This is a genomic window from Kitasatospora sp. NPDC093679 (assembly GCF_040683455.1).
Taxonomy (GTDB): Bacteria; Actinomycetota; Actinomycetes; order Streptomycetales; family Streptomycetaceae; genus Kitasatospora; species Kitasatospora arboriphila.
Window position 1 is genome coordinate 56,044 of the sequence record NZ_JBFBDW010000026.1, and the last position, 51,921, is coordinate 107,964.

General features: G+C 74.5%; 46 protein-coding genes, 7 tRNA genes and 2 pseudogenes (1 of these 55 only partly in view). 34 read left to right on the top strand and 21 right to left on the bottom strand.

Translation table 11 applies throughout. The annotated features are described in order from the left end of the window. Together AB0O09_RS21830 and AB0O09_RS21835 are read left to right on the top strand one after the other, a co-directional pair. Window positions 1-343: the end of a chitosanase gene (locus AB0O09_RS21830; RefSeq protein WP_363543593.1), read on the top strand. The gene continues 536 nt to the left of window position 1, outside the view; only the last 343 of its 879 coding nucleotides appear in the window; its start codon lies off the left edge, out of view; it ends in the stop codon at window positions 341-343. Window positions 344-439: 96 nt separating this feature from the next. After that, window positions 440-1,174 carry a hypothetical protein gene (locus AB0O09_RS21835; RefSeq protein WP_344621649.1) on the top strand — a complete coding sequence of 245 codons (735 nt, stop codon included), beginning with the start codon at window positions 440-442 and terminating at the stop codon, window positions 1,172-1,174. 430 nt (window positions 1,175-1,604) lie between these two features. On the opposite strand, the gene AB0O09_RS21840 is transcribed toward AB0O09_RS21835, so the two are convergent. The 3 genes from AB0O09_RS21840 to AB0O09_RS21850 all read right to left on the bottom strand — a co-directional run bounded on the left by AB0O09_RS21840 (window position 1,605) and on the right by AB0O09_RS21850 (window position 3,379). Further along, window positions 1,605-2,078, bottom strand: a complete 474-nt coding sequence (locus tag AB0O09_RS21840) for a hypothetical protein (protein ID WP_363543595.1) — start codon at window positions 2,076-2,078, stop codon at window positions 1,605-1,607. A 101-nt stretch (window positions 2,079-2,179) separates the two neighbouring features. Continuing rightward, a complete protein-coding gene (locus AB0O09_RS21845; RefSeq protein ID WP_344621651.1) occupies window positions 2,180-2,407 on the bottom strand; it encodes a hypothetical protein in 228 nt (75 codons plus the stop codon). A gap of 108 nt (window positions 2,408-2,515) precedes the next feature. After that, the gene (locus AB0O09_RS21850) at window positions 2,516-3,379 is read right to left on the bottom strand and encodes a 3-hydroxybutyryl-CoA dehydrogenase (protein WP_359983956.1); all 864 of its coding nucleotides are present in this window, start codon (window positions 3,377-3,379) and stop codon (window positions 2,516-2,518) included. 232 nt (window positions 3,380-3,611) lie between these two features. Between AB0O09_RS21850 and AB0O09_RS21855 the strand changes: the two genes are divergently transcribed. Then, entirely contained in the window at window positions 3,612-4,430 is an 819-nt protein-coding gene (locus AB0O09_RS21855) for an SDR family oxidoreductase (protein ID WP_363543597.1), read from the top strand. Window positions 4,431-4,454: 24 nt separating this feature from the next. On the opposite strand, the gene AB0O09_RS21860 is transcribed toward AB0O09_RS21855, so the two are convergent. The 5 genes from AB0O09_RS21860 to AB0O09_RS21880 form a co-directional block, all read right to left on the bottom strand. Next, window positions 4,455-5,465 carry a 2-dehydropantoate 2-reductase N-terminal domain-containing protein gene (locus tag AB0O09_RS21860; RefSeq protein WP_363543598.1) on the bottom strand — a complete coding sequence of 337 codons (1,011 nt, stop codon included), beginning with the start codon at window positions 5,463-5,465 and terminating at the stop codon, window positions 4,455-4,457. Window positions 5,466-5,529: 64 nt separating this feature from the next. Then, complete coding sequence (locus tag AB0O09_RS21865; protein ID WP_363543600.1) at window positions 5,530-6,294, bottom strand: alpha/beta hydrolase; 765 nt, start codon at window positions 6,292-6,294, stop codon at window positions 5,530-5,532. Next, window positions 6,287-7,183, bottom strand: a complete 897-nt coding sequence (locus tag AB0O09_RS21870; RefSeq protein ID WP_363543602.1) for an arylamine N-acetyltransferase — start codon at window positions 7,181-7,183, stop codon at window positions 6,287-6,289. Before AB0O09_RS21870 ends, AB0O09_RS21865 begins: the two co-directional genes overlap by 8 nt. Before the next feature lie 61 nt (window positions 7,184-7,244). Beyond that, window positions 7,245-7,898 (bottom strand): GNAT family protein, encoded by a 654-nt coding sequence (locus AB0O09_RS21875; RefSeq protein ID WP_363543604.1) that lies wholly within the window; start codon window positions 7,896-7,898, stop codon window positions 7,245-7,247. A gap of 91 nt (window positions 7,899-7,989) precedes the next feature. After that, on the bottom strand, window positions 7,990-8,922 hold the full coding sequence (locus AB0O09_RS21880; RefSeq protein ID WP_363543606.1) for a DMT family transporter: 933 nt from the start codon (window positions 8,920-8,922) through the stop codon (window positions 7,990-7,992). 112 nt (window positions 8,923-9,034) lie between these two features. Between AB0O09_RS21880 and AB0O09_RS21885 the strand changes: the two genes are divergently transcribed. Beyond that, entirely contained in the window at window positions 9,035-10,417 is a 1,383-nt protein-coding gene (locus tag AB0O09_RS21885) for a PLP-dependent aminotransferase family protein (RefSeq protein ID WP_363543607.1), read from the top strand. A 137-nt stretch (window positions 10,418-10,554) separates the two neighbouring features. On the opposite strand, the pseudogene AB0O09_RS21890 reads toward AB0O09_RS21885, so the two are convergent. Next, a pseudogene (locus AB0O09_RS21890) lies at window positions 10,555-11,067 on the bottom strand (GNAT family protein); the annotation flags it as partial. Between the two features lie 590 nt (window positions 11,068-11,657). Between AB0O09_RS21890 and AB0O09_RS21895 the strand changes: the two are divergent. Beyond that, window positions 11,658-12,242: a GNAT family protein gene (locus AB0O09_RS21895; protein WP_363543609.1), complete on the top strand. Its 585-nt coding sequence runs from the start codon at window positions 11,658-11,660 to the stop codon at window positions 12,240-12,242. A 40-nt stretch (window positions 12,243-12,282) separates the two neighbouring features. Here AB0O09_RS21895 and AB0O09_RS21900 read toward each other — a convergent pair whose 3' ends face one another. After that, window positions 12,283-12,876 carry a hypothetical protein gene (locus tag AB0O09_RS21900; RefSeq protein WP_363543610.1) on the bottom strand — a complete coding sequence of 198 codons (594 nt, stop codon included), beginning with the start codon at window positions 12,874-12,876 and terminating at the stop codon, window positions 12,283-12,285. A gap of 224 nt (window positions 12,877-13,100) precedes the next feature. On the opposite strand from AB0O09_RS21900, the gene AB0O09_RS21905 reads away from it, so the two are divergent. Then, window positions 13,101-14,249 carry a methyltransferase gene (locus tag AB0O09_RS21905; protein ID WP_363543612.1) on the top strand — a complete coding sequence of 383 codons (1,149 nt, stop codon included), beginning with the start codon at window positions 13,101-13,103 and terminating at the stop codon, window positions 14,247-14,249. Window positions 14,250-14,358: 109 nt separating this feature from the next. On the opposite strand, the gene AB0O09_RS21910 is transcribed toward AB0O09_RS21905, so the two are convergent. After that, the gene (locus AB0O09_RS21910; protein ID WP_363543614.1) at window positions 14,359-15,576 is read right to left on the bottom strand and encodes a beta-ketoacyl-[acyl-carrier-protein] synthase family protein; all 1,218 of its coding nucleotides are present in this window, start codon (window positions 15,574-15,576) and stop codon (window positions 14,359-14,361) included. Between the two features lie 262 nt (window positions 15,577-15,838). Here AB0O09_RS21910 and argC point away from each other — a divergent pair, with 262 nt between their 5' ends. From argC to AB0O09_RS22005, 19 genes are all read left to right on the top strand, one after another. Further along, entirely contained in the window at window positions 15,839-16,867 is a 1,029-nt protein-coding gene (gene argC / locus AB0O09_RS21915; protein ID WP_363543616.1) for an N-acetyl-gamma-glutamyl-phosphate reductase, read from the top strand. Window positions 16,868-16,893: 26 nt separating this feature from the next. Next, window positions 16,894-18,048, top strand: a complete 1,155-nt coding sequence (gene argJ, locus AB0O09_RS21920; RefSeq protein ID WP_363543655.1) for a bifunctional glutamate N-acetyltransferase/amino-acid acetyltransferase ArgJ — start codon at window positions 16,894-16,896, stop codon at window positions 18,046-18,048. 19 nt (window positions 18,049-18,067) lie between these two features. Beyond that, window positions 18,068-19,000, top strand: a complete 933-nt coding sequence (argB, locus tag AB0O09_RS21925) for an acetylglutamate kinase (protein ID WP_363543618.1) — start codon at window positions 18,068-18,070, stop codon at window positions 18,998-19,000. Then, window positions 18,997-20,196 carry an acetylornithine transaminase gene (locus tag AB0O09_RS21930; protein ID WP_363543619.1) on the top strand — a complete coding sequence of 400 codons (1,200 nt, stop codon included), beginning with the start codon at window positions 18,997-18,999 and terminating at the stop codon, window positions 20,194-20,196. The genes argB and AB0O09_RS21930 overlap by 4 nt, the downstream gene beginning before the upstream one ends. 23 nt (window positions 20,197-20,219) lie before the next feature. Continuing rightward, window positions 20,220-20,768 (top strand): arginine repressor, encoded by a 549-nt coding sequence (locus AB0O09_RS21935; RefSeq protein WP_344621668.1) that lies wholly within the window; start codon window positions 20,220-20,222, stop codon window positions 20,766-20,768. 261 nt (window positions 20,769-21,029) lie between these two features. After that, entirely contained in the window at window positions 21,030-22,223 is a 1,194-nt protein-coding gene (locus AB0O09_RS21940) for an argininosuccinate synthase (protein WP_030268595.1), read from the top strand. A 77-nt stretch (window positions 22,224-22,300) separates the two neighbouring features. Further along, a complete protein-coding gene (argH, locus tag AB0O09_RS21945; protein WP_363543621.1) occupies window positions 22,301-23,740 on the top strand; it encodes an argininosuccinate lyase in 1,440 nt (479 codons plus the stop codon). A 66-nt stretch (window positions 23,741-23,806) separates the two neighbouring features. Beyond that, window positions 23,807-24,376 carry a sigma-70 family RNA polymerase sigma factor gene (locus AB0O09_RS21950; RefSeq protein WP_363543623.1) on the top strand — a complete coding sequence of 190 codons (570 nt, stop codon included), beginning with the start codon at window positions 23,807-23,809 and terminating at the stop codon, window positions 24,374-24,376. 267 nt (window positions 24,377-24,643) lie between these two features. Continuing rightward, a complete protein-coding gene (locus AB0O09_RS21955) occupies window positions 24,644-25,144 on the top strand; it encodes a GNAT family N-acetyltransferase (protein WP_363543625.1) in 501 nt (166 codons plus the stop codon). Between the two features lie 478 nt (window positions 25,145-25,622). Beyond that, the gene (locus AB0O09_RS21960; protein WP_363543627.1) at window positions 25,623-26,645 is read left to right on the top strand and encodes an ATP-binding cassette domain-containing protein; all 1,023 of its coding nucleotides are present in this window, start codon (window positions 25,623-25,625) and stop codon (window positions 26,643-26,645) included. After that, entirely contained in the window at window positions 26,642-27,376 is a 735-nt protein-coding gene (locus tag AB0O09_RS21965; RefSeq protein ID WP_363543628.1) for a methionine ABC transporter permease, read from the top strand. The genes AB0O09_RS21960 and AB0O09_RS21965 overlap by 4 nt, the downstream gene beginning before the upstream one ends. A 92-nt stretch (window positions 27,377-27,468) precedes the next feature. Beyond that, window positions 27,469-28,305, top strand: a complete 837-nt coding sequence (locus tag AB0O09_RS21970; RefSeq protein ID WP_363543630.1) for a MetQ/NlpA family ABC transporter substrate-binding protein — start codon at window positions 27,469-27,471, stop codon at window positions 28,303-28,305. A gap of 187 nt (window positions 28,306-28,492) precedes the next feature. Next, on the top strand, window positions 28,493-29,125 hold the full coding sequence (locus AB0O09_RS21975; protein WP_344621675.1) for a GNAT family N-acetyltransferase: 633 nt from the start codon (window positions 28,493-28,495) through the stop codon (window positions 29,123-29,125). Window positions 29,126-29,271: 146 nt separating this feature from the next. Beyond that, window positions 29,272-30,522, top strand: coding sequence for a precorrin-6y C5,15-methyltransferase (decarboxylating) subunit CbiE (cbiE, locus tag AB0O09_RS21980; protein ID WP_363543632.1), 1,251 nt, complete (start codon window positions 29,272-29,274; stop codon window positions 30,520-30,522). Between the two features lie 374 nt (window positions 30,523-30,896). Continuing rightward, complete coding sequence (cobT, locus tag AB0O09_RS21985) at window positions 30,897-34,541, top strand: nicotinate-nucleotide--dimethylbenzimidazole phosphoribosyltransferase (protein WP_363543634.1); 3,645 nt, start codon at window positions 30,897-30,899, stop codon at window positions 34,539-34,541. Window positions 34,542-34,634: 93 nt separating this feature from the next. Continuing rightward, window positions 34,635-35,867: a uroporphyrinogen-III C-methyltransferase gene (gene cobA / locus AB0O09_RS21990; protein ID WP_363543636.1), complete on the top strand. Its 1,233-nt coding sequence runs from the start codon at window positions 34,635-34,637 to the stop codon at window positions 35,865-35,867. Between the two features lie 171 nt (window positions 35,868-36,038). Then, window positions 36,039-36,446, top strand: coding sequence for a YciI family protein (locus AB0O09_RS21995; RefSeq protein WP_344621678.1), 408 nt, complete (start codon window positions 36,039-36,041; stop codon window positions 36,444-36,446). 8 nt (window positions 36,447-36,454) lie between these two features. After that, window positions 36,455-37,600 (top strand): DUF6596 domain-containing protein, encoded by a 1,146-nt coding sequence (locus AB0O09_RS22000; RefSeq protein WP_363543657.1) that lies wholly within the window; start codon window positions 36,455-36,457, stop codon window positions 37,598-37,600. Between the two features lie 152 nt (window positions 37,601-37,752). Continuing rightward, window positions 37,753-38,559 (top strand): RNA methyltransferase, encoded by an 807-nt coding sequence (locus tag AB0O09_RS22005; RefSeq protein ID WP_344621680.1) that lies wholly within the window; start codon window positions 37,753-37,755, stop codon window positions 38,557-38,559. A 615-nt stretch (window positions 38,560-39,174) separates the two neighbouring features. Here AB0O09_RS22005 and AB0O09_RS22010 read toward each other — a convergent pair. Beyond that, window positions 39,175-40,554: pseudogene (locus AB0O09_RS22010) on the bottom strand (serine/threonine-protein kinase); the annotation flags it as partial. A 536-nt stretch (window positions 40,555-41,090) separates the two neighbouring features. Between AB0O09_RS22010 and AB0O09_RS22015 the strand changes: the two are divergent. Continuing rightward, window positions 41,091-41,282, top strand: a complete 192-nt coding sequence (locus AB0O09_RS22015) for a hypothetical protein (protein ID WP_363543638.1) — start codon at window positions 41,091-41,093, stop codon at window positions 41,280-41,282. A gap of 231 nt (window positions 41,283-41,513) precedes the next feature. Here the strand turns inward: AB0O09_RS22015 and AB0O09_RS22020 are convergent. The 5 genes from AB0O09_RS22020 to AB0O09_RS22040 form a co-directional block, all read right to left on the bottom strand. Further along, window positions 41,514-41,585, bottom strand: a tRNA-Val gene (locus AB0O09_RS22020). A 28-nt stretch (window positions 41,586-41,613) separates the two neighbouring features. Continuing rightward, window positions 41,614-41,685 (bottom strand) — tRNA-Val (locus AB0O09_RS22025). 28 nt (window positions 41,686-41,713) lie between these two features. Continuing rightward, window positions 41,714-41,785, bottom strand: a tRNA-Val gene (locus AB0O09_RS22030). A 33-nt stretch (window positions 41,786-41,818) separates the two neighbouring features. Beyond that, window positions 41,819-41,892: transfer RNA gene (locus tag AB0O09_RS22035), tRNA-Cys, on the bottom strand. 39 nt (window positions 41,893-41,931) lie between these two features. Beyond that, a tRNA-Gly gene (locus tag AB0O09_RS22040) sits at window positions 41,932-42,004 on the bottom strand. A 348-nt stretch (window positions 42,005-42,352) separates the two neighbouring features. On the opposite strand from AB0O09_RS22040, the gene AB0O09_RS22045 reads away from it, so the two are divergent. From AB0O09_RS22045 to AB0O09_RS22055, 3 genes are all read left to right on the top strand, one after another. Next, window positions 42,353-43,369 (top strand): chorismate-binding protein, encoded by a 1,017-nt coding sequence (locus AB0O09_RS22045; RefSeq protein WP_363543658.1) that lies wholly within the window; start codon window positions 42,353-42,355, stop codon window positions 43,367-43,369. A gap of 22 nt (window positions 43,370-43,391) precedes the next feature. Continuing rightward, complete coding sequence (locus tag AB0O09_RS22050; RefSeq protein ID WP_344621683.1) at window positions 43,392-44,207, top strand: aminodeoxychorismate lyase; 816 nt, start codon at window positions 43,392-43,394, stop codon at window positions 44,205-44,207. A gap of 64 nt (window positions 44,208-44,271) precedes the next feature. After that, window positions 44,272-45,114: a GNAT family N-acetyltransferase gene (locus tag AB0O09_RS22055; RefSeq protein ID WP_363543640.1), complete on the top strand. Its 843-nt coding sequence runs from the start codon at window positions 44,272-44,274 to the stop codon at window positions 45,112-45,114. Between the two features lie 44 nt (window positions 45,115-45,158). Here AB0O09_RS22055 and AB0O09_RS22060 read toward each other — a convergent pair whose 3' ends face one another. From AB0O09_RS22060 to AB0O09_RS22070, 3 genes are all read right to left on the bottom strand, one after another. Continuing rightward, a complete protein-coding gene (locus tag AB0O09_RS22060) occupies window positions 45,159-45,656 on the bottom strand; it encodes a DsbA family protein (protein ID WP_363543641.1) in 498 nt (165 codons plus the stop codon). 61 nt (window positions 45,657-45,717) lie between these two features. Then, window positions 45,718-46,293: a CGNR zinc finger domain-containing protein gene (locus AB0O09_RS22065; RefSeq protein WP_363543643.1), complete on the bottom strand. Its 576-nt coding sequence runs from the start codon at window positions 46,291-46,293 to the stop codon at window positions 45,718-45,720. A gap of 279 nt (window positions 46,294-46,572) precedes the next feature. Further along, complete coding sequence (locus AB0O09_RS22070) at window positions 46,573-46,986, bottom strand: SsgA family sporulation/cell division regulator (protein ID WP_030268554.1); 414 nt, start codon at window positions 46,984-46,986, stop codon at window positions 46,573-46,575. A gap of 242 nt (window positions 46,987-47,228) precedes the next feature. Between AB0O09_RS22070 and AB0O09_RS22075 the strand changes: the two genes are divergently transcribed. The 3 genes from AB0O09_RS22075 (at window position 47,229) to AB0O09_RS22085 (ending at window position 48,060) form a co-directional block, all read left to right on the top strand. Further along, the gene (locus AB0O09_RS22075) at window positions 47,229-47,657 is read left to right on the top strand and encodes a TIGR02611 family protein (RefSeq protein WP_363543660.1); all 429 of its coding nucleotides are present in this window, start codon (window positions 47,229-47,231) and stop codon (window positions 47,655-47,657) included. A 54-nt stretch (window positions 47,658-47,711) separates the two neighbouring features. Further along, window positions 47,712-47,783: transfer RNA gene (locus tag AB0O09_RS22080), tRNA-Val, on the top strand. Window positions 47,784-47,988: 205 nt separating this feature from the next. Further along, a tRNA-Val gene (locus tag AB0O09_RS22085) sits at window positions 47,989-48,060 on the top strand. 112 nt (window positions 48,061-48,172) lie between these two features. Here AB0O09_RS22085 and AB0O09_RS22090 read toward each other — a convergent pair. Next, the gene (locus tag AB0O09_RS22090; protein WP_363543645.1) at window positions 48,173-48,946 is read right to left on the bottom strand and encodes a 3'-5' exonuclease; all 774 of its coding nucleotides are present in this window, start codon (window positions 48,944-48,946) and stop codon (window positions 48,173-48,175) included. Between the two features lie 291 nt (window positions 48,947-49,237). Between AB0O09_RS22090 and thrS the strand changes: the two genes are divergently transcribed. Together thrS and AB0O09_RS22100 are read left to right on the top strand one after the other, a co-directional pair. Then, complete coding sequence (gene thrS, locus AB0O09_RS22095; protein WP_363543646.1) at window positions 49,238-51,217, top strand: threonine--tRNA ligase; 1,980 nt, start codon at window positions 49,238-49,240, stop codon at window positions 51,215-51,217. A gap of 74 nt (window positions 51,218-51,291) precedes the next feature. Beyond that, window positions 51,292-51,852 (top strand): HIT domain-containing protein, encoded by a 561-nt coding sequence (locus AB0O09_RS22100; protein ID WP_363543648.1) that lies wholly within the window; start codon window positions 51,292-51,294, stop codon window positions 51,850-51,852. Window positions 51,853-51,921: the final 69 nt, after the last annotated feature.

Here is a 51,921-nt window from a genome sequence, read left to right on the forward strand (position 1 = left end):
CGCCGTCCAGCAGGCCAAGGCGGACGGCCTGCGGGCGCTCGGCCAGTTCGTCTACTACGACGCCATCGTGATGCACGGCCCCGGCGACAGCTCCGACAGCTTCGGCGGCATCCGCAAGGCGGCCATGAAGAAGGCCAAGACGCCCGCCCAGGGCGGTGACGAGGCCACCTACCTCAACGCCTTCATGGACGCCCGCAAGGTGGTCATGAAGAAGGAGGAGGCGCACGCCGACACCAGCCGGGTGGACACCGCCCAGAAGGTCTGGGTCAAGGACCGCAACTTCGACCTCAACACCCCGCTGAAGTGGAAGGTCTACGGCGACAGCTACCAGATCAACGGCTGATGCCGCGCCGGGCCCGGGGACGGTCCCCCGACCCCCGTCCCCGGGCCGCGGTAAATCGCACGACAGCGCGGACGGACCGCTGTTAGCCTCCCGGGCGTGGCGAAACTCAACCAGATCATCGCGGTCGAAAAGGGCGTCAAGTCCAAGTCCTTCCAGGAGCTGACGACGGCCCACCACGGCCTGCAGAAGCCCGCCCTGCTCGCCGGGATCTCCCGCACGTACCAGCCGAAGGACGAGGAGGGCGAGCAGCTCCCGCCGGAGTCCACCCGCGTGCAGGTGCGCGCCGAGGACATCCTGCGCGACACCGCCGCCTCGCTCACCCGGCTGTTCGACGTGACCGCCACCAAGGACCACGCCAACTGCGCCGCCCGCGCGGACGTCGTGGTCGACGGCCGGCCGCTGCTGACCGACGTGCCGGTCACCTACCTGCTCTTCCTGGAGAAGCAGCTCACCGACCTCTACACCTTCGTCCGCAAGCTGCCGGTGCTGGACGCCTCCGAGTCCTGGACGCCGGACGCCTCCACCGACGCGTGGAAGACCGAGCCGGTGCGCACCATCCGGACGAAGAAGGTCCCCCGCAACCACGTGAAGGCGGAGGCCACCGAGAAGCACCCGGCCCAGGTCGAGGTGTACTACGAGGACATCGCGGTCGGGTACTGGACGACCGTGAAGTTCTCCGGTGCGCTGCCGGCCCGGCGGGTCAACGAGCTCGTCCAGCGGGTCGAGAAGCTGCAGCAGGCCGTGCAGTTCGCCCGCGAGGAGGCCAACGCGGCGGAGGTCGTCGACAAGCGGGTCGGTGACGCCGTCTTCGGCTACCTGTTCGGCCAGTAGCGGCCGGACCCACGATCCCCCTCCTTGAGCGGAGGGGTGCGCGAACAGCGCAGAAGCTGACACTGAAAGTGAAGCTGACACAGGGGTGACAGTGGAGGTTCGAATCCTCCCCCCGGCACCACGCGCCGGGGTGGCCCAAGCGGCAGAGGCAGCCCCCTGAAACTCAGACTCCCGCTCAAGTCTCAGCATCCGCCGCCGAGCGCCGGATCGAACGGGTGCGGACGGAAAGCCTCGGATGCGGGTTCAAGTCCCGCCTGTGCCTCTCCCCGTGGCACGGTAGTTCAAAGGCAGAACACGAGGCTCTGAAGATGATCCGCAGCCTTAAACGTGCCGGTGCGCGCAATTGGGTGGCACCTCAGGGGCCCGGGAGCTGGATACCGCTCCCGGGCCCCGTCACGTCCGCCGCGTCACGTCCGCCGCGCCCACCGGGTCACGGGCAGAGCGCCGCCTTGACGATCACCGCGATCATCTGGCCCTGCTGGTCGGTCACCTTCGCGCCGGTCGCGGCGAAGTAGGCGGTGGTGTTCTTCGCCACCGTCGCGTCGTCCTTGCCGGCCTTGATGTCGGCGCAGGTCTGCTGCGCGGCGGCGACGGTCTTCTGGTTGTCCGCGGCCAGCTTCGGGTCGATCTGCTTCAGGCCGGCGACCATCGCCAGCTCCTTGGCCAGCTGCGTCGGGTCGGCCGTGCCGGCCGCCTTGGTGGGGGCGGTCGGGGCGGCGGTCGACGCCGCCGGCGCCGCGCTGTCGGCCGAGGCCGGGGTGCTGGCGGCCGGCGCCGCCGCGGTGGCGGCGGCGGAGGACTTCGCCGGCGCGGCGGTGCCGCCGCCGTCGCTGCCGCACGCGGTGAGGGACAGGGACAGGGCGGCGGCAGCGGTGAGGGTGGTGACGATCATTCGAGTTCGCATGGCATCACGGTGTCAGAACGATCACCGTATGCCGAGGCCTGTGACCATGCTGTGACGGCGCTGTGCCACGGGAGTGGCGCAGGCCCTCCGGTCGGCGGGGGTCACCCGGCGGGTGCCGCCTCGTACTCGCCGAGCCCGACCCGGACGAGGTCGCCTGAACGGCACAGCTCCATCAGGTCGCGGCGGATGATGTGCGGCTCCGGGGAGGTGTCGTACTGCGCCTCGGCCCGCCGCCAGTCCCAGCGGCCGCCCTCCTCCCGGATGGCGGCCAGCAGCCGCTGGCGGCGGGCGGTGACGAGGACCCCGCGCGCGACGCTGATCCCGTTCAACTGGACTACCCCTGTGGTGAGCTGCTCGGGTGGCTGGAGGTGGTGGTGCGGGTGCGGCGCCCCGCCCGGAGGGCCGCCCCGGACGGGGACGCCGCGGGCCCGCCGGGATCAGGCGGTGTAGTCGTAGAAGCCGCGGCCGGACTTGCGGCCCAGCAGGCCCGCGTCGACCATCCGGGACAGCAGCGGCGGCGCCGCGTACAGCGGCTCCTTGTACTCGTCGTACATCGAGTCGGCGATCGACACGATGGTGTCCAGGCCGATCAGGTCGCACAGCCGCAGCGGGCCCATCGGGTGGGCGCAGCCCGCCTCCATGCCCTTGTCGATGTCGGCCGCGGTCGCCACGCCCGACTCGAACATGCGGACCGCCGAGAGCAGGTACGGCACCAGCAGGGCGTTCACCACGAAGCCGGCCCGGTCGCGGGCGCGGATCGGCTCCTTGCCGAGCGCCTGCACCGTGAACTCCTCCACCCGCGCGGTGGTCTCGGCCGAGGTGGTCAGGGTCGGGATGACCTCGACCAGCTTCTGCACCGGCGCCGGGTTGAAGAAGTGCAGGCCGATGACCTGCTCGGGGCGGCTGGTGGCGGCGGCCAGCTTCACGATCGGGATGGACGAGGTGTTGGAGGCCAGGATCGCGTCCCGGCGCTCGACCACCCGGTCCAGCGTCTCGAAGATCTGCACCTTGATGTCCTCGCGCTCCGCGACCGCCTCGACCACCAGGTCGCGGTCGGCGAAGTCGGCGAGGTCGGTGGTGAACGAGAGCCGGCCGAGCGCCTCGTCCCGCTGCTCCTCGGTCAGCTTGCCGCGCTTGACCGCGGTCTCCAGCGAGTTGGTCAGCCGGGTGCGGCCGAGCTCCAGGGCCTCGCCGGTCGCCTCGGAGACGAGCACGTCCAGACCGGAGCGGGCGAAGACCTCGGCGATGCCCGACCCCATGAGGCCGCAGCCGATCACTCCGACGCGCGCGATGTCACTCACTCAGTTGCCCTTCACGGTGGTGCCGGGGGTTGCCCGGCGAGGTGCTGTTCAGCGGCCCGGCGCCGGGGCTCGGTGGGCCCCACACGCGTGTCCTGGTCGACCGTACTACTCCCGGGCGCCGGACGGTGGCGCTGGGCCGTTCGGATGACCCCGGGCCCCGGTCCGGCCGGGCGGCCCGGCGCCGCGGCCGGACCGGACCAGAATGCGGAGCAGCCGCAGGAGGGAGCACGCAATGGGGACGGGATCACTCGCCGGCCAGGTGGGCCTGGTCACCGGGGCGGGCCGCGGCATCGGCCGGGAGATCGCGATCGGCCTGGCCGCCGAGGGCATGATGGTCGGCCTGGTCGGGCGTACCCACGCCACGCTCACCGAGACGCTCCGCGAGTGCGTCAAGCACGGCTCCCGCGGAGTGGCGGTCAGCGCCGACGTCACCCGGCCCGGCAACGTCCGGGAGGCGGTGCGCACCGTCGAGCGCGACCTCGGCCCGATCGACCTGCTGGTCAACAACGCCGGCGAGATCGACCACGTCGAGGTGCCGCTCTGGGAGGCCGACCCCAACCAGTGGTGGCACGTGCTGGAGACCAACCTGCGCGGCCCGTTCAACCTGCTGCGCAGCGTCCTGCCCGGCATGGTCGAACGCGGCGGCGGCCGGGTGATCAACATGAACTCGGGCTTCGCGCTGCGCCCCGACGGCGTCTACACCGCCTACGCCACCTCCAAGGCGGCCCTGCTCAAGCTCTCCGACAACATCGCCGACTCGCTCGCCGAGCACCGCGTGGTCGTCCTCGACATCAGCCCCGGCGCCGTCCGCACCGACATGACCGAGGCCATGCCGATGTTCAAGGACAAGAAGGACTGGGGCTCGGTCGCGTACATGGTGGCCGTCGCGGTGGACGCCGCCCGGGGCCGCTTCGACGGCCTGCACGGCCGGTTCGTGCACGCCGGCCGCGACGACCTGGAGCAGCTGTGCGCCCGCGCCGCGGAGATCCGCGACGCGGACGCCCGGACGCTGCGGCTGCGCCCGTACGGGCCGGACGACCCGGTGGTCTGAGCCGCCGGGTCATGCCGCGGGCGGTCAGGTCTCCGGGCCCGACGCCTCCAGCAGCGCCGCCAGCTCGGCCTCCGGCAGGCTGCCCGGCGCCCGGCCCTCGCGGGCGAAGGTGTTGGCCAGCCGCTGCAGCGCCGCGTTCAGCGGGGTCGGCACCCCGTGCTGCCGGCCGAGCAGCACGATCTCGCCGTTGAGGTGGTCCGCCTCGATGTCGCCGGCGCCGCGGGCCAGGCTCTGCCAGGACGAGCCGCCGCGCCGGCCCTCCCCGTCGACCGGCACCAGGGTGACCCGGCCCGACCAGGCGGCCCGCTGCTCCTCGCGGTCGGCCCGGCCGATCCCCGCGGCGTCGAGCACCGCCTCGCCCTCGGCGACCGTCCGCCGGGCCAGCTTCAGCCGCAGCTCGCCGTCGACCGGGCCGCCCACGGCCTCCAGGGCGTTGTTCAGGTTGCCGAGCAGCTTGGCGTACTTCCAGCGCATCACGTCCGCGCTCGCCCGGGCGCCGACGTGCGAGGCGGCGAGGTCCGCGGCGATCCGCCCGGCGGTGTCGTCGCTGCCCCGGGGGAAGCGGCCGACGTGCAGCACGCCGCTGACCGGGCTGCCCTGGGCGAGGACCCGGCCCGGCTCCAGGTGCGAGGAGGGCAGCCAGACGCACACCCCGTACACGCGGCGGAAGCGGCGCAGCGCGAGGCGCTCGTTCTCGACGCCGTTCTGCGCGCACAGCAGCGGCAGCAGCTCGCCCGCGGTGCCGCCGCCGGCCACCGGGCGGGCCGCCCACGCGTCCAGCAGCGGCAGCGAGTGCTGCGTCTTCACGGCCAGCACCAGCACGTCCCCGCGCCGCAGCTCCAGCTCCTCGGGCCCGCCGACGGCCGGGACGGCGAGGGTGCGGCTGCCCTCCGGGGTGGTCAGCCGCAGACCGTCCTCGCGCAGGGCCGCCAGGTGGGCGCCGCGGGCGACCAGCACCACCTCGTGCCCGCTCTCGTGGAGCCGCCCGCCGACCGTCCCGCCGACCGCACCGGCGCCGATGATGATGTATCGCATGCCCCCGACCCTGGCACGTCCCCGGCAGGACGCGCCAGGGCCGGTGCCGCCGGCCGACGTCCCGTCAGCGCGCCGCGGCGACCGCCCGGGCGAAGCCGTCCGGGTTGTCGAGCATGACGTTGTGGCCGCAGTCCGGGACGGCGACCAGCCGCACCCCGGACGCCGCCAGCCGCTCGGCGCCGTCCGGCGGGCCGTCGGCCGCCGGGTGGAGGAAGGTCCGCGGCTGCGGCAGGCCGATCAGCAGCTCGCGCATGGTGGGCACGGTCGCCCGGACCAGGTGGACGGCGCTGCGGTGCAGGGCCGTCCGCCCGGCCAGCCGCATCGTCGACCACCAGTGCGGCCCGACCCCGTCGCGGACCTGCCGCCAGGCACCGGCCAGGAACTCCTCCTCGGTGAACGAGGCGAGGCCGCTGCTGCCGCCGCCGGGCGGACCGGGCAGCGGCACCGGGTCGAGGTTGGCGTCCACCAGCACCAGCCGGGACACCAGCTCCGGACGGCGGGCCGCCAGCACGATCGCGACGGCGCCGCCCATGGAGTGCCCGACCAGTTCGGCGCCGTCCGCCCCCGCGGAGCGCAGGGCGGCGGCCAGCGCGTCCGCGTGCTCCTCCAGCGTGTAGCCGAAGTCCTCCGGGCGGTCGCTGAGGCCGAAGCCCAGCAGGTCCACCAGCAGCGAGCGGCGCCCGGCGAGCAGCGGATGCAGCGCCGCCTCGGTGAAGTACGCGGGGGAGGAGGCGCCGAGGCCGTGCACGAAGACCCGGGCCGGGCCGGTGCCGGGCAGCTCGACCCAGCGGATCCGGTCCCCGGCCGGGGTGACGGGAGCGCTACGCACCGGCCGCCTCCGGCTCCGCCACTGCCTCCGCCGCCGTCCTCGCCGCCTCGGCGGCCCGCCAGGCCAGGTGGGCGCCGTGCACCTGCTGCCAGAGCGCGGCCCGCCGCTCGGCGGGGACGTCCGACAGGTCCAGCCCGAAGCGCCCGGTCAGCAGGCCGAACCACTCCTGCTCGTCGGTGACCTCGCGGTCCTCCCGGCCCGCCGCGTCGACCCGCACCAGCAGACAGCCGCGCAGCGCCTCGAAGCCGTCGGCGCCGCGCCGCATCGTGCAGAAGACCTGGACGAACGAGGACTCCGGCGAGGTCGACAGCCGGACGTGCTCACGGGCGAAGTCCTCCGGCCCGGCCGGGACGGGCGAGAACTCCATGCCCCGGAACGAGCCCTGCGGGTCGTGCTCCAGCCGCCAGCCGCCCGGCACCACCGCGGACGGCGCCATGCCGAACCGCAGCGCCCCCTGCCGGTGCGTCCCGGTCCGCAGCGGCAGCGGCTCGTACAGGCCGTCGCCGAGGCCGACGTCCGCCAGCCACGCCCCCTCCGCGGTGCGGACGGTGAGCGCCATGTGGTTGCCCGCCGCACCGACCGGCTCCGGGTCGACCTGCCGCTGCACACCGGCCACGTGCCGGGTGGCGTCGAAGCCCAGCGCCTGCAGCAGCGCCGAGAACGCGCCGTTGAGGTGGAAGCAGTAACCGCCGCGGCCGCGCACGATCCGCTCCGCGGACTCGACCGGGTCGACCGTCGTCGGACGGCCCAGCTGGATCTCCAGGTCCTCGTACGGCACCCGCTCGACGTGGGCGCGGTGCAGGGCGGCCAGCGCGTCGGCGGTCGGCGCGGCCGGGCGCGGCAGGCCGAGCCGCCGCAGGTACCGGTCGACCAGATCGGGGTTCAGCATGCGGGGGTCCACCATCTCCGTGATCGCTCGTCGGTCCGGCAACGGGGCTCTCGGTGCCGGTTCACTCCTGCGGGCCCAGCCCGAACTCCGGCAGGCAGGGCCCGAGCCCGGTCAGCTCGACCGCCGGGCGGTCCGTCCGCTCCCAGTCGGCGCGGCTCAGCCGCAGCCGCCGGGTGACCCGCAGCCGTCCCTGCACGTTGTCCCGCTGGACGCCGTCCGGCCGGTAGCCCAGCCGGGCCGAGACCGCCAGCGACGCCGGGTTGTCGGTGAACGCGGCCGAGGTCGCCTCCTCCGCCCCCAGCCCCGCGAAGGCCAGGTGCAGCACGGCCGAGCGCATCTCCCGGCCGAACCCGCGGCCCTGGTGGGCCAGGCCGAGCCAGGACCCGGTGCGCACCTCGCGGGTGACGGCGAAGTCCTCGGCGCTCACCGCCTGCACGCCGATCGGCCGGCCCTGCGCGAACACCACCAGCGTCAGCGCCCAGTGGTCCGGCGACCAGGTGCCCCGCCGCAGCCAGTGCTGCTGCACCACGGCCCGGGCGCGCTGCGCCGGCGGCACGTCCGTCCAGGCGCTCAGGAACGGCATCCGGTCGGGCTCGTGGAGGCCGGCCGCGGCCACGTCGCCCAGTTCGGCGAGCTCCTCGTCGGAGGGCAGCCGCAGTTCGAGTCGGTCGGTGTGCAGCCGCAGCCCCAGCAGCGGCCAGTGGTCGGAGAGCATTCCGGCATTCTGACCCGCCGTCGGACCGCACCGCATCCGGTTTCCGCCGTACCCGACCCGCATCGGCCGCCGTGCGGCGCGGGGGCCGTCCTCACGGTGCCACGGGGCCGCCCGCCGCCCGCGCCGGGCCCGTCCGGGGCGCCCGGGCCCGGCCGGGCCGCCGGGTCCGCAGGCCGAGGCAGACCCCGGCGCCGACCAGCACCGCGCCCAGCAACTCGCCGGCCCGCGGCGCCCCCTCGCCGAGCGCCGCCCCGGAGAGCGCGGCGGTGATCGGCACCAGGCCCGCGAACAGCCCCGCCCGCTCCGCCCCGAGCAACTCCAGCGCCCGGTACCAGAGCAGGAAGGCCACACAGGTCATCGGCACCGCCAGGTACAGCAGCGCGGCCAGCTCCGAACCGCTCGGCACCCGCAGGGCCGCCCGCCCGTCCAGCAGCACCGCCGCCCCGGCGAACATCGGCACCGCCAGCACCGTCACCCACGCCGACACCCCGACCGGCCCCAGCCGCGGCAGCAGCGGCACCGCCAGCAGCGAGAACCCCACTTCGCAGCCGAGGGTGCCCAGCGCGAGGACCGTCCCGACGGCGTCCCCCGCGCCGAACCCCTGCGCGGTCGCCGCGCCGGCCGCGACCACCCCGGCCGCGACGACCGCCCGCCGCCCCGGCCGGCCTCCGGCGAGCAGCGGCCCGAGCACCGCCATCAGCAGCGGCGCGGCCCCGACCACACTGCCCACCCCCGCCGGACCCGAGTGCCGCAGCGCCTGCACCAGCAGCACGTTGAACCCGACCAGACCGGTCGCCGAGAGCAGGGCGAGGCGCCCCCACTCGCGGGCCGTCGGCCGCGGCGCGCCGGCCGCCGCCCGCAGCGCGAGGGGCAGCAGCAGCCCGGCCGCCAGCAGGTAGCGCAGCGCCTGCCCGCCCAGCAGCGGGTAACCGGCGAAGGCCGCGCTGACACCGGTCGAGCAGCCGAGCATCGTCATCGCGGCCGCGCCGCGCAGACCGCCCGAGGCGGTGGGGGAGAGGGGCACGACCACCACGCTAGGACGCGGGTGGTCCGCCGCACAGGTCCACTTCTGCACCCCGTCCGTGGACCACTTCACGGCGCCGGCCCCGGTACCCTCGCGGGACGGAGGTGACCCGGTGACCGAACTCCTGCTGCCGTTCGACCCGTCCGGGAGCAGCGGCCTCACCGCCCGGCTGACCGCCGCGCTGCGCGAGGCCGTCCGGCAGGGCCGCCCGCCCGCCGGCGGACGGCTGCCCGCCACCCGCACCCTCGCCCGCGACCTCGGCGTCTCCCGCGGCACCGTGGTCGAGGCCTACGCCCAACTCGTCGCCGAGGGCTACCTGGTGAGCAGGCAGGGCGCCGGCACCCGGGTCGCCGACGGCATCGCCCCACCGCCGCCCGCACCACCGCCGGGCCCGTCCGCCCCCGCCGTCCGGTACGACCTCAAGCCCGGCACCCCCGACCTCTCGCTCTTCCCGCGGGCCGCCTGGCAGGCCGCACTGCGCCGCGCCCTCGCCGCCGCCGAACACACCGCCCTCGGCTACGGCGACCCCGCCGGGCACCCCGCACTGCGCGCCGAACTCGCCGCCCACCTCGGCCGGGTGCGGGCCGCCGCGGCCGACCCCGGACGCCTCACCGTGGTCGGCGGCGTCGCCCAAGGGCTCGCCCTCACGGCCCGACAGCTCGTCCGGCACGGCCACCGCGCCGTCGCCGTCGAGGACCCGGGCTCGCCCGGCACCTTCGGCCTGCTGCGCGCCCACGGCCTCGAACCGCTCGGCGTCCCCGTCGACGGGCACGGCCTGGACGTCGACGCACTCGCCCGGACGGGTGCCCGCGCCGTCCTCGTCACCCCCGCCCACCAGTACCCGACCGGCGTGGTGCTCGCCCCCGAACGCCGGGCCGCCCTGATCGCCTGGGCCCGCCGCACCGGGGGCGTCGTGGTCGAGGACGACTACGACGCCGAGTTCCGCTACGACCGCGAGCCCGTCGGCTGCCTGCAGGGGCTCGCCCCCGACCTGGTCGTCCACCTCGGCTCGCTCAGCAAGTCGCTGGCGCCCGGCCTGCGGCTCGGCTGGGCCGTCCTGCCCGAACCGATGGTCGAGGAGTTCCGCACCGACAAGCAGTACACCGACCTCGGCTGCTCCGCCCTCGACCAGCTGGCCTTCGCCCGGCTGCTCGCCGACGGCGGCCACGACCGGCACCTGCGGGCCGTCCGCGCCCGCTACCGCGCCCGCCGCGACGCCCTGGCCGAGGCGCTCGCCCGGCACCTGCCGGACGCCGCCGTCCGCGGGGTGTCCGCCGGCCTGCACCTGTACCTCGACCTGCCGCCGGGCTGCGCCGAAGGGCCGGTGGTCGAGGCGGCCGCCGCCCGGGGCGTCCGGGTCGAACCCGTCGCGCCGACCCGCCTCACCGCACCCGGCCCGCCCGCGCTCGTCCTCGGCCACGCCGCCCTGCCGGAACGCCGGCTCGCCCGGGCGGCACGGCTCCTGGCCGAGGCCGTCGCCGAGACCCGGACCTGACCACGGGGCCGCGCCCTCCGCCCCGGGCCCTCCGCCCCGGGCCCTCAGCCCCGGGCGCGCCGCCGGAGCCTGAGCCGCCGCAGGGCCGCCCGCGCCGCGGTGCGCCGCCGTCCCGACGACGGCCCGTCAGCCGGGGCGAGTTCCCCGGCCAGCAGGTCCATCAGCAGGCCGTCGTGCCAGGTGCCGTCCGCGCCGCGCTCGTACTGCCGCATCACGCCCACCGGCCGGAAGCCGACCTTGCGGTAACAGGCGATGGCGGGCGCGTTGTCCGCCGCCGGGTCGATGACCAGCCGGTGGTGGCCGAGTTCGGCCGTCAGGTAGCGGGCGAGGGTGCGGACGGCGTCGGTGCCCAGCCCGCGGCCGTGCACCGACGGGTCGAGGTACACGTCGATGCCCGCGTGCCGGTAGTCCGGCTCGTCCTCCTCGTGCCACTGGATCGCCCCGACCACCCGCCCCCGGTACTCCACCGCCAGGGTCGGCGTCCGCTCGTCCGCGAGGTCCGAGCGCACCTCCGCGACCATGTCGGGCCCGCCCCGCCAGCGGGCCCGCACCTCCGGCGTGGCACGGATCTCCGCCAGCGCGGACACGTCGGCGGGCGTCGCCGGCCGCAGGAGGACGGCGGCGCCGGGCAGGGTCGGCCTGGTCTGCATGCAGGCACGGTACCGGCCCGCGTGCGGGGTGACGGCCCGTCGGCGGATCCGGCACGACTTGTCCGGAGCAGCCACCACGCGTCAGCGCGCGACGGCATACTGTCGCCCGGTCGCCCTGCGGCCGGCCGGGGCAGGCAGGACGGCACGGGTGGGGGCCGCCGGGCCGTGCAGGAGTTCCGCGGGGCGGGACCCCACCGGATCGGCCGGTACGGGGTGCTGCGCCCGCTCGGCGCCGGCGGCACGGCGGGCGTGCTCGTGGACCCGCAGTGCGGCGGCGGACCCCGCGAGGTCGTCCACGTCACCGTCGACCTCGACCGCGACCCGCCGTCGGTCAAGGGCAAGCGGGCCGAGGACACCCCCTCAACCTCAACGCCCTCAAGCTCTCCGTCGACCCCCGCCGGTCCGTCACCTTCGAGATCACCGCCCCCGGCAAGACCTGCGACCGCACCTGGACGGCCGAACCCGGCTACGTCGACCAGGGGCAGACGCACACCCTCACCGTCGACGACCGGGGCAAGCCCCCGAGCTGCGCGACCGCCCCGGAGCACAATCGCGTTGCCCGGCCCCGCGCCGCCGCCCAGAATCGCCGGATGACCGCCGACTTCGCCCGCAAACCCGTCCTCACCGGCACCGCCGTGCAACTGCGCCCGTTCCGGCCCGAGGACCTGCCCGACATCACCGCCGCCATCGACGACCCCGAGGTGCAGCGGCTCACCGGCAGCGCCCACCGGCCGCCGATCGACGCCGGGGCGATCGCCCGCTGGTACACCACCCGCAACGAGCAGACGGACCGGCTCGACCTCGCCGTGGCCGACCTGGCGAGCGGCCGCTGCGTCGGCGAGGTCGTGCTCAACGAATGGGACGAGCCCAACCTGAGCTGCAGCTTCCGCACCCTGATCGGCCCGGCCGGGCGCGGCCGCGGCCTCGGCACCGAGGCGCTGCGCCTGCTGCTCGCCCACGCCTTCGACGGGCTCGGCCTGCACCGCGTCCAGCTGGAGGTGTACGCCTTCAACCCGCGGGCCCGGCACGTCTACGAGAAGGTCGGCTTCGTCGCCGAGGGCGTGCGCCGGGAGGCGCTCCGGGACGGCGACGGCTGGGTCGACTCCACCGTGATGGCCGTCCTGGCCGGCGACTGGGCCCGGCACCGCGGCCGACCGGAGGCCGCCACGGACTGACGGCGCGTCAACGACCTCCCAGTGGGCCGCCAGCAGTGGTTCAGCGGCCGTGCGGGCGCTCCGCGGGGTCGGCCGGCAGGTCGAAGACGTGCTCACCGTCGGCGGCCCGCACCACCACCCGGTCCGGGCCGTCCCAATGCCCGTCCACCGGGCCGCCCGCCGCCGGGCCGTGCTCGAACACACCCAGTAGCCAGTGTCGTGCCGACCAGCCGCCACCGGTCTCCACCTCCACCGACCAGCACGGGCCGACCGCGTGGCGCACCACCGACAGCAGCCGGTCCGCCCGGCCGGGCGCCACCACCGACATCACGGTGTGCTGCCGCGGCGGACCGGTCACGTCCAGGGCGCCGATCAGCACCCGCAGCGCCAGCACCCCGGTCACCAGCAGCACCGGCGCCGTGAACAGACCACGGCCCGGTCTGCGCGGCGCCAGCACCAGCGCCGCGACCAGCAGCACCCCGGCCGCGCCGAGCAGCGGCACCGGGCGGTCCAGCAGCTCCGCCACCCGCACCCGGCCGCCCGAACGCGCCGACCACACCCCGGCCGCGTACCCGACCACCAGCAGCAGCGCCACCCCGGCCGCCGCACCGGCCGGCCGCCATCCGCGTTCGGCCTCCCGCCCCGCCGCAGCCACCGTGCTCCCCCGAACTGCGGCGCCCCCCGGCGCCGCTTCGCCGCAGGCTAACACCGGCCCACGACCGGGCCGTCGGCACCCGGCGCCCCGGCCCGTGCCGCACCCGACGGACCGTCACCCGGTGGGCGCCGGAGCCGCACCCGGCCCGGCACCGGGCCGGGCCGTCCACCGGCCCGCCGCGGCCGTCCGGGACGGTGCCACCCGTCGGCTAGCCTGGGGGAACGATGAACCGCTTGAGCACGCCGTGGGGCGAGATCGACCTCACCCGCCACCCCGAGGACCCCCGCGACCAGCTGCGCGCCTGGGACGCCGCCGACGACTACCTGCTGCGGCACCTGGCGGAGAGCGGCACCGACCTGTCGGGCAGCGTGGTGATCGTCGGCGACCGCTGGGGCGCCCTCGCGACCGCGCTCGCCGAGCACCGGCCCGTACAGATCGGCGACTCCTGGCTCGGCCGGCAGGCCACCCTCGCCAACCTCGCCCGCAACCGCTCCGGCCACGCCGACGGGGTGCGGCTGCTCACCACCCGCGACACCCCGCCGGACCGGATCGACGTGCTGCTCGTCCGGGTGCCCAAGAGCCTCGCCCTGCTGGAGGACCAGCTGCACCGGCTCGCCCCGGCCGTCCACGAGGGCACCGTGGTGGTCGGCACCGGCATGGTCACCGAGATCCACACCTCCACGCTCAAGCTGTTCGAGTCGGTGCTCGGCCCGACCCGCACCTCGCTCGCCGTCCGCAAGGCCCGCCTGATCCACTGCACCCCCGACCCGGCCCTGCCGCGCACCGGCAGCCCCTGGCCGCAGAGCTACCGGCTGCCGGACGGCATCGGCGCCGCCTCCGGGGGGACGGTCCACAACCACGCGGGCATCTTCTGCGCGGACCGCCTCGACATCGGCACCCGCTTCCTGCTCAACCACCTGCCGGAGCGGCGCGGCCCCGAGACCGTCGTCGACCTCGGCTGCGGCAACGGCGTCGTCGGCACCGCCGCCGCGCTCGCCAACCCGGCCGCCGAGGTGCTCTTCCTCGACGAGTCGTACCAGGCCGTCGCCTCCGCCGAAGCCACCTTCCGGGCCAACCTCGGGCCCGACGCCCCGGCACGCTTCGAGGTCGGCGACGGCATGGCGGCGGTCGCCCCCGGCAGTGTCGACCTCGTCCTCAACAACCCGCCCTTCCACAGCCACCAGGCGCTGACCGACGCCACCGCCTGGCGGATGTTCACCGGCGCCCGGCGGGCCCTGCGGCCCGGCGGCGAACTCTGGGTCATCGGCAACCGCCACCTCGGCTACCACGTCAAACTCCGCCGCCTCTTCGGCAACTGCCGCACCGTCGCCGCCGACCCCAAGTTCGTCCTGCTCCGCAGCGTGAAGCGGTAGGGCCGAGGGCAACCGCATAGGGGCGCGGGGAACTGCGCAATGTGGATGTGGCGAGCATCCTGATCGGGGCTGTCCCGGAACCGCACGGTTCTCCGCGCCCCTGCGCGTCTCACGCCGGCGTGAACACCAGGGTGGCGTTGTGGCCGCCGAAGCCGAAGGCGTTGGCGAGGGCGGCGCCGACGGCGCCCGTCCGGGGGCCGCCGGTGACGACGTCCAGTTTCACCTCGGGGTCGAGGTCGTCGAGGTTCCGGACGGCCGGCACGATGCCGTCCCGCACCGAGAGCACCGCCGCGATCGCGCCCAGCGCCCCCGCCGCGCCGAAGAGGTGCCCGGTCATCGACTTGGTCGCGGTGACGGCGGGGTGGACGCCGATCGCCTCGGCGATCGACTGCGCCTCGGCGAGGTCGCCCTTGGGGGTGGAGGTGGCGTGGGCGTGCACGACGTCCACCGCCAGTGGTGGGAGGTCCGCGGCGGCGAGGGCCCGCCGCATGGCCCGGACCTGGCCCTCCGGGTGGGCCGCGGTGATGTGGTGGGCGTCGGAGGTGACAGCGGCCCCGGCGAGCGTGGCGTACGGGCGGGCCGTGCGGGCGGCGGCGAAGTCGGCCCGTTCCAGGACGACGACGGCCGCGCCCTCGCCGATGACGAACCCGTCGCGCCCGGTGTCGAAGGGCCGGGAGGCGAGCCCGGGGGCGTCGTTGCGGGTGGAGTGCGCCTGGGCCCGGGCGAAGCCGGCCAGGGTGAGCGGGCAGATGCAGGCCTCGGCGCCGCCGGCGACGACCACGTCGGCGCGGCCGAGCCGGATCAGGTCCAGTCCGAGGGCGATCGCCTCCGCGCCGGAGGCGCAGGCGCTGACGGGGGTGTGGGCGCCGCCGCGGGCGCCGAGGTCGATGCTGACCCAGGCCGCCGGTCCGTTGGCCATCAGCATGGGGACGGTGTGCGGCGAGACCCGGCGCACGCCGGAGGCCTCCAGCACGTCGTCCTGACCGAGCATGGTCAGTGCGCCGCCGGTGCCGGTGCCGATCACCACGGCGAGGCGTTCCGGGTCGACCCGGGGGCGTCCGGCGTCGGCCCAGGCCTCGCGGGCGGCGACCAGGGCGACCTGTTCGCAGCGGTCCAGCCGGCGGGCCTGCACCCGGTCGAGCAGTTCGGTCGGCTCGACGGCGAGCCGGCCGGCGATCCGCACCGGCAGTCCGGCCGCCCACTCCTCCTCGACGGCGGTGATCCCGGAGATCCCCGCCAGCATCGCCGCCCAGGTCGAGGCGGTGTCCCCGCCGAGCGGTGTGGTGGCTCCGAGCCCGGTGACCACCACGTCGGTCCGTGCACTCACTGCTGAACTCCTTTGTGGAACGAACACAACACCGTGCCCGCCGCGGTCGTGTCGCCGGTTGGGCCCGTTCGCCACTCTGCCAAGGAACTGATGCTGCTTCGGGCACCGGGCGGCACCGAGTCGGGGCGTAGAAGTTTGTAGGGTCCGGACGGTTGGCGGCGCCGAGGGGCGGGGATCGGGCAGGCTGGTCGTGGGGTGCCCGGAGCTCCTTGCATGAATGTTCCGAGATGCGTATATTCATGCTTAACCAAGGAGGAACGCCATGGCATTGCGAGTCGCCGTCGCCGGAGCGAGCGGGTACGCGGGCGGTGAGGTGCTGCGCCTGCTGCTCGGCCACCCGGAGATCGAGATCGGGGCGCTGACCGGCGGTTCCAACGCGGGTGCCGTCTTCGGCGGCCTGCAGCCGCACCTGCTGCCGCTGGCCGACCGCGTGCTGGAGCCCACCACCCCCGAGGTGCTGGCCGGGCACGACGTGGTCTTCCTCGGCCTGCCGCACGGCCGGTCCGCCGCCGTCGCCGAGGCGCTCGGCGAGGACGTGCTGGTCGTCGACTGCGGCGCGGACTTCCGACTGAAGTCCGCCGCGACCTGGGAGAGGTTCTACGGCTCCCCGCACGCCGGCACCTGGCCGTACGGCCTGCCCGAGCTGCCCGGCCACCGGGCCGCGCTCAAGGGCACCAAGCGGATCGCCGTCCCCGGCTGCTACCCGACGGCCGTCTCGCTCGCGCTCTTCCCCGCCTACGCGGCGAAGCTGGTCGAGCCGGAGGCCGTGGTCGTCGCCGCGTCCGGCACCTCCGGCGCCGGCAAGGCGGTCAAGCCGCACCTGCTCGGCAGCGAGGTGATGGGCTCGATGAGCCCGTACGGCGTCGGCGGCGTGCACCGCCACACCCCGGAGATGGCGCAGAACCTCGGCCCGGTGGCCGGCGAAGAGGTCACCGTCTCCTTCACGCCCACCCTGGCGCCGATGCCCCGCGGCATCCTGGCCACCTGCAGCGCCAAGGCGAAGCCCGGCACCACCGCCGAGTCGCTGCGCGCCGCCTACCGGGAGGCCTTCGCGGGTGAGACCTTCGTCCGCCTGCTGCCCGAGGGCTGGTGGCCGCAGACCAGTTCGGTGTACGGCTCCAACGCGGCCCTCGTCCAGGTCGCGCTGGACGAGCACGCCGGGCGGGTGATCGCCATCAGCGCGATCGACAACCTGGTGAAGGGCACCGCGGGCGGCGCGGTGCAGTCCATGAACATCGCCCTCGGCCTGCCCGAGGAGCTCGGCCTCCCGCTGAACGGAGTCGCACCGTGAGCCAGCCCGTGACGGACCATCAGAACATCGGCGTGACGGCGGCGAAGGGCTTCCGAGCGGCCGGCGTCACGGCCGGCATCAAGGCCTCCGGCACCCCCGACCTCGCCCTGGTCGTCAACGACGGCCCGCAGTTCGCCGCGGCCGGCGTCTTCACCTCCAACCGGGTCAAGGCCGCGCCGGTGCTCTGGTCGGAGCAGGTGCTGAAGACCGGCTCGCTCGTCGCGGTCGTCCTCAACTCCGGCGGCGCCAACGCCTGCACCGGCCCCGAGGGCTTCCAGGACACCCACGCCACCGCCGAGAAGGTCGCCGCCGAGCTGAGCACCGGCGCGATCGAGGTCGCCGTCTGCTCCACCGGCCTGATCGGCGTGCGGCTGCCGATGGACCTGCTGCTGCCCGGCGTCGAGCAGGCCGTGAAGGCGCTCAGCGAGGACGGCGGTCGGGCCGCCGCGATCGCCATCAAGACCACCGACACCGTGCACAAGACCGCCCAGGTCACCGCCCCGGCCGGCTGGACGGTCGGCGGCATGGCCAAGGGCGCGGGCATGCTCGCCCCGGGCCTCGCCACCATGCTGGTCGTCGTCACCACCGACGCGGCCGTGGAGAGCGCGGAGCTGGACGCCGCGCTGCGCGGCGCCACCCGCACCACCTTCGACCGGGTCGACTCCGACGGCTGCATGTCCACCAACGACACCGTGCTGCTGCTCGCCTCCGGCGCGTCCGGCGTCACCCCGGACGCGGCCGAGTTCGCCGAGGCCGTCCGCACCGTCTGCGCCGACCTGGCCCGCCAGCTGATCGGCGACGCCGAGGGCGCCTCCAAGGACATCCGGATCGACGTCACCGGCGCCGCCACCGAGGACGAGGCCGTCGACGTCGCCCGCACGATCGCCCGCAACAACCTGCTGAAGTGCGCCATCCACGGCGAGGACCCGAACTGGGGCCGGGTGCTGGCCGCGATCGGCACCACCTCCGCCGCCTTCGAGCCGGACGCGCTCGACGTCGCCATCAACGGCGTCTGGGTCTGCCGCGGCGGCAGCGTCGGCGAGGACCGCGACCTGGTCGACATGGCCGGCCGCGAGGTCGTCATCACCGCGAACCTCAACGCCGGCAGTGCCGCGGCGACGGTGTGGACCAACGACCTCACCGCCGACTACGTGCACGAGAACAGCGCCTACTCGACCTGATCCCGGGGGACAAGAGACCGTGAAGATCGCACCCAAGGGTGAACAGGCCCGCAGCAACGCCGCGCTGCCCAAGGCCCGCACCCTCATCGAGGCGCTCCCGTGGCTGGAGCGCTTCCACGGCAAGACCGTCGTCATCAAGTTCGGCGGCAACGCCATGGTGGACGAGGACCTCAAGGCCGCCTTCGCCCAGGACGTCGTCTTCCTGCGCTACGCCGGCCTGAACCCGGTCGTCGTGCACGGCGGCGGCCCGCAGATCAGCGCCCAGCTCGACAAGCTGGGCCTGGAGTCCTCGTTCACCGCGGGCCTGCGGGTCACCACCCCGGAGACCATGGACGTCGTCCGGATGGTGCTCGCCGGGCAGGTCCAGCGCGAGCTGGTCGGCCTGCTCAACGGGCACGGCCCGTTCGCGGTCGGAATGACCGGCGAGGACGCCCACACCATGACGGCCGTCAAGCGGTACGCCGTGGTGGACGGCGAGCAGGTCGACATCGGCCTGGTCGGCGACATCGTCAACATCGAGGCCGGCGCCGTGAAGGCGCTGATCGGCGACGGCCGCATCCCGGTGATCTCCTCGATCGCCCGCGGCGCCGACGGCCACGTCTACAACATCAACGCCGACACCGCCGCGGCCGCGCTCGCGGTCGCGCTCGGCGCGGAGATGCTGGTCGTGCTGACCGACGTCGAGGGCCTCTACAAGGACTGGCCGAACTCCGACGACGTGATCAGCCAGCTCACCGCCTCCGAGCTGGAGGAGATGCTGCCGACCCTGGCGACCGGCATGCTCCCCAAGATGGAGGGCTGCCTGCGGGCCGTCCGCTCCGGCGTGGGCACCGCCCGCGTGCTGGACGGGCGGGTGCAGCACAGCCTGCTGCTGGAGATCTTCACCGACGAGGGCGTCGGCACCATGGTCGTGCCCGACGACGAACCGACCGTACTCGGGGGCCTGGCATGAGCAACAGCGAACTGACCCAGCGGTGGCAGCACGCGCTGATGGACAACTACGGCACCCCGCGGATCCCGCTGGTCCGCGGCGAGGGTGCCAAGGTCTGGGACGCCGACGGCAACGAGTACCTCGACCTCGTCGGCGGCATCGCCGTCAACGCGCTGGGCACCGCCCACCCGGCCGTCGTGGAGGCGGTCACCCGGCAGATCACCACCCTGGGCCACGTCTCCAACCTCTTCATGGCCGAGCCGACCGTGAAGCTCGCGGAGAAGCTGCTGGAGCTGTTCGGCCGCCCCGGCCGGGTGTTCTTCTGCAACTCCGGCGCCGAGGCCAACGAGGCCGCCTTCAAGATCAGCCGGCTGACCGGCCGCACCCACCTGGTCTCCCTGCAGGGCGCCTTCCACGGCCGGACGATGGGCGCCCTCGCGCTCACCGCCCAGCCCGCCAAGCAGGAGCCCTTCCGGCCGCTGCCCGGCGACGTCACCCACGTGCCGTTCGGCGACGTGGAGGCGCTGCGGGCCGCCGTCACCACCGAGACCGCCGCCGTCTTCCTGGAGCCGGTCCAGGGCGAGAACGGCGCGATCCCGCTGCCCGACGGCTACCTGCGGGCCGCCCGGGAGATCACCCGCGCCACCGGCACCCTGCTCGTCCTCGACGAGATCCAGACCGGCGTCGGCCGCACCGGCCACTGGTTCGCCCACCAGGCGTACGAGGGCGTCGAACCGGACGTCGTCACCCTCGCCAAGGGCCTAGGCGGCGGCCTGCCGATCGGTGCCGTGGTCGCCTTCGGCGACACCGCCGACCTGCTCCACCCGGGCCAGCACGGCACCACCTTCGGCGGCAACCCGGTCGTCGCCGCGGCCGGCCTCGCCGTCCTGGAGACCGTCGAGTCCGAGGGCCTGCTGGAGCACGTCCGCAAGCTCGGCGACAAGCTGCGGCACGGCGTCGAGGCGATCGGCGACCCGCTGGTCGACCACGTCCGCGGCGCCGGGCTGCTGCTCGGCATCGTGCTCACCCGGCCGGTCTCCGCCAAGGTGCAGGCCGCCGCCCAGCAGGCCGGCTTCCTGGTGAACGCCGCCGTGCCGGACGCCGTCCGGCTGGTGCCGCCACTGGTGCTGACCGAGCAGGAGGCGGACTCCTTCCTCGCGGCGCTGCCGGGCATCCTCCGGACGGTGCGCGGGGAAGCCCCCGACGCGAACAGCTGAGCGGAGTCCGGGAGAATCGTCACATGACCGCACCCCAGTCCGACCAGCCCGCCTCCGGGGCGACGCCGCAGGTCCCGCAGACCCGCACCGCGCGCCACCGGCGGATCGTGGACCTGTTGACCCGTCAGCCCGTCCGCTCGCAGAGCCAGCTCGCCAAGCTGCTCGCCGACGACGGACTGGTCGTCACCCAGGCCACCCTGTCGCGGGATCTGGACGAGCTGGGCGCGGTGAAGATCCGCAACCGGGACGGCGCACTGATCTACGCCGTGCCCGCCGAGGGCGGGGACCGCACCCCGCGCGCGCCGATGGGGGAGTCCGCCAGCGAGGCCAGGATGGCCCGGCTGGCGGGCGAACTCATGGTCTCCGCGACGGCCTCCGGCAACCTGGTCGTGCTGCGCACCCCGCCGGGCGCCGCGCAGTTCCTCGCCTCGGCGATCGACGCCGCCGAGACCTACGAGATCATCGGCACCATCGCGGGCGACGACACGGTGCTGCTGATCAGCCGCGACCCGTCGGGCGGCCAGGCGCTGGCCGACCACCTGATGCAGCTGGCGCAGGCCAAGGCGCAGTAGTCGCACCGCCGCCCCGCACCGCCCCGGTGACCCGCGAGGTCACCGGGGCGGTGTGCATTGCGGAGCATTTCGTGTCCGGCGCAGCGCCGGGACGGTCGTTGACCCCGCCCCGGGGCGGGCCTACCTTGGCCGCGAGCCAGGCCCGGGTCGGGCCGCGTTTTGAAATCCATACGCGGTAGTGCATACTTATGCCTAACGCCGTATGGGACTCGCCCCGTTGTGAGCTCCGCCCCGTTCGTACCGTCTGTGAAGGAGAAAGCCGTGACCGAGCGCGTCGTACTCGCCTACTCGGGCGGTCTGGACACGTCCGTCTGCATCGGCTGGATCGCCGAGGAGACCGGCGCCGAGGTCATCGCCGTCGCCGTCGACGTCGGCCAGGGCGGCGAGGACCTGGACGTCATCCGCCAGCGCGCGCTGGACTGCGGCGCCGTCGAGGCCGAGGTCGCGGACGCCCGCACCGAGTTCGCCGACGAGTACTGCCTGCCGGCCCTCAAGGCCAACGCCCTCTACCAGGGCCAGTACCCGCTGGTGTCGGCCCTCTCCCGGCCGGTGATCGTCAAGCACCTGGTCGCCGCCGCGCAGAAGCACGGCGCCACCACCGTCGCCCACGGCTGCACCGGCAAGGGCAACGACCAGGTCCGCTTCGAGGTCGGCATCAACTCGCTGGCGCCGAACCTCAAGTGCATCGCCCCGGTCCGCGACTACGCGATGACCCGCGACAAGGCGATCGCCTTCGCCGAGGCCAAGGGCCTGCCGATCGCGACCACCAAGAAGTCGCCGTACTCGATCGACCAGAACGTCTTCGGCCGCGCCGTCGAGACGGGCTTCCTCGAGGACATCTGGAACGCCCCGATCGAGGACGTCTACGAGTACACCCAGAACCCGGCCACCGCGCGCGAGGCCGACGAGGTCGTCATCACCTTCGAGGCCGGCGTGCCGGTCGCGATCGACGGCCGCAAGGTCACCGTGCTGCAGGCGATCGAGGAGCTGAACAAGCGGGCCGGCGCCCAGGGCATCGGCCGCCTCGACATGGTCGAGGACCGCCTCGTCGGCATCAAGTCCCGCGAGATCTACGAGGCCCCCGGCGCGATCGCCCTGATCACCGCCCACCAGGCCCTGGAGAACGTCACCGTCGAGCGCGAGCTGGCCCGCTACAAGCGGCAGGTCGAGCAGCGCTGGGCCGAGCTGGTCTACGACGGCCTCTGGTTCTCCCCGCTGAAGCGCGCCCTGGACGGCTTCGTCAACGAGGCCAACCAGAGCGTCTCCGGCGACATCCGGATGGTGCTGCACGGCGGCCGCGCGGTGGTCAACGGCCGCAAGTCGGACCAGTCGCTGTACGACTTCAACCTCGCCACCTACGACACCGGCGACACCTTCGACCAGTCGATGTCCAAGGGCTTCATCGAGATCTTCGGCATGTCCTCGAAGATCGCCGCCCGCCGAGACCTCGCCTGAGCCGCAGCGTCCCCCCGAGCCCCGGCCGCCTCCCCACGGCCGGGGCTCGCCCCCATCACCCGTTAGGAGCCCACGCGATGACCGCCGACCAGAACGCCGCCGGCAGCAATCCTGAGCTGCGCCTCTGGGGCGCGCGCTTCGCCGACGGCCCCTCCGAGGCGCTGGCCAGGCTCTCCGCCTCGGTCCACTTCGACTGGCGTCTCGCGCCCTACGACATCGCCGGCTCCAAGGCGCACGCCCGGGTGCTGCACACCGCGGGCCTGCTGAGCGCGGACGAGCTCGACGCGATGCTGGCCGGGCTGGACACCCTGCTGGCCGACGTCGAGTCCGGCGCCTTCACCGGCACCGTCGCCGACGAGGACGTGCACACCGCCCTGGAGCGCGGCCTGCTGGAGCGCCTCGGCCCCGACCTCGGCGGGAAGCTGCGGGCCGGCCGCTCCCGCAACGACCAGATCGCCACGCTGTTCCGGATGTACCTCCGGGACCACGCCAAGACCATCGGCGGCCTGGTGCTTGACCTCCAGCACGCCCTGGTCGGCCTCGCCGAGGCCCACCCCGACACCGCGATGCCGGGCCGCACCCACCTCCAGCACGCCCAGCCGGTGCTCTTCGCCCACCACGTCCTCGCGCACGTGCAGGCCCTCGGCCGGGACGCCGAGCGGCTGCGCCAGTGGGACGCCCGCACCGCCGTCTCCCCGTACGGCTCCGGCGCGCTGGCCGGCTCCTCGCTCGGCCTCGACCCGCAGGCGGTCGCCGCCGACCTCGGCTTCGAGCGGGGTTCGGTCGGCAACTCCATCGACGGCACCGCCTCGCGGGACTTCGTCGCCGAGTTCGCCTTCGTCACCGCCATGATCGGGATCAACCTCTCGCGGATCGCCGAGGAGGTGATCATCTGGAACACCAAGGAGTTCGGCTTCATCACGCTGCACGACGCCTTCTCCACGGGCTCCTCGATCATGCCGCAGAAGAAGAACCCGGACATCGCCGAGCTCGCCCGCGGCAAGTCCGGCCGCCTGATCGGCAACCTCACCGGCCTGCTCGCCACCCTCAAGGCGCTGCCGCTCGCGTACAACCGCGACCTGCAGGAGGACAAGGAGCCGGTCTTCGACTCCTGCGACACCCTGGAGGTCCTGCTGCCGGCCTTCACCGGCATGATGGCCACCCTGACCGTCCACCGCGAGCGGCTGGAGGAGCTGGCCCCGGCCGGCTTCTCGCTCGCCACCGACGTCGCCGAGTGGCTGGTCAAGCAGGGCGTGCCGTTCCGGGTCGCGCACGAGGTCGCCGGAGCCTGCGTCAAGACCTGCGAGCAGCAGGGCATCGAGCTGTGGGACCTGACGGACGAGCAGTTCGCCGTGATCTCCGAGCACCTGACGCCCGAGGTCCGCTCGGTGCTCAGCGTGCACGGCGCCATCGCCTCCCGCAGCGGCCGCGGCGGCACCGCACCGAGCGCGGTCGCCACCCAGCTCGCCGAGGTGAAGGCCGACCTCGCCGTCCAGCAGGAGTGGCTGCAGGGCTGACACGCCTTCTTGTCCTCACGGGGGCGCGCCGGGTGACCCGGCGCGCCCCCGCTCGTTGCGGCAGACGTGACCGACGTCCGTGCCCGTTCCGACGAGCGGCCCGCCGACGACGGGGCCCGTGGACCGTGCCGGGTCCGGGCCCTCGCGGAGCTGGCCCGCGCCGAGGTGCGCCACGACCTCGCGGCGTTCCTCGCCGTGCTGGCGCGGGGCGGACCGGACGGGGAGGACCTGGAGCAGGAGGTCTGGCTGCAGGCCGCCGAGCGGGCGGCCGGGCCCGGGCTGCCCCGGGACCTGCGCGGCTGGCTGCGGGCCCGCGCCGTCCGGGCCGTGCTGACGGCCCGCGGGACGGCCGCCCCGGAGGTCCCGGTGCCGCGGCCGCCGGTGGCCCGCCGCGGGCCGCACGAGGAGCTGCTGGCCGCGGAGCTCGGCCGGGCCGTCCGCCGGGCGCTGGGCCGGCTCTCCGGCCGCTGCCCCGAACTGCTGCTCTCGCTCGCCGAGTCGCCGGAGCTCAGCTACACCGAACTGGCCGCCCGGACGGGCATCCCGCGGGGCTCGATCGGCCCGACCCGGTCGCGCTGCCTAGCCTGCCTGCGGTCGCTGCTGGCGGCGCGCCGCGCGGACCTGACGGGGGAGTGACCGCGTACGGTCGAGGACGTGACGCTCGCCACGTCCGGCGGCCGGAAGGTTGAGACCCGGCGAAGCCGGGGTAGAGCGCTGGCGAACGTCTCTCCCGGCGTCGGGTCCGGCCCGCGTGTGCGCGGACCGGCCGCAGCGCCGTGCCGTCGCCCGGGAGCCGTTCGACCCTCTTCCCGGCCGGGCCGATCCCCGTCCGGGACCTCAGGCCGGGCACCGGTGCACACCCTCGGCAGCGCACCGGGCACTAACGATGGGGAGACCCCGCACATGGGCATGAGTGTGATCATCTCGCCGGCGACGCAGGACGACGCGGAGCAGATCCTCAAACTGCAGTACCTCGGCTACCAGGACGAGGCCGCGCTCTACGGGGACTGGGCCATCGAGCCCCTTACCCAGACCCTGGAGAGCCTGCGGGCCGAGCTGGGCGAGCAGGAGGTCTTCGTCGCCCGCCTCGGCGACGAGGTGGTCGGCACCGTCCGCGGCCGGCTGGACGCCGACGGCACCGCGCGGATCGGCCGCCTGGTGGTCCACCCGCGGATGCAGCGCCACGGCCTCGGCGGGCGCCTGCTGGACGCCGTCGAGCAGCGCCTGCAGGCCGTCGGCACGGTCTACGCCTTCGAGCTCTTCACCGGCCACCGCAGCCTCGGCAACCTGCGGCTGTACGCCCGGCACGGCTACCGGCAGACCGGCGTCCGCGAGGTGTCCGGCCGGCTGTCGCTGGTGACGCTCAGCAAGACCGTGCCGGTGCCGCTGGCGGCCTCCGCCTGACGCCCCGCCCTACGCCCCGTTCTGCCCGACGGCGCCCTCCCCACTCGGGGACGGGCGCCGTCGGGCTTGCGGCACAAGGGTCGTGTCCGCATTCCGGACCGGATCTCCTGTTTATTGGGATCGTGTCCGAAGGTCTGCTTAACTGTCTTCATGACTGCGACCACGACATGCACCCCCACCGGCACCGCGCCGGGCGGCGCGCGCCGCATGTGCTGTCGCATGTGTCACCACTGAGGGCCCTCGTCCCCCTCCTCGCGCCCCGAAGCGAGTACCCGCGCCGCCCGTCCGGCGCCCGCTGAGCCACCGCGTCGCCGATGCCCCGCCAGGGCCCTGTCCGCGCGCACGCACCCGGCCCGGCGGCCACGGCCGACGTACGGCCCCACCCCCACACCCCCTCCCTCCGGCGTGCCCCCGTACGCCTGCGAACGCCCGGTGCGCCGGCCCACGAAGCCGCGCCCCCGACCAACGGAAAGCAGCCGTGATCACCACCCAGGGCCTCACCAAGGTCTACCGCTCGCGCGGCCGAGAGGTCACCGCCCTCGACGGCGTCGACCTGCACGTCCGCGAGGGCGAGGTCTACGGAGTCGTCGGCACCAGCGGCGCCGGCAAGTCCACCCTCATCCGCTGCGTGAACATGCTGGAGCGGCCCACCGCCGGCACCGTCACGGTGGACGGCGTCGACCTGACCGCGCTGCCCGGCGGCGAGAACCGCGCCGGCCGCGAACTGCGCGAGGCCCGGCGCCGGATCGGCATGGTCTTCCAGCACTTCAACCTGCTCTCCTCGCGGACCGTCCAGCAGAACGTCGAACTGCCGCTGGAGATCATCGGACTCGACCGCACCGCCCGCCGCCGCAAGGCCGCCGAGCTGCTCGACCTGGTCGGTCTCGCCGACAAGGCCCGCAGCTACCCCGCCCAGCTCTCCGGCGGCCAGAAGCAGCGCGTCGGCATCGCCCGGGCGCTGGCCGGTGACCCCAAGGTGCTGCTCTCCGACGAGGCCACCAGCGCCCTCGACCCGGAGACCACCCGGTCGATCCTCGCCCTGCTGCGCGACCTCAACCGGCAGCTCGGCCTGACCGTCCTGCTCATCACGCACGAGATGGACGTCATCAAGTCCGTCTGCGACTCGGCCGCCCTGATGCGCGGCGGACGGATCGTCGAGTCCGGCGCGCTGACCGACCTGCTCGCCGACGGCGACTCCCGGATCGCCCGCGACCTCTTCCCGCTCGGCGAGTTCGCCTCCGGCCACAGCGGCCGCACCGTCGTCGAGATCACCTTCCAGGGCGACACTCCGGCGCAGCCGTTCGTCTCCCAGCTCGCCCGCACCTACCAGATCGACATCAACATCCTCGGCGCCGCGGTGGAGACCATCGGCGGCCGGATGGTCGGCCGGATGCGGGTCGAACTGCCCGGCGGCCACCAGGACAACGTCGTCCCGATCGGGTTCCTGCGCGAGCAGGGCCTGCAGGTCGACCTGCTGACCCCCGAGGGGGTGGCGGCATGACCTGGGACCAGATGCAGGAACTCCTGTGGCCCGCCACCTGGGAGACGCTCCAGATGGTCGGCGTCTCCTCGGTCGCCACCGTGCTGCTCGGACTGCCGCTCGGCGTCCTGCTGGTGCTCACCGACAAGGGCGGCCTGCTGCAGCACCAGGGCTTCAACCGGGTGCTCGGCGCGATCGTCAACATCGGCCGCTCGCTGCCGTTCATCATCCTCATGGTGGCGCTGCAGGGCGTCACCAAGGCGATCGCCGGTACCACCATCGGCTGGCAGGCGGCCACCGTGCCGCTCACCATCGGCGCCGTCCCGTTCTTCGCCCGGCTCGTCGAGACGGCCGTCCGCGAGGTGGACGGCGGCCTGGTCGAGGCCGTCCAGTCGATGGGCGGCTCCACCGCCACCATCGTCCGCAAGACCCTGCTGCCCGAGTCGCTGCCCGCCCTGGTGGCCTCCGCCACCACCACGGTCATCGCACTGATCGGTTACTCGGCGATGGCCGGCGTGGTCGGCGGCGGCGGCCTCGGCGACCTCGCCGTCCGCTACGGCTACCTGCGCTTCGAGACCGGCTTCATGTGGGTGATCATCGCCGAGCTCGTGGTCATCGTCACCGCGCTCCAGCTGATCGGCGACCTCCTCGTCCGCCGGCTGAGCCACCGCGGCGCCACCCCGGGGCGGTTCCGCCCCGAGGCCGTCGACCTCCCCGGCGAGGCGGAGGCGGAACCCGCCTCCGCCCGCTGACCCAGACCCGCGGCCGGAGACCCCGGCCCGCACCCCGGCGGCCGTCCCCGACGGCCCGCCGACCACCGCACCACCGGAGAAAGGCACTTTTCGTGCGTAACGTCCTGAAGTTCACCAGCGTCCTCGCCACCGCCGGCGTCGCCCTCACCCTCGCCGCCTGCGGCAGCGACGGCTCCTCGTCCTCCGGGGCGAGCGCCGACCCGAACAAGACGCTGACCGTCATAGCCAGCCCCACCCCGCACGCCCAGATCCTCGACTACGTCAAGAAGAACCTCGCCGACAAGGCCGGGCTCAAGCTCGACGTCAAGGTGGTCACCGACTACGTGACCCCCAACACCGCGGTCCAGGACGGCTCGGCCGACGCCAACTACTTCCAGCACGTTCCGTACCTCGACGACTTCAACAAGAAGAACGGCACCGACGTCGTCTCCGTCGAGACCGTCCACCTGGAGCCGCTCGGCCTCTACTCCAAGAAGGTCAAGTCCGTCGCGGAGCTGAAGGACGGTGCCGAGGTCGGCGTCCCCAACGATGCCACCAACGAGGGCCGCGCGCTCCAGCTGCTCGCCGCCGACAAGGTCATCACCCTGAAGTCCGGCGCCGGCACCACCGCCACCGTCCAGGACATCGCCGCCAACCCCAAGAACCTCAAGTTCAAGGAGCTGGAGGCGGCCCAGCTGCCGCGCTCGCTCGGCGACCTCGACGCCGCCGTCATCAACGGCAACTACGCCCTCGACTCCGGCCTCAAGCCCGCCACCGACGCCATCCTCCTGGAGAAGGCCGACGGCAACCCCTACGCGAACATCCTCGCCGTCAAGAAGGGCCACGAGAACGACCCGCGGGTCCAGAAGCTCGCCCAGCTGCTGCACTCCGCCGAGGTCAAGAAGTACATCCAGGACACCTTCAACGGCTCGGTGGTCCCCGCCTTCTGAGGCTGACCGCCACCGCTCCGACCGGGCCCCGCCGCACCCCGCGGCGGGGCCCGGCCGCGCGTCGTGCACCCGCCGCGGCCGTGTCGGCGGCCGAACTGACGGGCCGTCGCCGGAATGCAGGTACCCTGGCACGCCCGAAGAGAGGCGGGGCGTACGGTGTGTCCACGACCCGGCGAGGAGAGACGGCATGGCAGCGAGCTTCCCCGAGACGGCCATCAGCACGGAACGGCTGTTGCTGCGCCCGCTCGACGACGGCGACACCGCGGGCCTGACCGCCCTCGCCTCCGACGACCAGGTGCACACCTGGACCTCCCTGCCCTCGCCGTTCACCGAGGCGCACGCGCAGCACCTGATCCGCGTCCTCGCCCCCGGCCGGCGCGCCGAGGGCGGCGGCATCGTCTTCGCGGTCGCCGAACACCTCACCCAGCGCCTGGTCGGCCTGGTCGACCTCCGCTGCACCGACTGGCGGCTGCGCTCCACCGAGATCGGCTTCATCACCGCCGCCTGGGCCCGCGGCGAGGGCTACGCCCCGGAGGCCGTCCTCGGCGTCGCCCAGTGGCTCTTCGAGGACCGCGGCTTCCTCCGCCTGGAGCTGCGCACCGCCGCCGGGAACATCGCCGCCCAGCAGGTCGCCCAGAAGACCGGCGCGATCAGCGAGGGCGTGCTGCGCAGCGCCGGCATAGTCCGCGGCGAGGAGCCCGACCAGCGCGGCGCACCCGACACGCGCACCGACCTGATCCTGTGGAGCCTGCTCCCCGAGGACCTCGACGCGCCGCAGAGCGGGCCGCTCGCCGAACAGCGCTACGTCCTCCACGACTGACCGTCACCGGCCGCCCGTCACCGGCCGCCCGGCCGCGGGGCGGCGATGCCGGCCCGGCCCGCCCCACCCGGTAGCCTCTGCACGTGGACGCGCAGGTGCGCCGTCCGCACAGGGGCGGATTTTCGGGCGAGGGAGAACAGCCGCAGATGGCTGACCGGATCACGGTCATCGGGTGGGACGGCACACCGCTCACGGAGGCGGCGGCCACCGCGCTCGCCGGGGCCACCCTGGTCGCGGGAGCTCCGTACCAGCTCGCCGCGCTGCCGGTGCCGGCCGGCGCCGAGCGCATCGCACTCGGCAGCGTGCAGTCCGCCGCCCGCCGGATCGCCGAACACCGCGGCACCGCGGTCGTGGTCGCCGAGGGCGACCCCGGCTTCTTCGGCGTCGTCCGCACCCTCCGCCGGCCCGAGTACGGCCTCGAACTCGAAGTCCTGCCGGCCGTCTCCTCGGTCGCCGCGGCCTTCGCCCGCGCCGGCATGCCCTGGGAGGACGCCCAGGTCGTCTCCGCGCACGGCGGACGGCTGCGCCGGGCCGCCAACGTCTGCCGGGCGCACCCCAAGGTCGCCGTCCTCACCACCGCCGACGCCGGCCCCAGCGAACTCGCCCTGATGCTCCGCGGCGTGCACCGGACCTTCGTGGTCTGCGAGGCGCTCGGCACCCCGGAGGAGGACGTCACCGTCCTCACCTCCGACCGGGTGCCCGACCACGACTGGCGCGACCCCAGCGTCGTCCTGGTGATCGGCGGCTCGCCGCAGAGCAGCGACGAGGCCGCCGGCTGGCTGGCCGGCCGGCCGGTGGGCTTCCCCGGCGGCGACCGCGGCTGGGCGCTGCCCACCGAGGCGTACACCGGCACCGACCCCGCGGGCCGGCCGCTCGACGGCGCACGGGCGCTGCCCCCGCACGTCCGCGCGCTGGCCGCCGCCCGGCTCGGGCCCGTCCCCGGCGACCTGGTCTGGACGGTCGGCGCCGGCTGCGGTGCGCTCGCCGTCGAGATCGCCCGCTTCGGCGCCGCCGTGGTCGCCGTCGAGGAGGACGGCGCCGCCTGCGCCCGGATCGGCGTCAACGCCCGCCGGTACGGGGTCGAGGTCGACGTGGTGCACGGCGCCGGACCCGACGTGCTCGGGGGCCTGCCGGAGCCCGACGCGGTCGCAGTGGAGCGCGGCGGCGCACAGGTGGTGCGCGCGGTGCTCGCGCGCCGCCCCGAGCGCCTGGCCGCCGTCGCGCACACCCTGGCCGAGGCCGAGGAGATCCGGGAGGCGGCCGCGGCCGCCGGCTACCGCGTCGAGGGCACCCTGCTGCAGGCGGCCCCGCTCGAACCCCGCCCCGGCGGCCCGGCCGGACTCGCCCTCGGCCCCGCCGAGCAGACCGTCGTGCTCTGGGGCGGACTGGCCCCCTGACTGTCCGTATGCCGGACAACCACCGGACCGCGCCGGGTGATCCCCGTCGCATCCGGACACCGATTCGAGAGCCCGTCGGCCCCGACCGATAGGGTGGCGTCCTGGTTGCGCACGGCGATCGGTGCACCGTGTCCATCCGGTACGGACGGTGCCCGGCGACGTGCCGCAATCGCCAGGGGCGAAGTCCACGGGCATTCGACGCGGCACCCGCCGGGCCGGGAGAATGCGTCGGGGCCCGACGCGGACGTGCCGGATGCCCCGGCTAGTCGTTAATTCTGATGGCGCGCCACCCGGGACGGGTGGCGGGCAGGGGTGGCAGCGGTCGGCGATCGCGTCGCCGAGGACGCGAAAGCGGCCTGGAAGGAGCTTTGGACATGACCGATGGCGGCCACCTCCCGAGTGATGGCTCCCTCGTGCCCCCGGGCGGGCACGGCGCGGTTGCACCGGACCACCTGGCCGGCGTCGACCCGCTGACCGCGCCCATCGAGGCCGTCGCGCCCGGCAGCGTCCCCCTCGGCACCGACACCTGGCAGGGCGGCCACCGGCCGTCCTTCACCTTCCTCGACCAGCCGGACCAGCTGGACGACGACGAGGACGTCCTGCTGATGCCCGGCCCGCAGGGCGCCTGGGGCGACGCCGTCCACGGTGCCGTCGAGACCGTGCTCGTCGAGCCGACCGCCGTCGAGCCGACCGCCCCCGCACCGATCGTGGTGGAGCCGGTCGCCGCCGTGCCCGTCGAGCAGTCCGTCCAGGCCGTGCCGGTGGTCGACACGATGGCGCTGCGCACCGTCGACGAGAGCGCCGTGCCGGGCGCCCAGGCGTCCGCCGAGCAGCCCGCGGGCGTGCCCGTCGAGCCCTCCTGGCCGCCGCTGAACCCGCCCGGCCTGGCCCCCGCCGACCTGCAGCCCGCCGGCACCGAGCCGATCGGCGAGGCACCGGCCGCACCGGCCGCCCCCGCCGCACCCGTCCAGGAGAGTGCCGCGCCGATCGCCGTGCCGCCGGTCGCCGTGCCCGCCGAGCAGCCCGCGCAGACCGTGCGCCGCCCGCTGCACGCCGGCCCGCCGATCCCGGACCCGTCGCTGATGACCGGTCAGGTGCCGGTCCGTTCGCTGGCCGACCGCGGACCCTCCGCCGTCCCCGTCCCCGGCGGCACGCCCGCCCACGGGGTGCCGATCGCCACCGTCCCCGCGCCTGCGCCCGCCCCCGCGCCCGAGCAGCTCGTCCAGCCGCAGCCGGTGCCGGCCGCCGTCTTCGTCGAGCCGGTCGTCGCCGGTCCCGTCCCGGTCGAGCAGCCCGCGGGCGTTCCCGCGGAGGCCGCCGGTCCCGCCGTGGCCGTCGCCGAGCAGCCGCTCGTCGTCGAGGCCACCGCCGCTGCGCCGATCGCCGTGGAGCCGGTGGCCGAGGCGGTCGCCCCCGTCGAGCAGCCCGCGGCCGAGCAGACCGCCGAGAACGCGGCCGCCGCGCAGGCCGTCGCCGTGGTGGTCGAGCCCGCGCCCGCCGCGCAGCCCGCCGATACCGCCCAGGCCGCCATCCCGGCGCAGCCCGGCGCCGCGCCGCGCCGCATCGCCGCCTTCCTCGCCGACCCGGCCCCGCAGCACGGCCTGCCCGAGCCGCAGCCCGTCGCGCCGGAGGCCGTCCAGCAGCCGGCCGCGCCCGAGCAGTCCGCACAGGAGCAGTCCGCGCCCGAGCAGGCCGTGCAGGAGCAGCAGTCGCCGGAGCAGGCCACCGAGCCGTCGACAGCGGTGGCGGAGGAGTCGGCGCCCGCCGAGCAGACAGCCCCGGTGCAGGCCGCCCCGGTGGAGCCTGCCGCGCCCGCCGAGCAGGTCGTCGAGCAGGTCGAGCAGGCCGTCGAGCAGCAGGCCGTGGTCATCGAGGCCGCGCCGGTGGAGCCCGCCGCGGCCGAGGCCGTCGAGACCCAGGCCCCCGCCGGGGAGGCTCCGGCCGCCGAACCGGTCGTCGCGGAGGAGCCGCAGGCCGAGGTCGCCGCGCCGGACGCCGCCGCACCCGAGGCCGGCTCCGAGCCGGCCGCGGAGCAGCCGGCCGAGCAGCCCGTCGAGCAGCCCGTCGTCGAGGAGTCGGTGGCCGCCGAGCAGCCCGCTGCGGCCGAGGCCGCGACCGAAGCCACGCCCGTGGAGGCCGTTTCCGTGGAGTCCGCCGCCGTCGAGGCCGTCACCGAGGTGCCCGAGCAGCCGGCCGGGCCGGACGCCGAGGCCGCCGTCGAGAACGCCGCCGAGAAGGCCGCCGGGACGGACTCCGACGAGCGCCCGCCGGCCGCCCCCGGCCTGGACGACGCCGCCCGCGAGGCCGTCCACCAGGTCATCCGCGAGCGCCGCGACATCCGCAACGGCTTCCGCCCCGACCCGATCCCGCACGAGGTGCTGCTGCGCGTCCTGGAGGCGGCCCACACCGCCCCCAGCGTCGGCTACTCGCAGCCCTGGGACTTCGTCGTCATCCGCTCCCGCAAGACCCGGCGCAAGATGCACGAGCTCGCCCAGCGCCAGCGCGACGCGTACGCCGACTCGCTGCCCAAGGGCCGGGCGAAGCAGTTCAAGGAAATCAAGATCGAGGCGATCCTCGAGACGCCGGTGAACATCGTGGTGACCGCCGACCGCACCCGCGGCGGCCGACACACCCTCGGCCGGCACACCCAGCCGCAGATGGCCCCGTACTCGGCCGCGCTCGCCGTCGAGAACCTCTGGCTGGCCGCCCGCGCCGAGGGCCTCGGCGTCGGCTGGGTGAGCTTCTTCGACGAGGACGAGATGGTCCGCGAGCTCGGTCTGCCCGAGCACCTGGAGGTCGTCGCCTACCTCTGCGTCGGCTACGTCGACGCGTTCCCCGACGAGCCCGAGCTGCAGCAGCAGGGCTGGGCCAAGAAGCGCCCGCTGTCCTGGGTCGTCCACGAGGAGCAGTACGGCAACCGCGCGCTGCCCGGCGAGGAGCCGCACAGCCTGCTCGCCGACACCCTGCGCGGCATCCGCCCGCTGGACGCCAAGTCCCTCGGCGACGCCTGGGACCGCCAGAAGCGGATGACCAAGCCGGCCGGTTCGCTCGGCGTGCTGGAGATCATCGCCGCGCAGCTGAGCGGCCTCGCCCGCAAGTGCCCGCCGCCCGTCCCGGAGCCCGGCTGCGTGGCGATCTTCGCCGGCGACCACGGTGTGCACGCCCAGGGCGTCACCCCCTGGCCGCAGGAGGTCACCGGCCAGATGGTCGCGAACTTCCTCGCCGGCGGCGCGGTCGTCAACGCCTTCGCCGCCCAGGTCGGCGCCGAGGTGTGCGTGGTCGACGTCGGCGTCAAGGCCGACCTGCCGGAGGCCATCCAGCAGGGCCGCACCACCGGTCTGCTGCCGCGCAAGGTCAAGGCCGGCACGGACGACATGACCCAGGGCCCGGCGATGAGCCGGGAGGAGGCCGTCCAGGCGATCGAGGTCGGCATCGAGACCGCCCGCGACCTGGTCGCGGCCGGTAACAAGGTGCTGATCACCGGCGACATGGGCATCGCCAACACCACCGCCTCCGCCGCCCTGATCGCCGTCTTCACCGGCACCGACCCGGCCGAGGTCACCGGTCGCGGCACCGGCATCGACGACGCCACGCACGCCCGCAAGGTCGAGGTCGTCCGCGCCGCGCTCGCCCTGCACCAGCCGGACGCGGCCGACCCGATCGGCGTCCTCGCCGCGGTCGGCGGCCTGGAGCACGCGGCCATCGCCGGCTTCCTGCTCGGCGCGGCCTCGCTGCGCACCCCGGTCATCCTGGACGGCGTGATCGCGGGCTCCGCGGCCCTGGCCGCCAAGGCGATCGCCCCGGAGGCGCTGGCCGCCTGCATCGCCGGCCACCGTTCGGCCGAGCCCGGCCACCAGGCCGCGCTCGCCAAGCTCGGCCTGCGCCCGCTGATCGACCTGGACCTGCGCCTCGGCGAGGGCACCGGCGCCCTGCTGGCCCTTCCGCTGGTGCAGAGCGCCGCCCGGGCGATGCACGATGTAGCCACCTTCGACTCCGCCGGGGTCACCGAGAAGGCCTGAGCCTTCCGACCCCGCCCGCACCGGCCCGAGGGCGCGCCGGTGCGGGCGGGGTTCGCGCCGTCCCCGTACCTCCGCCACCCAGGAGCCCCGCCCATGAACGCGCCCGCACCCCACCCCAGCACCGAGGGCCTCACCCCGTACCCGGTCGGTCTGCTCCTCACCGGCCGGCGCGTGGTCGTGATCGGCGGCGGCCAGGTCGCCCAGCGCCGGCTGCCCGCCCTCATCGCCTCCGGCGCCGACATCCACCTGATATCCCCGTCCACCACGCCGGCCGTGCACGCGATGGCCGACGCGGGCGAGATCACCTGGCACGAGCGCCGCTACACCGACGGCGACCTCGCCGACACCTGGTACGCCCTGGTCGCCACCGACGACCCCGGGGTGAACACCGCGGTGTCCACCGAGGCCGAGCGGCTGCGCGTCTTCTGCGCCCGCAGCGACGACGCCTCCGCCGCCACCGCCTGGACCCCGGCCAGCGGCCGGGACGGCGGCGCCACCGTCGCCGTCCTCACCGGCGACCCAAGGCACTCCGCCGGCCTGCGCAACGCCATCGTCGACGGCCTGCGGGACGGCTCGCTCGCCGCCCGCCAGTACCGCGAGCGCACCCCCGGCGTCGCCCTGGTCGGCGGCGGCCCCGGCGACCCGGACCTCATCACCGTCCGCGGACGCCGGCTGCTCGCCGACGCCGACGTGGTGGTCGCCGACCGCCTCGCCCCGCGCGAGCTGCTCGCCGAACTCCCGCCGCACGTCGAGGTCATCGACGCCTCCAAGATCCCCTACGGCCGCTACATGGCCCAGGAGGCGATCAACCGGACCTTGATCGACCACGCCAAGGCCGGCAAGTTCGTGGTCCGCCTCAAGGGCGGCGACCCGTACGTCTTCGGCCGTGGCGGCGAGGAACTGCTCGCCTGCGTCGAGGCCGGGCTGCCGGTCACCGTCGTCCCCGGCATCTCCAGCTCGATCAGCGTCCCGGCCGCCGCCGGCATCCCGGTCACCCACCGCGGCATGACGCACGAGTTCACCGTCATCTCCGGCCACGTCGGCCCGGACGAGCGCTCCCTCACCAACTGGGACGCCGCCGCCCGGATGACCGGCACCCTGGTGCTGCTGATGGCCGTCGACAAGATCGGCGCGATCGCCGCCAAGCTCGTCGAGTGCGGCCGACCGGCCGACACCCCCGTCGCCGTCGTCCAGGAGGGCACCACGGCCGGCCAGCGCCGCGTCGACGCCACCCTCGCCACGGTCGGCGCCACCGTCGCCGCCGAGCAGATCAAGCCCCCGGCCGTCATCGTCATCGGCGACGTCGTCAACGTCCTCGCCCACTGACCGCCGGACGCGCAAACCGCGGCCCCGACCCGCCCGGGGCCGGGGCCGCGGTGCTTCCCCCGACCGGTTTCGAAGAAATCTCCGCCGACCGTGTCGAGAATCCGCGACCGGCTCCGTCCCCGGGGTGAACGCGACCACAATGGGTCGCACAGCACCGAGGAGAACCACACCATGGCCAAGTACCTGCTGCTCAAGCACTACCGCGGCGCCCCGGACCCGGTCAACAACGTGCCGATGGAACAGTGGACGCCCGAGGAGATCTCGGCCCACGTGCAGTACATGCAGGACTTCGCGGCCCGCCTGGAGAAGAGCGGCGAGTTCGTCGACGGCCAGGCACTCGCCCCCGGGGGCACCTTCGTCCGCTACGACGGCGAGGGCCGCCCCCCGGTCACCGACGGCCCGTTCGCCGAGACCAAGGACCTCATCGCCGGCTGGATGGTGATCGACGTCGACAGCTACGACCGCGCCGTCGAACTCGCCGGCGAACTGTCCGCCGCCCCCGGCGCGGGCGGCCGGCCGATCCACGAGTGGCTGGAGCTGCGCCCGTTCCTGACCGAGCCGCCGACCGTCACCGAGTGACCCCACCGATGGACGAGACCCTGCTCAGGAGCCTGACTCCGAGCGTGCTCGGCGTCCTCGTCCGCCGCGGAGCCGACTTCGCGGCGGCCGAGGACGCCGTCCAGGACGCCCTGGTCGAGGCCGTCCGCGTCTGGCCCGCCGACCCGCCGCGGGACCCGAAGGGCTGGCTGGTCACCGCCGCCTGGCGCAAGTTCCTCGACGCGGCCCGGTCCGACGCGGCCCGCCGCCGCCGCGAGGACCTCGTCGACGAGGAACCGCCGCCCGGCCCCGCACCCGCGGCGGACGACACGCTCCAGCTCTACTTCCTGTGCGCCCACCCCTCGCTGAGTCCCGCGTCCGCGGTCGCCCTCACCCTGCGCGCCGTCGGCGGACTGACCACCCGCCAGATCGCCCGGGCCTACCTGGTGCCCGAGACGACCATGGCCCAGCGCATCAGCCGGGCCAAACGCACCGTCTCCGGCGTCCGGCTCGACCGGCCCGGCGACGTCGCCACCGTGCTCCGCACCCTCTACCTGGTCTTCAACGAGGGCTACTCCGGGGACGTCGACCTCGCCGCCGAGGCGATCCGGCTCACCCGGCAGCTCGCCTCCGCCGTCGACCACCCCGAGGTGTCGGGCCTGCTCGCCCTCATGCTGCTCCACCACGCGCGGCGGGCCGCCCGCACCGCCGCCGACGGCAGCCTCGTCCCGCTCGCCGAACAGGACCGCGGCCGGTGGGACACCGCATCGATCGCGGAGGGCGTCGGGATCCTGCAGACGGCGCTCGCCCGCGACCGGCCGGGCGAGTTCCAGGCCCAGGCCGCCATCGCGGCCCTGCACGCCGACGCGCCCACCGCCGCGGAGACCGACTGGGTGCAGATCGTCGAGTGGTACGACGAACTCACCCGCCTGACCGACAGCCCGGTCGTCCGGCTCAACCGCGCGGTCGCCGTCGGCGAGGCCGACGGCCCGCGCGCCGGACTCGCGGCACTCGCCGCCCTGGACACCTCCCTGCCCCGCCGCACCGCCGTCTCCGCCTACCTCCACGAACGCGACGGCGACCTCCCCACCGCCGCCCGCCTCTACGCCGAAGCCGCCCACCAGGCCCCCAACCTCGCCGAACGCGACCACCTCACCCGCCAAGCCGCCCGCCTCAACACCCACCTCCGCCCCTGAACGGGCCGCCGTCAAAGGGCAGCCACGCGGGGGCGGAACTGCGCAACCCGCGAGCGGGCATCACCACAGCACGGGCCGGGCCCGGTCCGCCGGGAGGCGCCCTGCCCCGCCCGGTTTGGCCAGTCCCACCCCCACCCGGCAGGATCGACCCCGTGTCCGAACCCCGTACCGTCACCGACCCCGCCGACCCCTGCCTCGCCGACTACACCGGCCTGACCGACGTCGAACTCCGCCGCCGCCGCGAGCCCGCCGAGGGCCTCTTCATCGCCGAGGGCGAGAAGGTGATCCGCCGGGCGGTCGACGCCGGCTACCGGATGCGGTCGATGCTCCTCACCCCCAAGTGGCTGGAGGTGATGGCCGACGTCATCGCGGAGGCCGAGGCCCCCGTCCACGTCGTGGAGCCCGCCCTCGCCGAGCAGGTGACCGGCTACCACGTGCACCGCGGCGCCCTCGCCGCGATGGAGCGCCGTCCGCTGCCCGCGCTCACGGACCTCCTCGGCCCGGCCCGCCGGGTCGCGGTCTTCGAGGACATCGTCGACCACGCCAACATCGGTGCGGCCTTCCGCAACGCGGCCGCCCTCGGGGTGGACACCGTCCTGCTCACCCCGCGCTGCGCGGATCCGTACTACCGCCGGTCGGTGAAGGTGTCGATGGGCGCGGTGTTCCAGGTGCCGTGGACCCGGCTGGACTCCTGGCCGGCGGACATCGGGACGCTCCGCGAGGCCGGTTTCACGGTCGCGGCGCTCTGCCTGAGCGAGAAGGCGATCACCCTGGACGAGCTGGCCGCCCGCGACGCCGAGCGGCTCGCCCTGGTCTTCGGCACCGAGGGCGACGGGCTGGCCCGCCGGACCCTCGCCGCCGCCGACGAACACGTCCGCATCCCGATGGACGCCGGTGTGGACTCGCTCAACGTGGCGGCCGCCTCGGCCGTCGCCTTCTACGCGACCCGCCCCCGCTGACCCCGGCCCGGTCCCGCCCGCGCCGCCCCGTCAGCGGCTGCCGCCGGACACCCCGGCGCCCGGCCAGGCCTCTTCCAGGCCGCCGTCGGCCCGCGCGGTGTACCGGGTGGACGAGGTCGCGCCGGTCAGCGAGACCTTCTCCTCGCGCAGCAGCGCCCCGTTCTCGAGCCGCCAGGCGGCCGCGGCCTGCGGGTCCGCCGCCGAGGCGCGGGAGGAGACCAGCACCGGCGCGCCGCCGTTGAACGAGAACAGCTCGACCAGGTCGACCGGGACGGACCCTTCGGTCCGCCGCAGCACGACCAGGGCGGCGGGCGCCTCCCGGTAGCGGGCCGGCAGCACGGTGCTGAGCGCGATCTGCGCGCCGTCGCCGCCCGCCCTGCCGTCGTGCAGCCGGATCTCCGGCCCGCCCGCGGGGTCGGAGTAGGCGCGGTTGGCCCAGTCCACGGCGGGCAGCGGACCGGCCGCCGGGCCGAACCCGGCCGCCGCGCCGGCCGTCGGCGCGGCGGCCGCCGCGGCACTCGATCCGGCCGGTGCGGCGCCGTCGAGGGAGAGGGAGGGTGCCGAGGCCGCGGGGGAGGGGCGGTCGGCCGGGCCGCGTCCCTGGTTGCTGCGGTTCTCGCAGCCCTGCGCGGTCGCGATGGCCAGGGCCACGCCCAGGGTCACCGTGACGAAGACCACCAGCCGCTGCCGCAGCAGCCGCCGCCGGGAGTCCGCCGAGGGCCGCCCGGGGACGGGCGTGTGCTGGCGCTCCCGCGGCCGGCCCGGCGCGGGCGTGTGCGGCCGTACGGGCGTGCGGTGCCGGTCCCGCAAGGTGTCCTGGCCGTCGAGGTGCGGCACGCCGCCGTGCGGCGGCTGTCCGGGGGCCCGGCGGGGCGGTCTGCCCGTCGGGACGCGTCCGCCGACCACGGGCCGCTGCCCGCCCGGCCGGCCGTGCCCCGCCGCCTGTCCCGGTCCGTACCCCGGGGTGTGGCCCTGTCCGGCCTGCGGGCCGGCACCCGGCCGCGGTGTCTGCTGCCCCGGCGCCGGTCCGGCGCCCGGCCCGTGCCCAGGACCGGCGCCGTGTCCCGGAGCCGCGCCCGCGCCCGGACCGTGGGCCCGGCCGGGTGCGGCGACCTGCGCCTGCTGCTGTGGGGCGGGGCCCGGCGCGCCGCTGCGGGCCCGTCCGCCCAGCACGGTGCCCCGTGCGGCGAGTTCGGTCAGGCGCTCGTGCAGGGCCGCCGCGGCGGGCCGCTCGCCCGGCTCCTTGGCCAGGCAGGCACCGATCAGCGGCGCCAGCACCGGCGGCACGCCGGCGAGGTCCGGCTCCTCGTGCACCACCCGGTAGAGCATCACCTCGGAGGAGGCGCCGGAGCCGAAGGGCGACTCCCCGGTGAGGGCGAAGGCGATCGTCGCGCCGAAGGCGAAGACGTCGGTGGCCGGGGTCACCGCCGCCCCGCGGACCTGCTCGGGCGCGAGGAACCCGGGCGATCCGACCGCCGTCCCGACGTGGGTGAGCGTGGAGGCGCCGCGCGACCAGGCGATGCCGAAGTCGATGATCCGCGGGCCGCGCGGCGAGAGCAGGATGTTGGAGGGCTTGAGGTCGCGGTGGACGACCCCGGCCTCGTGCACCTTCACCAGCCCGTCGGCGAGGGCGGCGCCGATCCTGGCCGCCTCCGGCCAGGGCAGCGGCCCCTCGTCCGTGACCCGCTTGTACAGCGAGGGCCCGGGCACGTAGGCCGTCGCCAGCCACGGCCGCTCGGCCTTGAGGTCGGAGTCGACCACGCGTGCGGTGCAGCCGCCGCGGATCCGGGAGGCGGCGGCGACCTCGCGGGCGAACCTGGTGCGGAACTCCGCGTCCCCGGCCAGCTCGTCGCGGATCAGCTTGAGGGCGACCCGCTGGCCCTTGCGGTCCGAGCCGAGGTAGACCACGCCCATGCCGCCGGCGCCGAGCCGTCGGTGCAGTCGGAACGGTCCGACGATGCGGGGGTCCTCACGCCTCAGCCGCATCATCGCCATACTCGTCCCCGTCAGCCTGTGGAGTGAGGCCCCGTCGAGTGGGCCGCCGTCAGATCCTGTCCGGGACAGCTTACGGACTGGCCGCAGTGCTGTGCTGACACGCAACACCCCGAGGGGCGGTCGGATTGTCCGATCTCCGTCGAAAGGCGTTCCGCGGGTACCCGGAGCACCCTTGTCCGGGGGCTGCGCGTCGCACGCGAACGGTGCTCCGGCGGGCCTGCCCGACCCCGCCGCAGGACGGGCTCCCGGGCGTCCCCGGGAGCCCCCCTCGGGGTGGGCCTCAGGGTTGCGTCGGGGATGCGATCGGTTCCGTCTCCGCCTCCGGTAGTAGACGGCACGACCCGACCTCATCCTCCGGGAGGCCGGTGGAACCGTGCGCGGGCATGACGCCCGGTGGGGGCCCTCCGGCCTACTGTTGATCTCGACGGCGGGCCGCTACTCGTCCCCCGAGGTCCCGGTCCGCCGTCCCGACCACCCGACCGCCCCGTGCGGGCCGCCCAGCGGCCGCGCCCGGCGACGAGCAGGAGCAGACGATCATGGCCACGCAGTTCACCGGCACCGGGCGCCGCCGCCGGCCCTTCGTAGGCCAGTCGCCCACCGGGGACAGGCATCCGGCGGTGGCCCTGGCCATCGCCGTGCCGTGCGCGGTGCTGCTGCTGGCGCTGTTCGGCGGCTGGGAGCAACTGGCGACACAGGCTCGCGCCGTCGCCGATCTGATCGGGCGCTGACCCCAGGGGAGGGGTCCGCGCCGGCCGGGTGCGACACCGCAGGACACGTGGACGGGCCGAGCGGTGGCCAACCCCCGGCAGAGCAGGGGCCGGGTGCAAGGACGTCGGTGAGGGCGTCCGCACCCGGCACCTGCCTTTTCCGCCCTCCGCAGTCCGACGCGCACGCGTCGCCGTCGGCGCCGGACAACGACGAAGGCCGTGGTCCACCGGACCACGGCCTTCGATCTTCTGTGCGCGATACTGGGATTGAACCAGTGACCCCTACCGTGTCAAGGTAGTGCTCTCCCGCTGAGCTAATCGCGCGGGTTTGTCAAGCCCTGCCGGGCCCGCGTGCGCGATACTGGGATTGAACCAGTGACCCCTACCGTGTCAAGGTAGTGCTCTCCCGCTGAGCTAATCGCGCTGGGATGCCGATCCCCGAAGAGATCGAGTGCGCGATACTGGGATTGAACCAGTGACCCCTACCGTGTCAAGGTAGTGCTCTCCCGCTGAGCTAATCGCGCGGGGAGGGCTCCCGGCGAACCGGGGGCACCTCTTGGAGGTGGAGACGGGATTTGAACCCGTGTACACGGCTTTGCAGGCCGTTGCCTCGCCTCTCGGCCACTCCACCAGGCAACTTCGGAGAACGATCTTACCCTGTTCTCCATCGAGCGGACGACGAGATTCGAACTCGCGACCCTCACCTTGGCAAGGTGATGCTCTACCAACTGAGCCACGTCCGCCTGTCTCCCGGCTGCTTCCCCGCTTTTCTTCGGTTCCGCGTCCCGGCGACGTGTTGAACTCTAGCGGATTCCCGGGCCAGCTAAAAATCCGTTCCCGCAGCGTGGCGCGGGGGTGGCCGGAAGGTGGTGCTCCGTCAGCCGTCCGGGTGGCTCCCCGGCCGCCCGGGGCGGGGGCTGCGGCGCAGGTCCGAGGGCCGCCCCCGGCCGCCCCGGCGGACCGCCGACCTACACTTCAGGCACCGGGCAATCCCCGAACCGGCCCCGCGCCGCATCCGCGCGGAGCAGCACCCGAGTCCGCGCAGGAGAACCGTGTCCGGCCGCACCGCCCCCCTCAGCCCCGACCAGCCGATCGCCCGCTTCGGCGGCCGTCTCGCCACCGGGTTGCGCGAGGTCTCCGGCGACCCCGCGGTCCTCGACCGCGGCGGCTTCTGGGCGGTCGCGTACGACTTCGAGGGCCGCCTCACCTGCGCCCGCTTCGACGAGGTCCGCCCCGACCCCGCTCCGCCGCCCACCGCCGGCTGGCTCGGCCCGCGGACGGAGGACTGGCACAGCTCGCTCGACCGGGCCGCCTACACCGCGGGCGTCCGCCGGATCCGCGAGCACATCGCGGCCGGCGAGGTCTACCAGGCGAACCTCTGCCGGGTGCTCTCCGCGCCGCTGCCCGACCCGGAGCGCTCCGACATCGACGCGCTCACCGGCCTGCTGGCCCGCGGCAACCCCGCGCCGTACGCAGGAACGATCCGCCTGCCCGAGCACGGGGTGGAGATCGCCACCGCCTCGCCCGAGCTCTACCTGCGCCGCCGCGGCCGCACCGTCTCCTCCGGCCCGATCAAGGGCACCGGCCGCACCGAGGCCGACCTGCTGGAGAAGGACCACGCCGAGAACGTGATGATCGTCGACCTGGTCCGCAACGACCTCGGCCGGGTCTGCGGGACCGGCACCGTCACCGTCCCCGACCTCTGCGCGCTCGAGAAGCACCCGGGCCTCGTCCACCTGGTCTCCACCGTCGAGGGCCGGCTGCGGGACGGCGCCGGCTGGCCCGAGCTGCTCGCCGCCACCTTCCCGCCCGGCTCGGTCACCGGGGCGCCGAAGTCCAGCGCGCTGCGGATCATCGACGCCCTCGAGACCGCCCCTCGCGGCCCCTACTGCGGCGCCGTCGGCTGGGTGGACGCCGACCGCGGCGAGGCCGAACTCGCCGTCGGCATCCGCACCTTCTGGATCGACCGGACGGGCGGCGAGCCCGTCCTCCGGTTCGGCACCGGCGCCGGCATCACCTGGGGCTCCGACCCCGAGCGCGAATGGGACGAGACCGAGCTCAAGGCGGCCCGCCTGGTCGCGATAGCGTCGGGCACCAGCACCCACTGAACAACCCCGGGAGCAGCACTCGATGATCTGGGTCAACGGCAACCTCGTGGACGCCGGCAGTGCCGCCGTCTCCGTCCTGGACCACGGCCTCACCGTCGGCGACGGCGTCTTCGAGACGGTCAAGGCCGTCGACGGGCAGGCCTTCGCGCTCACCCGCCACCTCGACCGGCTCACCCGCTCCGCCCGCGGCCTCGGCCTCGCCGACCCGGACCACGACGCCGTCCGCGAGGCCTGTGCCGCCGTGCTCGCCGCCAACCCGATGCCGCTCGGCCGGATGCGGATCACCTACACCGGCGGCACCTCCCCGCTCGGATCCGAGCGGGGCGAGGACGCGCCCACCCTGGTCGTCGCCCTCGGCACCGCCAAGCCGCGCCCGGACACCACCGCGGTGGTCACCGTGCCGTGGCGCCGCAACGAGCACAGCGCCGTCGCCGGCCTCAAGACCACCTCCTACGCCGAGAACGTGGTGGCGCTCGCGACCGCGCACCGGGCCGGCGCCTCCGAGGCGCTCTTCGCCAACACCGCCGGGCGGCTCTGCGAGGGCACCGGCTCCAACGTCTTCGTCGTCCTCGGCGGCCGGCTGCTCACCCCGCCCCTCGAGTCCGGCTGCCTGGCCGGCATCACCCGCCGGCTGGTCGTCGACTGGAGCGGCGCCGAGGAGGCCGACCTGCCCTTCGAGGCGCTGTTCGAGGCCGAGGAGGTCTTCCTGACCTCCACCCTCCGCGACGTCCAGGGCGTCCACCGGATCGACGGCCACGAGCTGCCCGCCCCCGGGCCGATCACCCTCAAGGCGATGGCCCAGTTCGCCGAGCGGAGCGGCGACGACCTCGACCCCTGACCGGGCCGCGCCGCCGGCGGCCGCACAGGCGTAGTGCGGCCGCCGCCGGGGCAGGGGAGCCGGTATGACCACAACGCTGCGCCCGGGGGGCGCCGAGGAGCTGCTGCCCGGCGGCGGCCGCAGCCGCCGCTGGCAGATCTGCGTCAACGGCCGCCCGGTGGGCGGGCTGCGCACCACCGCGCTGCCGCGCGGCGACCAGTGGTGGGGCGAGATCGCCGAGTTGGAGGTCGCCGAGGGGCGCCGCCGGGGCCGCGGCACGGTCGGCGTGCTCGCGGCCGAGGAGGTGCTGCGCGGCTGGGGCTGCAGCCGCGCCGACGTCACCGTCCCCGCGGAGGCGGAGGGCGCGCTCGCCCTGGCCCGGGCGCTCGGCTACACCGACCGGATGCAGAACATGGCCAAGCGGCTCGGCCGGGCACCGGCACTGCCGGACGGGCTGACCGTCCGTCCGATCGGCGCGGCGGAGTACCCGCAGTGGCTGGCCGCCGCGAGAGCCGGCTACCTGCACGACCTGCGCTCCTCGGGCCTCACCGCGCAGCAGGCCGAGGCCAAGGCGGAGGCCGACCACCGCCAGGTCCTGCCGCAGGGGCCGGACACCCCGGGCGTCGCACTGCGCCGGCTCGTCGACGGCGACGGCCGCGCGCTCGGCAGCCTCTGGCTGCACCTGCGCCAGGAGGTCTCGCCGGAGGGCCGCCCGCTGGCCTGGGTGATGGTGGTGGAGGTCGACGAGGAGCACCGCGGCCGGGGCCTCGGCCGCGCCCTGATGCTGGCAGCCGAGCACGAGTGCCTCGCGGCGGGCGTGCACGACCTCGGGCTCAACGTCTTCAGCAGCAACACGGTGGCCGTCGGCCTGTACGCCTCGCTCGGTTACCGGGTCACCCGGCGGGTCCTCGGCAAGCAGCTGCTCTGAGGACGCCGGCCGGGCCGGGCCGGCGGCCCCGCCGGGTGGGTCGGTCAGCCCCGGTTCTTCTCGATCAGCTCGACGATCCGGGCGCGCAGCCCTTCCTGGCTCTTGCCGCCGTCCAGCCGCTGCCCTGCGATCACGTAGGTCGGGGTGCCGGTGACCCCGATCGCCCGGCCCTCGGCCTGGTCGGCGTCGACCAGCAGGGTGTGCCGCCCGTCGATCAGCGCGGTGTCGACCTCGTCCGCGTCCAGCCCCAGGTCGGCGGCGACGGCCAGCAGCGTCTTCTCGCCGTCCCGGCCGAGCTCCTCGGTCCGCTCCAGCAGGGCCTCGACGTACGCCCAGCCGTTGCCCTGGGCGAACGCCTCCTCGACGGCCTGGGCGGCCGCGTACGCGTGCTTGTTCTTCTCCAGCGGGAAGTGCCGCAGCTCGATCCGGAACTCGTCGCCGTAGCCGGAGCGCAGCGCCCGGACGTCGTCCAGGGCGGTGCGGCAGTCGGGGCACTGCAGGTCGCACCAGAATTCGAGGCGGGGGAGGGAGGCGTCGGTCATGCCCCCAGTCTTTCATCCGCGGGGGCCGCGCCCGGCCGCCTCGCACCGCCGGGCGGGCCGGTCAGCCCGCGGCCACCGCCTCGGCCTCGGCGGAGCGCTGCCGGGCGCGGTACGCGGCGACGTGCAGCCGGTTGCCGCAGGTGCGGCTGTCGCAGTAGCGGCGCGAGCGGTTGCGGGAGAGGTCGACGAAGACGCGCTCGCAGTCGGGGGCCTCGCAGCGCCGCAGCCGCTCGCGCTCGCCGGCCATCACGATGAAGGCGAGCGCCATGCCGAGCTCGGCCGCGAGGTGGTCGCCGATCGCGGCGTGCGGGGCGAAGTAGTGGATGTGCCAGTCGTGGTGGTCGTGGTTGGTCAGCCGCGGCGTGGTGCCGGCCGCCGCGACCACGGCGTTCACCAGCTCCGCGGCCTCCTCGGTGGAGCGCGCGGAGAACACCTCGCGCAGCCGGCCGCGCAGCAGCTGCACCGAGGCCAGGTCCGCGCCGGTCAGCGAGTCGATCTCGCTGATCTCCTGCTTGACCACGAACGCGTCGAGCGCGGCGGTGTCCGGCAGCTGCTCCGAGCCGCACGCCTCCGGGGCGGTGTTGAGCAGCTCGACCAGAATGCTCAGCGCGCACTCGGTGTCATGGGTGATCAGCACGTGGGCTCCTCGCGCGGCGGGGGCCCACCGGCCCCTCGTCGGTCGTCACCCGCGACTCTACCGGGCCGCGCCGCCCGAGCGAAGGAAAGCGCCCGGCGGTACGGCCGGCCACCCCTGCGGATGACCGGCCGTACCGCCGGGCGCCACACCGTCGGGCCGGGCGGGCCCGTCGGTGACCCCGAGACCGCCGGTGGTGCGTGGCGGCAGGTGCGACCGTGCCCCCGAGTAGGACGGACGCAGTGGGCGTGGCCGCGCCGAGGCGGGCCCGCCGCAGCGAGGTCAGCTTTCGGCGAGGATGTGGGACAGCTCCCGATCGAGGTCGAAGTGACGGTGTTCGGTGCCGGGCGGCACGGCGGCGTCGGTGCGCTTGAGGAACGACTCGAGCGCCCGCGCCGGGGCTTCCAGCAGGGCTTCTCCTTCCGGAGAGCTCAGGGCGATGCAGACGACCCCCTGACCGTGGCTGCGCGAGGGCCACACCCGCACGTCGCCGGTCCCGGTCGGTCGGTGCAGCCCCTCCGCGAGGAGATCACGGGCGAACACCCACTCGACGGTCTCGTCGGCACCGGTGTGGAAGGTGGCGTGCACGGCATAGGGGTCCGAGGTGTCGTAGCGCAGGCCCGCGGGGACGGGCAGGGAGGACTCGCTGGACACGATGAGGCGCAGGTGCAGCTCGCAGCTGACCGTGGTGTTCATAAGCGCCAGGGCCTTTCGCTCAGTGTGCGCTCGGGGAATCGCACGTCGGCGAACGGACCATCCCACCCGAAAGCCCGGTGTAAACCCCTCTGTCCCGATTCAACGCCGTGTCGTACCCCTTCCGGCGCATTGCGGAATCGGCGGCGGCGGGGAGTCGGGCCCGTACCGGCGGGTATCTCGGGTACTTTTCCCGCATGGCTGTACGAAACGACAATCCTGACCGGGTCGAGGACGGGGCACCCATGGCGTCCGACGGTGGCGAGGGCGGGAGCGGGGACGGCGAGGAGCGGGCCGGCGGGGACCGGCCGCTCGGTTCGCGGGCCCCGGCGTTCATCCGGCGGTCGCGGCCGCTGCACCTGAGCTGGCAGGTGGTGGTCTTCCTGGTCGGCCTGGCCGTGGTCGGGCTCGGCGTCGTCCTGCTGCCGCTGCCCGGCCCCGGCTGGGTGGTCATCTTCCTGGGCATGGGCGTCTGGGCGACCGAGTTCGTCTGGGCCCAGCTGGTGCTGCGCTGGACGCGGCGGAAGGTCGCCGAGGCGGCCGAGCGGGCGCTGGACCCGAAGGTGCGCCGCCGCAACATCACGCTGACCGTGATCGGCCTGGTGATCATCGGTGCCCTCCTCGGCTGGTACCTGTGGCGGTACGGCGCGGTGCTGCCCTGGGACCTGCACTGACCGGGAGGGTGTTCGGAGCACCCCCGCGGATGGGGTAATGTTTTCCCTGCACCCGGGCGATTAGCTCAGCGGGAGAGCACTTCGTTCACACCGAAGGGGTCACTGGTTCGATCCCAGTATCGCCCACCCGGAATGCAGTTCCGATGTAAGGCCCAGACCATTTACGGTCTGGGCCTTATGTTGTTTTCCGATGATTTCCGAAAGGCCCCCGCGGCCTGACGGACTTTCACCGGAGCTGTCCCGGAGGCGATCTGGGGGAGCGTCGGTCGGGCCCCGGCGGGAACGGATTGGGGCCGCGGGCGCGGAGGTGGTACTGTTCTTCTCGTTGCCCGGGCGATTAGCTCAGCGGGAGAGCACTTCGTTCACACCGAAGGGGTCACTGGTTCGATCCCAGTATCGCCCACCGAGCAGCAGGCCCCGGCCGCCAAGTGCGGCCGGGGCCTCTGTCGTTGTCGGCACTCGTCGGCACCGGTCGGCATCTCCCGTCGCCTCCGGCTCCGGGGCCGGCCCGCGGTTCAGGCCGCGGCCTCGCAGCGGTGCGAGGTGGTGAGCGGCCGGCCGCAGCCGCAACGGGCCGGACGCAGCGGCCAGGCGGTGTCCACCCGCTCCGCGGTGCCCTCCCGGTCGAACCAGTCCTGCAGCCCGCGGGCCTGCGCCGCGTGCCAGACCGCCTGCCGGACGTGGAGTTCGGGGACCGACAGCGCACCGAGCCGCTCCGGGTGCCGGACACCGAGGGCCCGCACCAGGTCGAGGGCGGCGGTCGCGTCCGCCGCGGCCTCGTGGGCACCGGTCAGCCGCACCCCGTAGTGGGCGCACAGATCGGTGAGCGTACGGCGGCCCTTGCGGTAGCGGTCGACGTGCTTGTCCAGCACCCGCGGGTCCAGCACCAGGAGTTCGGTGCCGCCGAGCGCCTCGCCGAGCGAACCACCGCGGTGCCGCCGCAGCTCGCGGTCGAGCAGGGTGAGGTCGTACGGGGCGTTCATGACCACCAGCGGGACGCCGGCGAGGGACAGCTCGGCGAGCGCGCGGGCTATCTCGGAGACCACCGCGCGCGGCGGGCGGCCGTGGGCGCGCGCGTGCTCGTCGCTGATGCCGTGCACCGCGCGGGCACCCTCGGGGATCGGAACTCCGGGGTCGGCCAGCCAGGTTGTGGTGGCCGGGGCGCTGCCGGGGGCGGACTGCAGGACGAGTGCGGCGGAGACGATCCGGTCGTGCTCGACGTCCACGCCGGTGGTCTCGGTATCGAAGGAGGCGATCGGCCCCTCGTGCCAGGGTCGGGACTTCTGCATGACTGCCCCTCAAGTGCCGCCGGGCTGTTGCCCGGCGCGCCCCCGAGGACCAGGGGCGCACCGTGCTCTGTCCTGGTGATACCGCACTTGACAGCCGCTCAACCGCACCCCGGGGCCGCTCCTCGCCCCGGGGTCCCGGGACGGGTGCGGTGCGGGGTGCGGGAGGGGCCGGGCGGGCCGGTGGGGCGGCCGTGGCGCGGGGGAGAGCGCGGTGCGCACCGGAGCCGCCGCTCTCGGTACCATCGACGTGCGCAGCAGAGTGCTGCGGACCACAGATGTCAGGAGAGACCGGTGACCGACGTCCGGATCATCATCAACCGCGAACCCGATCGGGAAGAGCGCGTGGTGACCACGGGCACCACGGCCGCCGAGCTCTTCGCCGACGACCGCTCGATCATCGCCGCCCGCGTCGGCGGCCAGCTGAAGGACCTCGCCCACGTCGTCCAGGACGGCGACGAGGTCGAGCCGGTCGAGATCTCCAGCAAGGACGGCCTCGACATCCTGCGGCACTCCACCGCGCACGTCATGGCGCAGGCCGTGCAGCAGCTCTTCCCCGAGGCCAAGCTCGGCATCGGCCCGCCGGTCAAGGACGGCTTCTACTACGACTTCGACGTCGAGAAGCCCTTCCACCCCGATGACCTCAAGGCCATCGAGAAGAAGATGCAGGAGATCATCAAGCGCGGACAGAAGTTCTCCCGCCGCGTGGTCTCCGACGACGCCGCCCGCGACGAGCTGTCCGCCGAGCCCTACAAGCTGGAGCTGATCGGCCTCAAGGGCTCCGCCGCGACCGCCGGCGAGGGCGCCGACGTCGAGGTCGGCGCCGGCGAGCTGACCATCTACGACAACCTGGACGCCAAGTCCGGCGAGCAGTGCTGGGGCGACCTCTGCCGCGGCCCGCACCTGCCGAGCACCCGGCACATCCCGGCCTTCAAGCTGATGCGCAACGCGGCCGCCTACTGGCGCGGCAGCGAGAAGAACCCGATGCTGCAGCGCATCTACGGCACCGCCTGGCCGAGCAAGGACGAGCTGAAGGCGCACCTCGACTTCCTGGTGGAGGCCGAGAAGCGCGACCACCGCAAGCTCGGCAACGAGCTCGACCTCTTCTCGATCCCGGAGCAGATCGGCTCCGGCCTCGCCGTCTTCCACCCCAAGGGCGGCATCATCCGCCGGGCCATGGAGGACTACTCGCGCCGCCGGCACGAGGAGGAGGGCTACGAGTTCGTCTACACCCCGCACGCCACCAAGGGGAAGCTGTTCGAGACCAGCGGCCACCTGGACTGGTACGCCGACGGCATGTACCCCCCCATGCAGCTCGACGAGGGCGTGGACTACTACCTCAAGCCCATGAACTGCCCGATGCACAACCTGATCTTCGACGCGCGCGGCCGGTCCTACCGCGAACTGCCGCTGCGCCTGTTCGAGTTCGGCACGGTGTACCGGTACGAGAAGTCCGGCGTGGTGCACGGCCTGACCCGCGCCCGCGGCTTCACCCAGGACGACGCGCACATCTACTGCACCCGTGAGCAGATGGCGGAGGAGCTCGACTCCACCCTCACCTTCGTGCTCAACCTGCTGCGCGACTACGGCCTGACCGACTTCTACCTGGAGCTGTCCACCAAGGACCCGGAGAAGTACGTCGGCTCGGACGAGACCTGGGAGGAGGCCACCGCCGTCCTCGCCAGCGTGGCCGAGAAGCAGGGCCTGCCGCTCGTCCCGGACCCGGGTGGCGCGGCCTTCTACGGCCCGAAGATCTCCGTCCAGGCCAAGGACGCCATCGGCCGTACCTGGCAGATGTCGACCATCCAGCTCGACTTCAACCTGCCGGAGCGCTTCGACCTGGAGTACACCGCGGCGGACGGCTCGCGCCAGCGTCCGGTGATGATCCACCGCGCGCTGTTCGGCTCGATCGAGCGCTTCTTCGCGGTGCTGCTGGAGCACTACGCCGGCGCCATGCCGCCGTGGCTGGCCCCCGTCACCGTGACCGGCATCCCGATCACCGACGAGCACGTGCCGTACCTGCTGGACGTCGCGGCCGAGCTCAAGAAGCACGGCATCCGGGTCGAGGTCGACACCTCCGACGACCGCATGCAGAAGAAGATCCGCAACGCCCAGAAGCAGAAGGTCCCCTTCATGCTGATCGCGGGCAACGACGACGTCGAGGCGGGCGCGGTGTCCTTCCGCTACCGCGACGGCGAGCAGAAGAACGGCGTGCCGGTCGCCGACGCGGTGGCCGAGATCGTGGACGCGGTGCAGCGCCGCATCCAGGTCTGACCTCGGACGCACGAGGCCGGGGCGGGTCCGTCCGGACCCGCCCCGGCCTGTTCGTCCCGCCTGTCGGGACGCATATGCTGATCGGCATGACGAGTGAGCCCGAACTGCAGCGGGGCGTGGGGGAGCCGGACGGCTTCCGCCGCCTGTGGACCCCCCATCGGATGGCCTACATCCAGGGTGAGAACAAGCCCACCGGCCCGTCCCCGGACGACGGCTGCCCGTTCTGCAGCATCCCGAAGCTCACCGACGAGGAGGGCCTGGTCGTGGCCCGCGGCTCGTCCGTGTTCGCGGTGCTCAACCTCTACCCGTACAACGGCGGCCACCTGATGGTCGTCCCGTACCGGCACGTCGCGGACTACACCGAGCTGGACGAGGCCGAGACCGCCGAGCTCGCCCTGCTCACCAAGCACGCGATGACGGCGCTGCGCACCGCCTCGGGCGCGCACGGCTTCAACATCGGCATGAACCAGGGCGCCGCCGCCGGCGCCGGCATCGCCGCCCACCTCCACCAGCACGTGGTGCCGCGCTGGGGCGGGGACACCAACTTCATGCCGGTGGTCGGCCACACCAAGGTGCTGCCGCAGCTGCTCGCGGACACCCGCAAGATGCTGGCCGACGCCTGGCCGCAGGGCTGAGCCCACCGCACGGACGCCGCAGGGCCGGAACCGCGAGGACTCCCTCGGGTTCGGCACGGACATCACCGG

Excerpts from the sequence above, each read along its gene's own strand:
- AB0O09_RS21875 (WP_363543604.1), bottom strand. The coding sequence starts at position 7,898 with ATGCTCTCCGACCACTGGCCGCTGCTGGGGCTGCGGCTGCACACCGAC.
- argC (WP_363543616.1), top strand. The coding sequence starts at position 15,839 with ATGGCATTGCGAGTCGCCGTCGCCGGAGCGAGCGGGTACGCGGGCGGT.
- AB0O09_RS22015 (WP_363543638.1), top strand. The coding sequence starts at position 41,091 with ATGGCCACGCAGTTCACCGGCACCGGGCGCCGCCGCCGGCCCTTCGTA.
- AB0O09_RS21855 (WP_363543597.1), top strand. The coding sequence starts at position 3,612 with ATGGGGACGGGATCACTCGCCGGCCAGGTGGGCCTGGTCACCGGGGCG.
- AB0O09_RS22055 (WP_363543640.1), top strand. The coding sequence starts at position 44,272 with ATGACCACAACGCTGCGCCCGGGGGGCGCCGAGGAGCTGCTGCCCGGC.
- AB0O09_RS21965 (WP_363543628.1), top strand. The coding sequence starts at position 26,642 with ATGACCTGGGACCAGATGCAGGAACTCCTGTGGCCCGCCACCTGGGAG.
- AB0O09_RS22050 (WP_344621683.1), top strand. The coding sequence starts at position 43,392 with ATGATCTGGGTCAACGGCAACCTCGTGGACGCCGGCAGTGCCGCCGTC.
- AB0O09_RS21840 (WP_363543595.1), bottom strand. The coding sequence starts at position 2,078 with ATGCGAACTCGAATGATCGTCACCACCCTCACCGCTGCCGCCGCCCTG.
- cobA (WP_363543636.1), top strand. The coding sequence starts at position 34,635 with ATGAACGCGCCCGCACCCCACCCCAGCACCGAGGGCCTCACCCCGTAC.
- AB0O09_RS22090 (WP_363543645.1), bottom strand. The coding sequence starts at position 48,946 with ATGCAGAAGTCCCGACCCTGGCACGAGGGGCCGATCGCCTCCTTCGAT.
- AB0O09_RS22070 (WP_030268554.1), bottom strand. The coding sequence starts at position 46,986 with ATGAACACCACGGTCAGCTGCGAGCTGCACCTGCGCCTCATCGTGTCC.
- cbiE (WP_363543632.1), top strand. The coding sequence starts at position 29,272 with ATGGCTGACCGGATCACGGTCATCGGGTGGGACGGCACACCGCTCACG.
- AB0O09_RS21905 (WP_363543612.1), top strand. The coding sequence starts at position 13,101 with ATGAACCGCTTGAGCACGCCGTGGGGCGAGATCGACCTCACCCGCCAC.
- AB0O09_RS21995 (WP_344621678.1), top strand. The coding sequence starts at position 36,039 with ATGGCCAAGTACCTGCTGCTCAAGCACTACCGCGGCGCCCCGGACCCG.
- AB0O09_RS22000 (WP_363543657.1), top strand. The coding sequence starts at position 36,455 with ATGGACGAGACCCTGCTCAGGAGCCTGACTCCGAGCGTGCTCGGCGTC.
- AB0O09_RS21895 (WP_363543609.1), top strand. The coding sequence starts at position 11,658 with ATGACCGCCGACTTCGCCCGCAAACCCGTCCTCACCGGCACCGCCGTG.
- AB0O09_RS22060 (WP_363543641.1), bottom strand. The coding sequence starts at position 45,656 with ATGACCGACGCCTCCCTCCCCCGCCTCGAATTCTGGTGCGACCTGCAG.
- AB0O09_RS21860 (WP_363543598.1), bottom strand. The coding sequence starts at position 5,465 with ATGCGATACATCATCATCGGCGCCGGTGCGGTCGGCGGGACGGTCGGC.
- cobT (WP_363543634.1), top strand. The coding sequence starts at position 30,897 with ATGACCGATGGCGGCCACCTCCCGAGTGATGGCTCCCTCGTGCCCCCG.
- AB0O09_RS21870 (WP_363543602.1), bottom strand. The coding sequence starts at position 7,183 with ATGCTGAACCCCGATCTGGTCGACCGGTACCTGCGGCGGCTCGGCCTG.
- argH (WP_363543621.1), top strand. The coding sequence starts at position 22,301 with ATGACCGCCGACCAGAACGCCGCCGGCAGCAATCCTGAGCTGCGCCTC.
- AB0O09_RS21955 (WP_363543625.1), top strand. The coding sequence starts at position 24,644 with ATGGGCATGAGTGTGATCATCTCGCCGGCGACGCAGGACGACGCGGAG.
- AB0O09_RS21930 (WP_363543619.1), top strand. The coding sequence starts at position 18,997 with ATGAGCAACAGCGAACTGACCCAGCGGTGGCAGCACGCGCTGATGGAC.
- AB0O09_RS22100 (WP_363543648.1), top strand. The coding sequence starts at position 51,292 with ATGCTGATCGGCATGACGAGTGAGCCCGAACTGCAGCGGGGCGTGGGG.
- AB0O09_RS22075 (WP_363543660.1), top strand. The coding sequence starts at position 47,229 with ATGGCGTCCGACGGTGGCGAGGGCGGGAGCGGGGACGGCGAGGAGCGG.
- AB0O09_RS21935 (WP_344621668.1), top strand. The coding sequence starts at position 20,220 with ATGACCGCACCCCAGTCCGACCAGCCCGCCTCCGGGGCGACGCCGCAG.
- AB0O09_RS21975 (WP_344621675.1), top strand. The coding sequence starts at position 28,493 with ATGGCAGCGAGCTTCCCCGAGACGGCCATCAGCACGGAACGGCTGTTG.